Source organism: Bacteroidota bacterium (assembly GCA_008933805.1).
Classification (GTDB): domain Bacteria; phylum Bacteroidota; class Bacteroidia; order UBA8524; family UBA8524; genus SB11.
Genome location: WBUH01000016.1, coordinates 57,672 through 108,214, shown reverse-complemented (window position 1 = coordinate 108,214; position 50,543 = coordinate 57,672). Strand labels below are relative to the sequence as shown.

48 protein-coding genes (1 of these 48 only partly in view) are annotated in these 50,543 nt (G+C 42.2%); 33 read left to right on the top strand and 15 right to left on the bottom strand.

The genetic code is table 11. The features are described from left to right. Positions 1-775, bottom strand: a 775-nt coding sequence (hflX, locus tag F9K23_14965) for a GTPase HflX (protein ID KAB2914265.1), incomplete at its 3' end; no start/stop codon positions are given. A gap of 112 nt (positions 776-887) precedes the next feature. Here hflX and F9K23_14960 point away from each other — a divergent pair. Then, positions 888-1,751, top strand: a complete 864-nt coding sequence (locus tag F9K23_14960; GenBank protein KAB2914264.1) for a hypothetical protein — start codon at positions 888-890, stop codon at positions 1,749-1,751. 1 nt (position 1,752) lies between these two features. On the opposite strand, the gene F9K23_14955 is transcribed toward F9K23_14960, so the two are convergent. Further along, the gene (locus F9K23_14955; protein KAB2914263.1) at positions 1,753-2,166 is read right to left on the bottom strand and encodes an OsmC family protein; all 414 of its coding nucleotides are present in this window, start codon (positions 2,164-2,166) and stop codon (positions 1,753-1,755) included. Between the two features lie 334 nt (positions 2,167-2,500). Here F9K23_14955 and F9K23_14950 point away from each other — a divergent pair, with 334 nt between their 5' ends. From F9K23_14950 to F9K23_14935, 4 genes are all read left to right on the top strand, one after another. Continuing rightward, on the top strand, positions 2,501-4,540 hold the full coding sequence (locus tag F9K23_14950) for a T9SS type A sorting domain-containing protein (GenBank protein KAB2914262.1): 2,040 nt from the start codon (positions 2,501-2,503) through the stop codon (positions 4,538-4,540). A gap of 282 nt (positions 4,541-4,822) precedes the next feature. Continuing rightward, positions 4,823-6,073, top strand: a complete 1,251-nt coding sequence (locus tag F9K23_14945) for a geranylgeranyl reductase family protein (protein ID KAB2914261.1) — start codon at positions 4,823-4,825, stop codon at positions 6,071-6,073. 66 nt (positions 6,074-6,139) lie between these two features. Continuing rightward, positions 6,140-7,810, top strand: a complete 1,671-nt coding sequence (locus tag F9K23_14940) for a hypothetical protein (protein ID KAB2914260.1) — start codon at positions 6,140-6,142, stop codon at positions 7,808-7,810. Positions 7,811-7,838: 28 nt separating this feature from the next. Further along, the gene (locus F9K23_14935) at positions 7,839-8,729 is read left to right on the top strand and encodes an Omp28-related outer membrane protein (GenBank protein ID KAB2914259.1); all 891 of its coding nucleotides are present in this window, start codon (positions 7,839-7,841) and stop codon (positions 8,727-8,729) included. A 100-nt stretch (positions 8,730-8,829) separates the two neighbouring features. Here the strand turns inward: F9K23_14935 and F9K23_14930 are convergent, their stop codons facing one another. From F9K23_14930 to F9K23_14915, 4 genes are all read right to left on the bottom strand, one after another. After that, the gene (locus tag F9K23_14930; GenBank protein ID KAB2914258.1) at positions 8,830-9,315 is read right to left on the bottom strand and encodes a Rieske 2Fe-2S domain-containing protein; all 486 of its coding nucleotides are present in this window, start codon (positions 9,313-9,315) and stop codon (positions 8,830-8,832) included. Beyond that, entirely contained in the window at positions 9,312-9,998 is a 687-nt protein-coding gene (locus F9K23_14925; GenBank protein ID KAB2914257.1) for a carboxypeptidase-like regulatory domain-containing protein, read from the bottom strand. Before F9K23_14925 ends, F9K23_14930 begins: the two co-directional genes overlap by 4 nt. A gap of 85 nt (positions 9,999-10,083) precedes the next feature. Continuing rightward, positions 10,084-10,878, bottom strand: coding sequence for an alpha/beta hydrolase (locus F9K23_14920; GenBank protein ID KAB2914256.1), 795 nt, complete (start codon positions 10,876-10,878; stop codon positions 10,084-10,086). Between the two features lie 131 nt (positions 10,879-11,009). Then, positions 11,010-11,906 carry an exo-alpha-sialidase gene (locus tag F9K23_14915; protein KAB2914255.1) on the bottom strand — a complete coding sequence of 299 codons (897 nt, stop codon included), beginning with the start codon at positions 11,904-11,906 and terminating at the stop codon, positions 11,010-11,012. A gap of 287 nt (positions 11,907-12,193) precedes the next feature. Here F9K23_14915 and F9K23_14910 point away from each other — a divergent pair, with 287 nt between their 5' ends. From F9K23_14910 to F9K23_14895, 4 genes are read left to right on the top strand one after another with little or no spacing between them, the layout of a single operon-like run. Continuing rightward, positions 12,194-12,535: a hypothetical protein gene (locus tag F9K23_14910; GenBank protein ID KAB2914254.1), complete on the top strand. Its 342-nt coding sequence runs from the start codon at positions 12,194-12,196 to the stop codon at positions 12,533-12,535. 9 nt (positions 12,536-12,544) lie between these two features. Then, complete coding sequence (locus F9K23_14905) at positions 12,545-13,207, top strand: hypothetical protein (protein ID KAB2914253.1); 663 nt, start codon at positions 12,545-12,547, stop codon at positions 13,205-13,207. Further along, positions 13,171-13,959: a sensor histidine kinase gene (locus F9K23_14900; protein KAB2914252.1), complete on the top strand. Its 789-nt coding sequence runs from the start codon at positions 13,171-13,173 to the stop codon at positions 13,957-13,959. The genes F9K23_14905 and F9K23_14900 overlap by 37 nt, the downstream gene beginning before the upstream one ends. Next, entirely contained in the window at positions 13,956-14,639 is a 684-nt protein-coding gene (locus F9K23_14895) for a response regulator transcription factor (GenBank protein ID KAB2914251.1), read from the top strand. The genes F9K23_14900 and F9K23_14895 overlap by 4 nt, the downstream gene beginning before the upstream one ends. Here F9K23_14895 and F9K23_14890 read toward each other — a convergent pair whose 3' ends face one another. Further along, positions 14,640-16,232 carry a transferase gene (locus F9K23_14890; GenBank protein KAB2914250.1) on the bottom strand — a complete coding sequence of 531 codons (1,593 nt, stop codon included), beginning with the start codon at positions 16,230-16,232 and terminating at the stop codon, positions 14,640-14,642. A gap of 51 nt (positions 16,233-16,283) precedes the next feature. On the opposite strand from F9K23_14890, the gene F9K23_14885 reads away from it, so the two are divergent. Further along, a complete protein-coding gene (locus tag F9K23_14885) occupies positions 16,284-16,973 on the top strand; it encodes an NUDIX hydrolase (GenBank protein KAB2914249.1) in 690 nt (229 codons plus the stop codon). Positions 16,974-17,120: 147 nt separating this feature from the next. Here the strand turns inward: F9K23_14885 and F9K23_14880 are convergent, their stop codons facing one another. Continuing rightward, entirely contained in the window at positions 17,121-17,756 is a 636-nt protein-coding gene (locus F9K23_14880) for a hypothetical protein (GenBank protein KAB2914248.1), read from the bottom strand. A gap of 34 nt (positions 17,757-17,790) precedes the next feature. After that, positions 17,791-21,264: a DUF4175 domain-containing protein gene (locus F9K23_14875; protein KAB2914247.1), complete on the bottom strand. Its 3,474-nt coding sequence runs from the start codon at positions 21,262-21,264 to the stop codon at positions 17,791-17,793. A gap of 183 nt (positions 21,265-21,447) precedes the next feature. Here F9K23_14875 and F9K23_14870 point away from each other — a divergent pair, with 183 nt between their 5' ends. The 3 genes from F9K23_14870 to msrB all read left to right on the top strand — a co-directional run bounded on the left by F9K23_14870 (position 21,448) and on the right by msrB (position 23,837). Further along, a complete protein-coding gene (locus F9K23_14870; protein ID KAB2914246.1) occupies positions 21,448-22,488 on the top strand; it encodes a hypothetical protein in 1,041 nt (346 codons plus the stop codon). Positions 22,489-22,705: 217 nt separating this feature from the next. Then, a complete protein-coding gene (locus tag F9K23_14865; GenBank protein ID KAB2914245.1) occupies positions 22,706-23,269 on the top strand; it encodes a fasciclin domain-containing protein in 564 nt (187 codons plus the stop codon). 82 nt (positions 23,270-23,351) lie between these two features. After that, entirely contained in the window at positions 23,352-23,837 is a 486-nt protein-coding gene (msrB, locus tag F9K23_14860; protein ID KAB2914244.1) for a peptide-methionine (R)-S-oxide reductase MsrB, read from the top strand. Between the two features lie 3 nt (positions 23,838-23,840). Here the strand turns inward: msrB and F9K23_14855 are convergent, their stop codons facing one another. The 3 genes from F9K23_14855 to F9K23_14845 form a co-directional block, all read right to left on the bottom strand. After that, the gene (locus F9K23_14855) at positions 23,841-25,106 is read right to left on the bottom strand and encodes a M28 family peptidase (protein KAB2914243.1); all 1,266 of its coding nucleotides are present in this window, start codon (positions 25,104-25,106) and stop codon (positions 23,841-23,843) included. A gap of 111 nt (positions 25,107-25,217) precedes the next feature. Further along, on the bottom strand, positions 25,218-25,469 hold the full coding sequence (gene purS, locus F9K23_14850) for a phosphoribosylformylglycinamidine synthase subunit PurS (protein ID KAB2914242.1): 252 nt from the start codon (positions 25,467-25,469) through the stop codon (positions 25,218-25,220). Next, complete coding sequence (locus F9K23_14845) at positions 25,466-26,221, bottom strand: phosphatidylserine synthase (GenBank protein ID KAB2914241.1); 756 nt, start codon at positions 26,219-26,221, stop codon at positions 25,466-25,468. The genes purS and F9K23_14845 overlap by 4 nt, the downstream gene beginning before the upstream one ends. A gap of 96 nt (positions 26,222-26,317) precedes the next feature. Here F9K23_14845 and F9K23_14840 point away from each other — a divergent pair, with 96 nt between their 5' ends. The 3 genes from F9K23_14840 to F9K23_14830 are packed head-to-tail and all read left to right on the top strand — an operon-like array spanning position 26,318 to position 29,883. Beyond that, on the top strand, positions 26,318-28,849 hold the full coding sequence (locus tag F9K23_14840) for a PAS domain S-box protein (protein KAB2914240.1): 2,532 nt from the start codon (positions 26,318-26,320) through the stop codon (positions 28,847-28,849). A gap of 2 nt (positions 28,850-28,851) precedes the next feature. After that, on the top strand, positions 28,852-29,091 hold the full coding sequence (locus tag F9K23_14835; GenBank protein ID KAB2914239.1) for a sensor histidine kinase: 240 nt from the start codon (positions 28,852-28,854) through the stop codon (positions 29,089-29,091). 6 nt (positions 29,092-29,097) lie between these two features. Continuing rightward, the gene (locus tag F9K23_14830; protein KAB2914238.1) at positions 29,098-29,883 is read left to right on the top strand and encodes a response regulator; all 786 of its coding nucleotides are present in this window, start codon (positions 29,098-29,100) and stop codon (positions 29,881-29,883) included. On the opposite strand, the gene dusB is transcribed toward F9K23_14830, so the two are convergent. Continuing rightward, entirely contained in the window at positions 29,856-30,851 is a 996-nt protein-coding gene (gene dusB / locus F9K23_14825) for a tRNA dihydrouridine synthase DusB (protein ID KAB2914237.1), read from the bottom strand. The genes F9K23_14830 and dusB overlap by 28 nt on opposite strands. Before the next feature lie 45 nt (positions 30,852-30,896). Here dusB and F9K23_14820 point away from each other — a divergent pair, with 45 nt between their 5' ends. The 8 genes from F9K23_14820 (at position 30,897) to F9K23_14785 (ending at position 36,607) form a co-directional block, all read left to right on the top strand. Beyond that, positions 30,897-31,844 carry a CPBP family intramembrane metalloprotease gene (locus F9K23_14820; GenBank protein KAB2914236.1) on the top strand — a complete coding sequence of 316 codons (948 nt, stop codon included), beginning with the start codon at positions 30,897-30,899 and terminating at the stop codon, positions 31,842-31,844. Between the two features lie 2 nt (positions 31,845-31,846). Continuing rightward, positions 31,847-32,053: a DUF2007 domain-containing protein gene (locus F9K23_14815; protein ID KAB2914235.1), complete on the top strand. Its 207-nt coding sequence runs from the start codon at positions 31,847-31,849 to the stop codon at positions 32,051-32,053. Next, on the top strand, positions 32,050-32,910 hold the full coding sequence (locus F9K23_14810) for a phosphatidate cytidylyltransferase (protein KAB2914234.1): 861 nt from the start codon (positions 32,050-32,052) through the stop codon (positions 32,908-32,910). Before F9K23_14815 ends, F9K23_14810 begins: the two co-directional genes overlap by 4 nt. Before the next feature lie 179 nt (positions 32,911-33,089). Beyond that, positions 33,090-34,310: a Glu/Leu/Phe/Val dehydrogenase gene (locus F9K23_14805; protein KAB2914268.1), complete on the top strand. Its 1,221-nt coding sequence runs from the start codon at positions 33,090-33,092 to the stop codon at positions 34,308-34,310. An 82-nt stretch (positions 34,311-34,392) separates the two neighbouring features. Further along, positions 34,393-35,049, top strand: a complete 657-nt coding sequence (locus F9K23_14800; protein ID KAB2914233.1) for a phosphatidylserine decarboxylase family protein — start codon at positions 34,393-34,395, stop codon at positions 35,047-35,049. 96 nt (positions 35,050-35,145) lie between these two features. Then, complete coding sequence (locus F9K23_14795; GenBank protein KAB2914232.1) at positions 35,146-35,592, top strand: hypothetical protein; 447 nt, start codon at positions 35,146-35,148, stop codon at positions 35,590-35,592. Between the two features lie 65 nt (positions 35,593-35,657). After that, positions 35,658-36,320, top strand: a complete 663-nt coding sequence (locus F9K23_14790; protein ID KAB2914231.1) for a DUF2461 domain-containing protein — start codon at positions 35,658-35,660, stop codon at positions 36,318-36,320. A gap of 74 nt (positions 36,321-36,394) precedes the next feature. Continuing rightward, positions 36,395-36,607, top strand: a complete 213-nt coding sequence (locus F9K23_14785; GenBank protein ID KAB2914230.1) for a hypothetical protein — start codon at positions 36,395-36,397, stop codon at positions 36,605-36,607. A 60-nt stretch (positions 36,608-36,667) separates the two neighbouring features. Here the strand turns inward: F9K23_14785 and F9K23_14780 are convergent, their stop codons facing one another. Continuing rightward, positions 36,668-37,129: a MarR family transcriptional regulator gene (locus F9K23_14780; GenBank protein KAB2914229.1), complete on the bottom strand. Its 462-nt coding sequence runs from the start codon at positions 37,127-37,129 to the stop codon at positions 36,668-36,670. A 68-nt stretch (positions 37,130-37,197) separates the two neighbouring features. Between F9K23_14780 and F9K23_14775 the strand changes: the two genes are divergently transcribed. Then, complete coding sequence (locus F9K23_14775; GenBank protein KAB2914228.1) at positions 37,198-38,067, top strand: hypothetical protein; 870 nt, start codon at positions 37,198-37,200, stop codon at positions 38,065-38,067. 1 nt (position 38,068) lies between these two features. Here F9K23_14775 and F9K23_14770 read toward each other — a convergent pair whose 3' ends face one another. Beyond that, the gene (locus F9K23_14770; GenBank protein KAB2914227.1) at positions 38,069-38,503 is read right to left on the bottom strand and encodes a 3-dehydroquinate dehydratase; all 435 of its coding nucleotides are present in this window, start codon (positions 38,501-38,503) and stop codon (positions 38,069-38,071) included. Between the two features lie 102 nt (positions 38,504-38,605). Between F9K23_14770 and F9K23_14765 the strand changes: the two genes are divergently transcribed. The 8 genes from F9K23_14765 to F9K23_14730 all read left to right on the top strand — a co-directional run. Next, on the top strand, positions 38,606-40,489 hold the full coding sequence (locus F9K23_14765; GenBank protein KAB2914226.1) for an amidophosphoribosyltransferase: 1,884 nt from the start codon (positions 38,606-38,608) through the stop codon (positions 40,487-40,489). Positions 40,490-40,964: 475 nt separating this feature from the next. Next, entirely contained in the window at positions 40,965-42,056 is a 1,092-nt protein-coding gene (locus F9K23_14760; protein KAB2914225.1) for an Mrp/NBP35 family ATP-binding protein, read from the top strand. A gap of 30 nt (positions 42,057-42,086) precedes the next feature. Next, positions 42,087-42,323: a NifU family protein gene (locus tag F9K23_14755; protein ID KAB2914224.1), complete on the top strand. Its 237-nt coding sequence runs from the start codon at positions 42,087-42,089 to the stop codon at positions 42,321-42,323. A gap of 128 nt (positions 42,324-42,451) precedes the next feature. Then, positions 42,452-44,410 (top strand): hypothetical protein, encoded by a 1,959-nt coding sequence (locus F9K23_14750; protein KAB2914223.1) that lies wholly within the window; start codon positions 42,452-42,454, stop codon positions 44,408-44,410. Between the two features lie 212 nt (positions 44,411-44,622). Further along, positions 44,623-45,978, top strand: coding sequence for a peptidylprolyl isomerase (locus F9K23_14745; protein KAB2914222.1), 1,356 nt, complete (start codon positions 44,623-44,625; stop codon positions 45,976-45,978). A 44-nt stretch (positions 45,979-46,022) separates the two neighbouring features. Continuing rightward, on the top strand, positions 46,023-46,988 hold the full coding sequence (locus F9K23_14740) for an AAA domain-containing protein (protein KAB2914221.1): 966 nt from the start codon (positions 46,023-46,025) through the stop codon (positions 46,986-46,988). A gap of 151 nt (positions 46,989-47,139) precedes the next feature. Then, positions 47,140-50,289, top strand: a complete 3,150-nt coding sequence (locus F9K23_14735; protein KAB2914220.1) for a T9SS type B sorting domain-containing protein — start codon at positions 47,140-47,142, stop codon at positions 50,287-50,289. 74 nt (positions 50,290-50,363) lie between these two features. Then, positions 50,364-50,543, top strand: partial view of a zinc-dependent peptidase gene (locus F9K23_14730; GenBank protein KAB2914219.1) — the 5' end (the start) only. 609 nt of this gene lie beyond the right edge of the window; 180 of the gene's 789 nt are visible here — the first part of the coding sequence; the start codon lies at positions 50,364-50,366; its stop codon lies beyond the right edge, outside the window.

The following is a 50,543-nucleotide window of genomic DNA, read 5'->3' as shown; positions in this document are numbered from 1 at the left end:
ACCCTACTGTATCTGAAAGCAGGAACGGGGTATTATCCAACACTACTTTGCGCACGGTACTATCCAGTGTAGCAAACAGTTTATTTTCGGCCAATACATCGCTTTTGGTAAGCAAATTCATAATAGTGCTTTTGCCCACGTTGGTATAGCCTACTAAAGCCACCCTAATCACCCCGTCGCGGTTTTTGCGACGCGTTAGGTTTTGCTTGTCAATCTCGGCCAGTCGTTCTTTCAGCAAGCTGATGCGGTTACGTATTCCGCGACGGTCGGTTTCAATCTCGCTTTCACCCGGTCCTCTTGTGCCCACACCCCCTTGGTGTTTGCTAAGGTGCGTCCACATTCGGGTAAGTCGGGGTAAAATGTATTGGGTTTGTGCCAGCTCCACTTGCGCTTTGGCGGTAGCGGTTTGTGCACGGGTAGCAAAAATATCAAGTATCAGGTTGGCGCGGTCAAGCACTTTGCAGTTGAGTTCCTGCTCAATGTTCCTCACCTGACTTGGAGAAAGCTCATCGTCAAAAATTACAGTATCTACTTTGTATTCCTCAATGTACAAGCGAATGTCCTCCAGCTTGCCCTTTCCTACAAACGTTCGTGTATCGGGTCGCTCCAGCTTTTGTGTGAATTTTTTTAAGGTCTTCACTCCGGCTGTTTCGGCCAAAAACTCAAGTTCATCTAAGTATTCCTTGGCTTGGTAATCGCGCTGCTTTTGGGTTTGCACGGCTACCAGTACCGCAGTTTCCTGTTTTTTGGCAGTATCAAAAAGTTGTTTTTTCAAAAAATATTGTAGCTATTTAAAGCACAAAGATACCAATCACTGAGCATCTTTTATATATTGCTGTAAACTATGAAAACATGAGCCACTTTTAGTGGGCTTAACGTATTTTTTTATGATTAAAATTGCTTTTAAAGGTATATCCTGCTTGTTTGTCATTCTATTTCTTGTCCTTAGTTCATCATGCAGTACCAGGTATGGTCACATCCCCAAAGTAAAAAAACCAACACAGTCCTCTTTGGTTAAAAAAAAGAATGGTAAAAAACACATAACATTAGCCTCAAAACCAATCGTTCTTACGTTTTCTACCCCTAATCATTCTAACCCTCACATTTGCTCTTATGATACGGTGAATGAGCCAAGAAGAGCGGGGCGTGAAATAAGAGTAGTACACACAAACCGTATTGTGACGAACTTATACGATAAAGTTGAGCAACATGATACGAGTACTTTGGCTACAAACAATAATGTTGCAGAAACACATTTAGGGATTGACAACATTACTGAAGTATTAGTTACAATGATTTTAGGAGTAGCCGCAACACTATTTTTTGCAATATTAGCGGCTATAATAGCCTTCACTGTTGCTACAGTAATTGAGTCTTCAGCAAGTCCTTTAGCAATTGTTTTTTACGGCTACATGATTGCCTTGTTTTTATTGTTTATGATAGTTGTCGGTTCGGTCGCAAAATTTTTCTCAGGCATTCGAAAAAAATTAAAAGTATATGTTGGCGGAAAACCACACACCCTATCAGAAATAAAGAAGATGAGCAGAGCAATTAGGGTTAAGCATAATTTCTTCAACTTCATCGCAGCTCTAATACTCACCCTATTCCTTTCAGTATTGTTTTTGGCCATTACCAATGCAACAGCTCCACTTTCTGCACTTCTGACCTTCTTTGGATTTTGGTGCCTTGCAGGTATTACTCTGTTCTATTTTTTCAAAACAATATGGCTGCTGCTGTTCGTTAACGATTAATCTACACCAACCTGCTGTCAATTTCAATAGTGCCTGTTAATATTTTGGCAACGGGGCAAGCCTTTGCCACTGTTAATAACCGTTCTTGTTGCTCTTGTGATAAAGCTCCCGCTAAGTGCAGTTTGCGAATGAAAACGGTATGTTTACCCTGTGGGGTATCTTCTTGTTCCATATTTAAGGTTACGTGCACATTTTCAAGCGGCCAGTTTTTCCGTTCGGCATACATTTTTACAGTAATGGCTGTGCAGCTTCCCAAACTTGCCAGTAATAACTGGTATGGGGCAGGTCCTTTATCAAAACCACCTTTGTTTTCAGGCTCATCGGCCAAAAAAACGTGGTTTACGGTATCAATTTGAGTAGTGTATTTTTCACCTCCCAAAAACACTTTCACATCGTTATCAAGCAGTTTTTCCATATTTCAATATAATGTAATTTTTTCAAGCTGCCCTGTTTATGGGTGTTTTATAAGTGTTTGTCATTTTTTTGTATAATAATCTGTGATGGTTAAAATATTTTATCATTTGCATCGTTTTCATGATGTTTAAGGATAGTTTTCGAGCATTAAACAGGTTTATCCCGATTTTTTTGGGGCATTTGGTGGCTTAGACAAATGCAGTAAGTAAAATTTTTAATGTTTGGTATGGTGTTCAGGCAGGGCCAAAAAGGGGTCCTGCCTGTTTTTTTTTATAGTCAGCCCAACCCAAGCCATTTTTCATACGTGATAGTGAGTAAGAAAACATTAAACTCTTATGAAAAAAATTTTATTGGCTTTGGTAGCTGTATTGAGTTTAGCCTTACATAGCAGGGCTCAAAACAATGTCAGCGTATATGGTAGCATAGATACTGCCATATCAGGAAAAAAGGTGTGGGTTTCCTTTTCAGGTGGCCCGGGTTCAGGTTGTTTCTTTATTGATAGCACCACTACCACTTCTACAGGTGATTATTATTTCCCTAATTTAAATTTGGGCGCTTGCAGCTACGGTAGTATTTGGGTAAGCACCGTTGGTTGCCGCAACCAATACGATACTCTTACCCAAAATGACTTTTACGACTCAACCAAAAACAACGATACGCTTTGGTTAAATTTCAGGTATTGCGATACGGGTTGCAGCAAGTTCTATACTTCAGTGTATAGCTTTGTTAATCCATTTACCAAGCAAATAACAGTTGATGCCAACACCAACGGAAACAAATTTTACTGGAATCTATTGGGCGGCAGCAAATACAACGGCTTGGGTACCACATTCTCAGTGCCTTCAGCTGGTGGCTACAACGTTTCTTTTGTGTCAAGGGATACCCTGTTGGGCTGTCACGATTCAGTGCCCTTATACTTATATGTGCCCGCATACGATAGTGTATTTGTTAAAGGCCAGATTGATACTCCTATAAACGGTTATCCGGTAGTGGTATCGCAATTTACTAGTTGGTATGGCTGGTGGCATACCGAAACGTTTTACACGAATAGCAGCGGCCAGTATTCAGGTTGGTTCAAAGTGTTAGACTCGGCAGGTAAAATTAATGCGTCAATTTTAGATTGCCGCAGCGACTCAATAGTTAACGATAATCCTCATTTGCATTACCGCGATACGGTAATTATTGATTTTGTTTATTGCCCTGCTTACAATCCATGTGCCGGGTTCACAACCAACTTTAATTATAGTGTTTCAGGTTCCTTAGCATACTTTAGTCCTGGTTGGTCAAGTACTGCTAATTCATTCTATTGGTCGTTTGGCGATGGAAGTTTTTCAACTGCTAAATACCCAACCCATAATTACGCATCGGTTGATAGTACTTACAACGTTTGTTTAACAGCATGGGATACCGTGCGGGGATGTGGGGATACCATTTGTAAAAATGTTCACATTGATCCACGTGCATTCCTTGCCGGGTATGTGGATTTGGATAGCACCTCTTCTCAAATCGACAGCGGTTTTTGCCGTGTATGGTTGATTAAACGCGACAGTGTTGGTAGCGATGTATTGCTTACTGCTATTGACTCGACCAATTTAACCGACTCTGGTACTTATATGTTCAGGGTGATGCCCGGTAATTATCTGGTAAAAGCAGCGTTGTTGCCTTCATCAATCCATTACAGTAATTATTTACCTACTTACCATACTAAAGCCAGCTTGTGGAGCAGTGCTACTAATGTGTCTATTACAACCAGTCCTTACACGGTTGCCAACATCACATTGATTAAGGGTACTAACCCCGGCGGCTCAGGGTTTATTGGCGGTCTTGTTTCGGTAGGTGCTAACAAAACAGGCGACCCTGTTGAAAAGGCGGATGTGTTGTTGTTTACTGCTGCCGGACACCCTGTTGCGTTTGTTAAAACCGATGGGGGCGGAGCTTATAGCTTTAGCAACCTTGCTTTTGGCAGCTACAAAGTGCGCATTGAAGTAATAGGCAAACCCAGCGAGGAGTATTTAGTAACTCTTACCGGTGATAACCCAAGTGCTACCAACGGTAACTTTGATGTGAACAGTAAAGATATTAAACTGAAAAAATCAGGAACAGGAATACTTGAAACAACTGCTGTTGCTTTGGGTATTTATCCTAACCCCGCAAGCAACAACGTTTCATTAAACTTTGAAAATGCTGCGGACGGCGTAGCCACTGTAACTATTTACGACTTGGCCGGCAAAGCAGTAAAAACACTTGCACTGCCTGCGGTACAGGGCAATAACATTTTGAATGTTGATTTGGAAGGCTTGAAAAACGGCTTATACATCATAGGTGTAAGTACAACCCATGCCCAATACACAGGCAGGGTTTCGGTTAGCAAATAATTATCAATTGTAGTTAAGTACTTTTAATCCGAAGGGCGGGGTCGTAAGACCCCGCTTTTTTGTTTTTGGGCATGATGGCATAATTGGAGGACAGCATATAAAATGCTGTTCAGTTGGATGTGCCACCTCGAATGGCTTAAACCATTCGAGGTGATATAATCTAACAGCCGCGGACTTTATGTCCGTCGGAATTTCCGATGCTTGTGGAATGCCTGACTGAATGCCCGTCCAAATACTCAAAATACATCCCCTACATAACATTCAAAACCCTATTTTTGCGCCATCAGCACGTATAATTACACCACCGATGTTTTAATAGCCGGAGCGGGCCCTGCGGGTGCCACCACTTCGTTATTCTTGTCAAAAGAAAAAATACCCCATATCATTATTGATAAGGCCGTTTTTCCGCGCGATAAAATTTGCGGCGATGCCCTTAGTGGCAAAGTAGTAGAGGTTTTTAAAAAACTCGACCCTTCGCTAATCGATGAGATTGCCGCCAATCCAAATGAATACACCCCCAGCTGGGGCGTAAAGTTTGTTGCGCCCAACTATAATTTTATTGATATACCGTTTAAGAGCGACCTAAGCAAAGAAAAACATGCGCCGGGTTTTATCTCAAAACGGTTAGACTTTGATAATTTTTTGGTGAGCAAAATCAACCCCGAGTACGCCCAACTAATGCAGGGCACTGAGTTGATTGACGCTACCCGTACCGATGGCGGTTACGCGCTGAAACTGAAACAGGGGGATAAAGAAATATCGGTGTTTACCAAGCTATTGATTGGCAGTGAGGGCGACCGTAGCATAGTAGCCAAAAAACTGGCAGGCCATAAAATGGAACCCGCACATTATTGCGGAGGCATACGTGCTTACTATAAAGGAGTTGAAGGGTTGCACCCCCAAAACTATATCGAGCTTCACTTTTTAGATGAATTATTGCCCGGGTATTTCTGGATATTCCCCATGCCTAACGGTATGGCCAATGTAGGGGCAGGTATTCTAACCAAAGCGGCAAGTGCCAAAAAGGTGAACCTGCGCGAAAAGACACTTAAAATTATTAATGAAAACCCGCAAATAGCACCCCGTTTTAAAAATGCCACACTTGAAGGCAAAATACTAGGGTGGGGCTTACCGTTGGGCTCAAAAAAGAGGAAAATAAGCGGAGAAGGCTTTTTGCTTACGGGCGATGCCGGTAGTTTGATAGACCCTTTTACGGGCGAAGGTATCGGTAATGCCATGATATGCGGAAGATTTGCTGCCGATGCTGTGAAAAAGGCATTGCAAACAAACGACTTTAGCGCAAATGCACTGGCCGGTTACGATGAAGACGTGTACCGCTATTTGTGGAGCGAACTAAAGCTAAGTCATACCATGCAGAAGCTTTGCAAATACCCGTGGTTGTTTAATGCCGTGGTAAACAAGGCATCAAAAAACACAACCCTGCGAGAAACCATTTCGTGTATGTTTGAAGATATGGATATGAGGGCCAAGTTTAGTAACCCCTTATTCTATCTTAAAATTTTATTCGGTTAAGGACATTTCTTATAACATTTCAATAATATTGAAAGTCTTTTCACACAGTTAAAAACCTATACCACCGTGCTAAAGAAAATACTACCCGCCTTTTTACTGCTTTCTTACTTCGCCAATGTTTCAGCACAAGACCAAAAGCCCGATTTCGGGCAGCTTACAGGTAATTTTCAAACCGGCAGCAACTTCTTTATTAAAGATGATAAATTGGGTCAGTTGCCGCCGCAATACACCAGGCAATTATCAAGCAACGAAAGTTTTCTGTTTCTTAATTACAAGGTAAAAGGCTTCGATTTTAACTTTCGTTACGATTTCTTTTCAAACTCAAACCTGTTAGCTCCGTTAGCTTCATACAGCAACCACGGTATCGGGTTTTGGAGCATCAGCAAAGATGTAGGAAAGCTAAACTTTACCGTAGGTTCGTTTTACGATCAAATTGGTGCAGGATTGGTGTTCCGTGCATTTGAAGACCGACTTATCGGTATTGATTATGCCGTGCAAGGGGTAAGGGTGAAATATACCCTTAGCGATAACTTTTTTGTGAAGGCTTTTGTGGGGAACCAAAAAGGCTTTTTTAATGCCACTACCTTAGAGGATAGCCGTTTCAACTTTTCAAAGCAAGCCCTTTCGGGTGTTAATGCAGAGAAGGGATTCCGCCTGTCAGGAAAAATAAACCTAAACGTAGGTGCGGGCGCAGTTAACCGTACTTTGGACGATGGTACCATGAGCCAGTTGGTAACCGAAATAAACGGTATGCCGCTTGAAAGAAGGTTTATTCCCAAATACAATACCTACGCTTTTACAGGATATACCACCATTAACTTGTTTGAGAAAGTGAGCATGTACTTTGAGTACGCTCACAAAACCCAAGAAGCATTGCGCAATAACCTTTCTACCGATTTATATTCTTCGCAAGGCAAGGTGTTGTTGGGCAATATTTCGTATTCAACCAAAGGCTTTGGTATCAATGTACAAGGTCGCAAAATTGATAAGTACCAATTCCGCAGTTCACCTTATAACGTGTTGCTAAACGGCATTGTTACTTATATGCCAGCGTTAACCCGTCAAAATACCTATCGTTTATTGGCTCGTTACAATCCGTTTGCTCAAGAATTAGGAGAGGAAGGCATACAAGCCGATTTTACGCTGACTCCTGAAAAAAATACCACTGTGACGGGTAACTTCTCGTATGTGCAAAGCAACGGGGTGCAGCCCGGCAAAACAACTAAGTTGTTTAGGGAGGTGTATGTTGATGTGAACCACAAATTCAACAAAAATTTTAAAATGACGTTGGGTTTTCAAACCATCTTCTACAACCAAAAAATATATGAGTTGAACACATCAGCACCCGATGTGCAAACGCTTACCCCTTTTGGCGAGTTTAACTACAAAATTAGCCGTAAGCAATCGTTGCGTTTAGAGTGGCAATACCTTCAAACCCAACAAGACCAAGGTAGCTTTGTAAACGCGCTGATTGAATACAACATAGCCCCCAAACTTTCGTTTGCCGTAGGAGATATGGTAAACACTGCGCCTGTGCGTACCCCCGGTACTCCGCAAGAACTTATCTCAAACGAGCAGATACATTATTACACTGTTTTTGCCGCCTATCAAGAAGGCCGTACCCGTTTTGTGGCTGAGTACAAAAAGCAAGTAGCGGGCGTAAACTGTACCGGTGGTATTTGCCGTATTGAGCCTGCATTTAACGGAGTACGTGTGGCTGTTACAACTTCTTTTTAAAAATAATAGTCTGTATATTTAGCTGATTATGAAACCGATGAAATTGATACATAAAACCCTTTTTGCAAGTGCAGCCTTGCTGGCTTTTGCTGCTTGTAAAGAAGAAAACCCCGGTGTGATACTTACTAAACCCGCCGTGCAGTTTTATGATACAACGTATATAGCTGCTGCTGCTGAAACCCCGCAATCTAAAAACTCATTGGTTGAGGATTTAACGGGCGCACGTTGCAGTAATTGCCCCAAAGGCCATAGGGCCATCGAAGAAATGCAGCTGCGTAATCCCAACAGGATTGTTGCGTTGAGTATTCACGGTAGGGATTTTCCGCAGTTCACCACTCCTTTAGATAGTACTAAAGATGTGGATATGCGCACCAACTACGATTTGCTGATATACAACATAGTGGGACGCCCCGGCGGTTTGCCTTTTGGTACAATTGACAGGGTACACAAATCTCCTACGGCAGGTACTTGGGAAGGGTATGCAGTAAGCCGTATGGCTGTGCCCACACCTGTAAACCTGTACATTGAGAAAAGTTATGACCCTGCCACCCGTGAATTGAATGTGAAATTGAAGGCAGTGTTTACTACCGATACATTAACCATGCGTCCGTTTTTTAGCGCGGGTATCTGCGAAAGCGGTATCATAACCCCGCAAAAAGATGAAGATTTAGCCAGCGACCCTGTGAAAAAGGGTATTGAACTTAATTATGTGCACAATCACGTATTGCGGACTATGGCTGCGTTTAAAGACCCATTGTTGCCCGCTTCTGTTAGTGGTATGCCCGAAAAGAACCGCGTAGTTGAAAAATCGTTTTCAATTAAGTTGAAAAACGAATGGAATGCGGATAAATGCTCGATCGTATTCTACGTTCACCGCGATGCAGATGTTTTGCACGTGGTTGAAGCGAAAGTGAAATAGTATCCCTCTTTTATCAGAAGGTTTCATCCTTCCGATTATAAAATCGCAGCCCGAAGAAACTTACGTTTCTTCGGGCTGCATTGTTTTAGACTGTATAATTCTACTCAAACACCCGTAATAAATTGCCGTTCAGTTGGGTTTTGTAGGTTTTTAGTGCGGTTTGTGCCGGACCAAGCACCACAGTGCCGTCATTAGTAAATATCGAGCCATGTCCCGGACATTCGTAGCGGTTGTTTGCACCGCTAAAATTAATTTCAACTCCGTTGTGGGTGCAGTTTTTTTGCGCGGCTATATATTGCCCTGCAAACGTTCGGGCCACAATTACCGTTTCAAAATGCATAAACCCGCCGTCGGTTAGTAAGGCAAAGTTTGCGGCATTATTCAAGTCTATTGTAAAATCAAGTTTAGGAGGTGGGGGAGGATGTGGTCCCTGCAAGCTGGGTCTGGGTTTTCGCTCGGCAGTATCTCGGTAGCCTGTATCTTGTGTGGCTACAATTTCTTGAGGTAAAAAATCGATTTTAGTGCAGCCAACGCAAAAGGCCGCTATGCTAAGTCCGGTAAGCTCTATAAATTCTTTACGGGTCATTGTGGCCCGTTCATGTTTCGGCCTTTCATTTCAAATTCAAGCCATAATAACTCAAAACCGCCTTCGGGTTTCTTTGAGAATTTTGCCTCAAACTCGTATAAATATCCGGTATCAATAGAAAAGCTGCCCGATAGCCAAACACTTTTCTTTTTGTCCTTTATTCTCTGAAAATATATTGATTTAGAAAAAATTACATCTTCAATCAGTACCCGCAATTGTTCTTTGTCGGCATCAGTAAGGCTTTGTCTTTTCTTTTTCTCCTTTTGTTTTTTTTCAGCCTTTTCAGGTGCAGGTTGGTTTTTCTTCACACTGTCAGCCTTGGCCGCAGAGTCCTTTTTGGGAGCAGCGGCAACAGTATCTTTAGGGCGCGGCATCAACTTCACATTCAGCTTCATGTTTTTGCGTATTTCAAAACGCACAATGCTTGTGTCGTAGCCTTTTGCTGAAACTATAAGGTTGTTAGTGCCGGGCACTAAGTCGTCAATCTTAAATGTGCCGTCGGTTTTTGAACTGTCAGAGAATTTTGTGCCCGAAATAAGCACGTGTGCTTTGGTAATCGGACTGGCCGATAGCGAGTCGTAAATGGTGCCTGTAAGGGTGTATTTTTTGTTTTGCGCATACAACCCGCTTTGCAGGGCTATAAATGCCCCCACCACCGATAGTATATAGGCAAACTTTTTCATTAATAGCAAATCTAAGCAATATGAGTTAAAAAGGCATTAAGCCACCGCAGGATTAATAGAAATGCGTAATAAGTGTTTGAAATGCTTATGTTGCGCGGCCTTCAAAGGTAGTGATGTACTCTATTGCAACATTGTTAAACACTTCGGGACGTTCTACATTCACCACATGGCCGCAATTTTCAATCACATACAGGGTACTGTTAAGGTGGGTTTTTACCATTTCGTGCACAGGTTCCAAAAACATATAATCTTCTTCGCCCATCACATAAAAAATGGGTAAGTGCAAGGGCTTTTCACGAAACAGTTTCAGCAACGGGTTTAAATCTTTTGTGAGTTTAAACCAGCGTAAAAACTCTTTCTGATATAGGTTTTTAGCTTCTTTGATAAACAAGTTGCGCGATTGTGCGTGATTGGCTTTGGGCAACAATATCCACGCATAAATTTTATACAGCCACATATAGGGGATGATGCGTTTGATGGCATTGCCCACATTAACCAATATGCGTGATTTGATGGTGAGGCGGGTTACTGCACCACCCAGTATCAGCGATTCGATCCGTTCAGGGTTTATTTCGGCAATTGTTCTGATAATAATCGTACCTAATGAAATACCTACAAAATGGGCTTTTTGTATCTGTAAAAAATCCAGCACATCCAGCACATCTTTACTCACATCTTCAAACGTGTATTTGCTTTGCCAAACCTCGCTAAACACATTTTGCGATTTACCGTGTCCGCGCAAGTCAATCAGCAATACATTAAAGTGGGTTTTAAAGTCTTTTACCTGTTTGTACCAAACATTTGAGCTTCCCCCTGCGCCGTGCACAAAAACTACCCATACAGGTGATGTGGCATGGCTATAAACTTTATGATACAACATGGGGTGTTTTGAAATAATCAACAACAATAAGGCTAAAAAGTTGTAACACCCAAAACAAGGCTAAGGGTTTAAAATAAAAAAGGCCGGTGTGCACATTGCACATCCGGCCCTCAGAGCAGTGGTAAAGTGTATTATGAGTTTAGGTTAGCAACAAAAATGTTGTTTTTGTTTTGTCCCCTAAATGCCATCAACAAGCCATTGCCTGCAGGTGTTAAAGCAGGTCCGTTTTGCGATTGCATTCCTGTATCAACTTGTGGGGCATAGTTAATGCCATCGGTTGACCAAGATACAAAAATGTTGGGGTTGTTGGGGGCGTTTAATCCGTGCCAGCCAGCATAAAACACACCCAATGAATCAGAGTGAGTTAAGCCGGGGCTGTCAACAGTAGCACTGGTAGTAATCTCGCTTTGTGGGCTCCAGTTAGCACCGTTTTTCGAGTTTGATTTCCAAAGGTTATCTTGGTCTAAGCCACGCCATAGCATGGCAAACAAACCGCCTTGGGTGTTGGTTCCGCTAACAGCAGGGCCGCTTTGGGTAGCACGGTCTTGCAGCTCAACTTGTGGGCTCCAGGTAATACCGTCACTCGAAGTAGAAATCCAGATGTTAGCTTGGTCAAGCCCGCGCCATGCCATTACAGCGCCAATGCCGTCAACACCGGCCAATGATGGATTGTTAGTAGTAGCACGGTCTTGTAGCTCAACTTGTGCGCTCCAGTTTAAGCCGTCAGTTGAGTATGAGGTCCAGATATTGTTCTGTCCGGTTCCTCTCCAAGCCATGATAAACCTGCCGTTAATTACACACAATGCAGGAGCATTGGCAGTAGAACGGTCAGTAAGTTCTTTTTGGGCAGTCCATGAATGTCCGTTGTCGTTTGATACAGATACCCAGATGTTGTCTTGGTCCAAGCCTCTCCAGGCCATGCAGATAAGGCCTCCATTGGTTGCCAAGGCAGGCATGTTACGGGTTGCGCGGTCTGTTAGCTCCCTTGGAGCCGACCAACCGCTTAGTGTTTGTGCAGATGCAGTCATTTTTTTGATAGTTTAAGTGGTTTAATAACTAATAAAAGTTCAAGTTTTTAATAAGAAACTTGAAACTAATGAGGGACAAAGTACGAGGGTTATAGTCGGAAAAGTACAGATGCTTCTAACGGAAACATAAAACAGGTGTTTTTATCTGCTTGCAACAAAAAAATAATTAATAGCTAAAAAATTGATTTGGTGAGCGGATAGCAGAATTAACAAAAGGTTTATATGCTAACCTTGTTGCAAAAATCCTAAAGAAAACTAACTTTGGTACATCTAAAACACACATCAACATGGCAGTAAATACAATTCCTCTACCCGAAGCCGAAATTTGGCAAGCTAACTGGATTGAAAGCGAAAGTTTAGCAAACGATCCATCAAAAATCAGAAGTTTTTTAATACCTATTGCTGATTTACAACAAGTAATTGATGAAATGGGTGTAGCAAATGCACGCGGCGTGCTTGGCATTACCCCCGAAGGTGAATACAAATTCATGCTTGTAGGCGTTAACTCAGCCGGACATACAATGGTTAATCCATTGTTGGGACAGCACGTTTATGACCTTACACAACCTTGCCCTCCCGTTTGTGGAACAGGCCCATTGAGCGGCAGGAAGCCCGAAGAGTCATTATAATAAATTTCCATGCAGGAAATTTTATATCGCGTATACCAAATTCTTACCTATGTTGATATAGTAGCCTTTTTTGTGCTAACGGCTTTGCTGCTGTTTAGTTTTAATAGGCTAACAACAACATTAAAATGGTTTACCGTATTTGAATTTTTGGTGTTTGTTATAGTGTTAGTAGCCCTTATAATGGCGAAAATGGCTATACCAAACACCATTTTATTCCACTCCGTATTTTTTGCTCAACTGTTATGGCTTGTAATTTATTACCAACGATTATTTAGAGGTACAAAAGCAGCACAAGTAATTGCAGGCATTGGAATTGTGAGCCTATCATGGGCTATACAAAAATATGTTACAGATTGGGCAGAAATTAAGGGGCAATTAGGTGGACAACTATATTTTATGTCAAACCTTTTGTTTATAGGTTTGTCAATAGTTTACTACGTTTATACACTTACAGGTTTAGCAAAATTGAGCCACCCGCTTATTAACGCAGCGGTGCTTATTTATTTTTCAGGCACATCCGTAATTTTTCTTTTTGGTGATTATCTCTTAAAAATAGATCCAGGCGTGCAGGCTATGATTTGGATATTAAACGTATTGTTACATATCATTTTTGTATTGCTGATATTTGTGGATATATGGAAAACCCTATACCCGGCCAAGAGAATATTATAAACCTTATTGTGTTTTTTGTATTAATGGCATTGCTGTTGGCCTTAACGGTGGTGTTTATTTATACATTTTCTAAAAAGAAAATCTTAAGCGAAGAGATAAAACGCAACGAGCTGGAGCTGAAACACAAAACGCAAATGCTGCACGCGGTGCTGATGGCGCAAGAAGAAGAGAGAAGAAACATAGCCCGCGATTTGCACGACGATATTGGGGCGGCACTTACCATTATTTATCAAAATGCCAGCCGCCTTGCTGATGAAATAGGACCCAAACCGGTTTTGGCCGACGGTATTTTGTCGCTCACTTCCAAAACCATACAAAGCACCCGCCAGATTTCGCACAAACTATTGCCGCCCGTGTTAGAGAAATTCGGTTTGGGCGCAGCGCTTAAAGAACTGTTTGAAGATGTGGCGGTAGGTGGCGGAGTGGAGACCAAATGTGAGGTTGAGATAAACGAAAGCCATTTTAGTGAAGAACAACAGCTAAATATTTTCAGAATTTCGCAAGAGTTGGTAAACAACTCGCTGAAACATGGAAAAGCCACCCAACTAAGCCTTGAATTGGCCGAAAGTGATAAGGGGTTGTATTACTCGTATCGGGATAACGGCAAAGGGTTTGATTTAGAAAAAGCAAGCAAAGGTCTTGGTTTGAAAAACATTGAAAACCGCGCCGAAATGCTGAATGCTTCTCTGAAATTTAAAACAGAAGAAGGTAAAGGAATGGGTGTATTATTGCTTATTAAATACACGCTATGAACACACACACTATCCGCATAGCCATTGCTGACGATGAAGCCCTGTTTAGAACAGGAGTAGCCGCCCTACTAAGGGGCGAAGAAGATTTTGAAATTATTTTTGAAGCCGAGAACGGTAAGGTGCTGATTGAAAAACTACCGCAATACCCTTTGCCTGATTTGGTGCTTATGGACTTGAAAATGCCCGAACTGAACGGCGTTGAGAGTACCAAAGAGATTAGGAAACGCTATCCGCAAATTAAGATTATTGCCCTTAGCAGTTATTTTAGTAAATCGTTTGTTATAAATATGATTGATGCGGGGGTATCGGCCTATTTATCAAAAGATAGCAGCAGCAAACAGGTAATAGATGCCATACGCGGGGTGATGGAAAACGGTTATTACTACGATGAGGTGGTGATGAAGCTGATTAACGAAAATATGCTGCAAGGCAACAAAACGCCTGTAAAAAGCGTATTTGATAATCTATACCTCACCAAAAAAGAGAAGGAAGTACTTACCCTTATTTGTGCTCAATATACCACGCAGGAAATAGCCGATAAACTATTTGTAAGTCCCCGCACGGTAGATGGGCACCGCAACAACTTGTTGCAAAAAACTAACTGTAAAAACACAGCCGGGCTGGTTATTTTCGCCATCCAAAACGGTATTGTCGATATCGAAGATTTAAATCCTTTGTAATTATTGTTTTTCGCCAATCAATATCATGGTGGTTGGCGGGTAACTTATGGGTACAAGGTTTCCGTTTTCAAGTTCAAACAACGCTACTTTGTCTTTCCATCTGTGTTCGGCAATCCACTCGTTGGTATAAGCCGCCGATTCGGGATGGATGACAAACCCGGCGTCTTTTAATTGCTGTTGCCACTCGTCAAAATCCCAAAAACAAAACGTTTCGTGCATTTCGCTACGCCAGTTATCCGTATAGTCTTTTCGGCTCATAAACTCGGCAGCATTTTGCAGGCTGGTTACGGCAAACTTTTTACCGTCAACCTCTTTCATGGTATATTCCAGTTTATAGCCTTCGGTGGCTCTAAAATCGTTTGCAAATCGTAAAAACCTTGCATAGGTAGATAGGCCGCGCAAGTGGGCCGATAACTCTTTTCGCTCTTCAACCTCCTTAAAAACATCATGGCCGTGCCCGTCTGTATCGTTCAGCCACAGATATACCTCGCGGTGTTTATTGTAAGGGGCTACCACGTCGCGGTTTATCCAAACCCCGCCCGAGGCAAGCTCTGCAAACCTGTTTTTAATAAATTGCAGTAAATCTTCACGGCTTCCGTACGATTCAATCTCATGCGTAAGCGATGAAGTGTGGATGGTATTCATGCTGTTAGGCTCAAACACCAATCCTGTAACGGCATTCTTTTGTGAGAAAAACACAAAGGGGTTTGCAAACTCACCGTTTAGTTTGCGTTGTTGGCACAACTCAAACAAATACCTCGAAACCTCTACCCCGTAAAAATCGCTTTCGCGCAATTTTTCCTGCTTGCAGGCCAATCGTATCCACGAGCCCACCGCACAACCAATATCGCCAATACGTCCCTGTTGTATATACCTTGCCGTATCATCAAACTTCATTTCGGCTATCTCATCCATTTGGCGCACATACACGTTATAATCCCTTGTTTCCGTCAGGTCGCCATCGTTGCCAATCATTGCATCTTTAAACAACAACTGTACTTTTTCACCCAGCGCATATTGTGTCCATACTTTTTGGGATGCGGGATGAATATGCTCGCTAATCCAAGCGTCTTTCGTCCAGTTTTCACTATTGGCAATCCGCTCCACAATGTCCCAAGGCATAGGAGCTTTGTACTCCCAAGTGTTAATATTGGTAAGCTCTGCCGGAAGTATGGTGTAACCTAACTCCGCATACATTTTTAGTACAGGGGTAGAGCAGATTACCGCTGTGTTGGAAGGATTGATATCCAGTTGCAAATCGCTGTCGTGACGAATGCGTTTTGTGGTGTACGAGGCAAAATTGGGTAGGTTGCCTACATCATCTACCCCATATATGTACACGGGTATTGTAAGTTGGTTGCCGAAACCTTGTATCGAAATTGCCCGAAGGTAAAAGGGTAGGGGATTACGGCGCGTATTGCTGTGGTTGGCCGATGTTACGGCAAAAATTACTGCCTCAATGGGTTCTTGTATGGTAATGGGGTTTCCATATACATCCTTTTGACCTTGTAACCCTTCTTGCACAAGGGTATTGATACAATTGAACTGGAAATTGGTGAGCAGTTGGTGACGGCCGGGTATTAACAAGTACATAATAACTGTGTGCGAAAGATACTATTTGCTTGTTTTATCTTGCAACACCAAATGAATGCACCCCAAAATATAAAAGTGGCTGTTGATGCCGTTGTTTTTGGCTACTCAAAAAGCGACGGAGTATCGGTATTGCTGGTGCAGCGCAAATATGGCGACTATAAAGGCAACTGGGCACTGCCGGGTGGCTTTGTGCATACGGATGAAAGCCTTGAAGATGCCGTGCACCGCGAACTTGCCGAGGAAACAGGTATTAGTGTGAACTACCTTGAGCAGTTGTACACGTTTGGCAACCCTAACCGCGACTCACGCTACAGGGTGGTTTCGGTGGCTTATTTTGCATTGGTTAAATCAGCCGATTATCAAAAATTAAAAGCCAGTACCGATGCTGAAAACGCGCAGTGGTTTAATATAAAAGAACTGCCTTCGTTGGCGTTTGACCATGCTGAAATTTTGCAAACGGGTATTAACCGTGTACGGGCTAAAATACGGTACCAACCCATTGGGTTTGAGTTGCTGGATAAGAAGTTTCCCTTTGCTGATTTGGAAAGATTGTACACTACTTTGCTGGATAGGGAGATTGACCGACGCAATTTCTCAAAAAAGGTGATGGCATTGGGAATTTTAGATGCTACCAACGAGATTGCTAAATCAGAAGGGGCAGGTCGCCCCGGTAAGCTGTTCAGCTTCAATAAACAACGCTACCAACAACTGGAAAAAGACGGAATAAACTTTGAGATTTAGTATAGTTTAATCCACCCCCTGCCCCCGCCAACGGGGGATATTGAACAGTGAACGTTTGTTGAATACCCGATAGTAGTCTGTGGGATACGATTGCACCACAATGTCCTCCCATTGGGGAGGATACAGGAGGGGGATGTTTTTGAAGTATTACCCCAACCCGAATATTTTGTGCAGTAATGCACTGTTGGTATAACCCGAAGCATCGGCGGCGATGTTATCAGCACTCAAAGGTATTTCCTGTCCGTTAGCAAGGGTTAGTTTACCACCCGTGGCTGCAATCATCTTTTGTGCGTTCACTTTAAAAGCAAAAGCAGCAATGGCATCAGGGGCAATGGTAAGGTCTTTATTGCTTAGTTTTTCAGCCAGCACGGCAGCGTTGTTGGCAATCAGCGTGGTATAAGGTTTCTTATCGCGTTTGCCTGCAAACTTTAGTGAGAAGGGGATAGAGTCTATCAGCAAAAAGCCTTTTTCAGCCAGCATTTTATAGGCTGTTTCCATATCAGTCGGGATAGGAGTATCTCCAAACACACCTTTCCATATTTTGGTATGGAACGAGCTTTCGATGCGGTTGTAAAAATATTGGGTATTGTCCCCCTCAGTACAAGGAGCTTCTGTAATCAGTATGTATTTAACCGTGAAACCTTTCAGGCGTTTCAGGTTGGCTTGCCAAGCGGTTTCGGTTTCCATAAACAACCGTTGCAGGGTTGTCTCTTTTTCATTAATGGCAGCTTCGCCGTATATGTTTTTCAGTAAAGGAAGATTTGCAGCAAATACCTGATTCATGCTTCAAAAGTACGTATTTGCTACTTTTAAGGGGTTATTCGCCGCCAATTTCTTTAAAGTACTCGCGGGTTTTGTTTTTATAATAATCCTTCAAATTAGGCGGAATGGTTTTTAGCAATTCCTGCTCGCGGTTCTTTTGTTTCAGGTATTCTTCAACGCTTGGAGGCAGTTTGCGTTCCAGTTCTTTACCCTCGTTGCTCTTACGCTGGTTATCGGTTTCGCGTTCTTTTTCGGCGCGTTCGTGTTCCAACATACGGGTAAGTATCTCTTGCTGGCGTTTCAGTGTTTCAAGGGTTAGTTTTTTGTTTACCAAATCCTTTTCCACTTCTTCCATCATTTCCTGCGTTTTCTTCAAATCGCCCAAAGCACCTTCTCCTCCTTCTTCTTTCAGTTGTTTCTCCAATTCGCTCAGGTAACGGCGCAAAGCTTCTTGCTGGGCGGCCATTTTAGCCCAATCCTTGCTGCTCATGCCGCCTTCGCCTTCTTCTCCGTTCTCGCCCTGTCCGTTTTTGCCCTGTCCGTTTTTGCCGTTTTCGCCTTTGTTTTTCTCCCCGTCCTTGCCTTTATCTCCATCTTTACCTTTATCGCCCTTGCCTTTGTTTTTGCCCTCCTTCATGTCTTTCAACTGCTTATTCAGCTCTTCCTGCATTTGGCGTAGTGCGGAAGCGTCTTTGCCTTTTTTCTTCTTTTTGCGGGCATTATTATCCTGTTGTTTGCCTTTGCCGCTTTGTCCGCTCATGTCTTCCTGCATATTCTTCAGCACTTCGCTCAACATCACGGCAAGATTGTTCATATTGGTCATCACATACTGCTGGTAGCTTCTGCCCAACTGTATTTGGCGCAATCCTAATGATTTCAACGATTTATCCATGTTGGCGTTCATTTCGCCCACTTCCTTGTTGATATAAGTCCGCATTTGCACCACACGTTTGCTCAAAGCCAGCAAGCTGTCTTCAATAATCTTTGCATCGTCTTTTATTTTGCGTTGTTTTTGAGTAAGCTCCACCAGCTGCGGGTTGTAGCCTGTAACGCTACGCATGGCCTCCATTACCTTCTCTTGCTCAAACGAAAGCTCAACCAAATTGTCCATTATCTCGCGCAAGGTGTTGTAGTCTTCAACGTGTTGCTCTTTGTCTTTGGCCTCCATCTGCTGTTGCAACTCCTCTTTTTTCTCCTTCATCTTTTTGGCAGCCTTGCGTTGTTTTTTTGTAGCCTCTTTGTTGTCTTTCTTTTCAAGGTCTTTCTTACTGCCCTCCATGTCCTTCTCAACCTCTTCCATATCCTTCTCATCCAACCCCAACTCTTTGGGTTCTTCCAACTCTTCGTTCAGTTTTTCAAGCGCATCAATATCTTTTTGCAGGTCTTTAAACTCCTGATTCAGCTCTTCTTGCTTTTGCTCCAGTTCTTTTTGTTTTTCAGGGTCTTTGGTTGCATCGGGTTGCTTTTCAGTTTCATCCGCAAGGTTTTCCTGCTTGTCGGCCAGTTCATCCATTTTTTCCAAAGCCTCGTCAAACTTCTTCTCTACCTCCATTTGCTTGTACAACTCCAGCATACGGTCAAGTTGTTTGTTGGCATCTTTGGTGTTCAACTCCATCTTGTCCAACTCTTCTTTCAACTGGTCTTTATTTTCCTGCTGCATCAGTTGTTCAAGTTGTTTCATCATCTCCTTCATCTTGTCGTCAAATACCTCGTCAAACAGCTTGTTCAGTTCCTTTTGCTTATCCAGCATCTCTTGGTCCAGCTTCTTATATTCGTTCTCCTTGATGTTCTTCTCAAGGTTCTCCATCTTCAATTCTTCAATCTGCTTTTCAAGGTCGCGTTGCTTTTTCAATAAATCCTCAATCTGCTTCTTGTCCTCCCAAGTAAGATTTTTCTTTTCAACCAGTTTCTTTTGCAGGTCGCGTATTTGTTTATCAATCTTCTTGGTTTGCTCCATCGCCTCGGTCATCTTATCTTTCAATGCCTCGCTGCTTTGGGTAATATCGGCCTCAATCTCTTTTAGGGTAGGTGCACGGAAGGTTTTCACCATGCTTTTGGTGCTTTTTATTCCGTTCACACCATCGTTATCAAACACCTCAAAGTAGTATTCAATTTCTTCGGCAGGCTGCAGGTTTATCTGCGCCAAATCCCAAATGTGGTAGAAGCGGCGGTCTTGTGCCCCTGTTGAGCTAATCCCGATGGTTTGCATGGGTTGGCTCTTTTTCACAGGGTCTTCGCTTTTCAAAAACTTGTAATTGAAAGTAATGCGGTTGATGCCGTAATCATCGGCGGCTTCTCCGGCAAAATACACCAGCTTGGTACTAAAGCTGTCGCGGGTTTCCTCTACTTTAATGGTGGGGTAAGCATCGGGTATTACGGTAATGTTGTACAATACCGAATCGTTGCTGCTTACCTCGCTGTTAGCGGCTTTTACAATGTAATAATTTTCACCCATAAAGCGGCGCGAAAACTCAAAACGGTTGCCGTTTTTGGGCAGTATTTGTAAAAGAGTGTCTTTAAATTTAACGTTTAATTGCTCGGCATTACGGGTGGTAAATTTCCATTTTACCACAGTGCCTTGAGGCAGGGTAAGGTCGCCTGCATTTTGTATGGTTTCAGAAGCTTTGCCTAAATAAGCCGGGTATTCCAAAACAGTTTGGAAACCGCTTACCAAAGGCTTAGGCAGCACTTTTATACTGCTTTCTTTTGAGTAGTATTCGCTGGCAAAAAATCGGAAATCAGTAGTTTTTTGTAGGTTTTTAAACGTGTAGCTAAAGTTTAGCTTGTCGTCTTTCTCCATTTTAAAGCGGTTACCGTCAATCTCCAAAAACACTTCGGCGGGCAATTCATCACCACTTACTTTCAGTTTCAATACAAAGTCCTCGTTTTGCATGGTTTGCAGGGCTTTGTTCAAAATGCTGAAGGTAAACGGGGCTTGTTTTTCAAAAAATGTCCCGTAGTTAACTATGCGGTTGGTTCCCTCGGTAATAATGCGGCTGTTGGTAAACAGCACGACAATGAACAGCAATAAGGGGATAAGAGCGTATTTGGCGTATTTATAGTTGGCGTTGAGGTTAATGGCGGCTTTAAAGGGGACGGGCTGTAATTCGGCAATTTTTTGGTTGATACTGGCTTCTATCAACGCTGATTGTGTGTGGGCGTTATCAGCACTGTGTTTCAGTTGCAGGGTGTTTAGCAGTTTATCCTGAACATCAGTAAAGTGCTGGCCGATAATGGCTGAGGCTTGCTCGTAACTGATTAACTGACCGATGCGGTATAGTTTGGCAAGAGGAATAAAAATGAAACGGGTAAGCACATAACCGGTAAGCCCCAGTGTGCCGAAAAACAAAATACCGCGCCACGCGCTGTTCAAACGTCCGTAGTACTCAAGTACCGATGCTGCCAAAAAGGCCAGCAGCAGTATGCCTATGGTATATATAGTTCCGCGTATGAGTTTGTTTTTGTAATACTTGCGTATAAACTCATCCAGCTTGGCTATCAGTATTTCATAATTAGTGCCTTGTGCCATTTGCCTGTTAACCCTCAAATTTATTACCAAAGATAGTGATGGATACCTTTAAGTTGCATTAAGTAAACGTACGAAAGGGTGTGTTTGTGATAGAAACGTTGTAAATATCGAGGAAATATGTTTAAAAAGGGTAATCATTTAGGCTTTACGTATCTTTTGCCCAAGTTTGCTATTTCTTTCTGTATGAAACACCTTAAACTATTTGTAACGACACTCTTTTTTTTAATTTCTGCTGACCTGTTTTCGCAAATGCCTGAACCTGCCCGTGCCAACTTTAATTTTATCGACCTGCTGAATTATACTACCGTACATTCATGGAGGATGATGGATAAAATAAAAGAAAATATTGATGAAGGAAAACTACCCATCTATAAAGATTCAGGATTAAAAGAATTACACCCCTTACAGGATTTTTATGATAATCTTTATAAGAAGAGATATGTTAAAATCAGTAACCCAATGAATCCTGACGATATATATGATCTGATAGATACGTTTATTTACGAAGGATTGTACTACCCTTCGGAGCTGTGTTTTCACGATAACAGTGCATTAAAACTTGAGTATTCAAATGGGATGATAGTGTATGTGAGTTTAAATAAAGTGAGAAAACAGATGGATAAATATTACAATAATATAATAGACTATTATTTAGCTAAGAATTTCACGACCATAACAGGAAAAGGCCTAATAGACTTTTGTAAATCAGAGATAAGGGATCTGGGTATAAAATTTTATAATTACGGGATTAGTGGGCAGTTAAAAGCATATCGATACGATTCCTTGACCACTACCTATACAATTGAAGAAATTTTGGATAGGGTAAGTATAAAAGTGAACACGCAACATCCTAACCCAAATAATCCCGATGATATCTATGATTTAATTGATTCGGTTACGACTTACGGGTTTAATCCGGACACCATTGATGTGCTGCGGATATATTCTGAATGGGAAGCAAAAGAATCTGGCGCCGAAATTACGTTTACTGCCCTGGCACCCATGTTTAAACCTGTTGCCGCGGGGCTACAATTGCCTTATACTCCTATTTTTAATTTAAAATTCCAAGAGGTTTTTAAAAGAATGCCGAAAACAGAAAAATTATTCTGGCAACACTTTTTCACTTTTTTTATTTATAACCGTTCTTCAACCCAAGTTTGGGACATTTATACAGAAGCTGATTTTCAGATAGAAAACGAAGAATTACTAAATAATGAACATTAAAATACTTGATATACCCTCTAAACACATACTAGGTATGAATACTATGACATCGCAAACGGATGGTAAAACTATAGAAATGGGGCGCAGTTTTATGCCGCACCGAAGGGTAATTAAAAGTTTCATTTATAAACAGTTAAGATAAATTTTACGATTTATAAAACCGTAGGGTGAAGTTTCTCCGTAGGTATTGTCAAACAATCAAAACAGACAATACACCATGAAAAACTTGACAATGAATTTGAAGAAAACCCTACTGGTAACTGCATTTGCAATAGCCGGACTTGCAGCCGCAACTGCCCAAACTACCAAAGTGGGCGGCCAGGAAATGTACCCTAACAAAGATATTATTGACAATGCTGTAAACTCTGCCGACCACACTACGTTGGTAGCTGCTGTAAAAGCAGGCGGTTTGGTAGAAACCTTAAAAGGCACAGGGCCGTTTACCGTATTTGCTCCCACCAACGATGCGTTTGAAAACTTACCTGCCGGTACTGTTGAAACACTTTTGAAACCTGAAAACAAAGCTACATTAGTAGGCGTGCTTACTTACCACGTGGTAGCAGGCAATTATGATTTTGATGCGCTAAAAAAACTAATCAAAAAAGGAAACGGTAAAGCAACCCTGAAAACCGTTGCCGGTGGTGAACTTACCTTTATGATGAACGGTGACTTTAACATTACTGTTACCGATGCCAAAGGCAACACTGCAAACATTAGCACCTATAATGTGAAACAATCTAACGGTGTGATACACGTAGTAGACAAAGTTCTATTGCCATAATCTATCCGCTTGTTCATGCCCGGCCCTCGTTTCATTAACCAAAACGGGCCGGGCTTTTTATTTACAAAAAATTAAAAATTCGATGAAAATTATACAAGGCATAGTTGTGATAATAATTGTGATTTTTTCAGCTTCGTGTGCTAAAAAATCAGTTCAGGTTGCAAAAACCGAACAGACCGGACAGGTACAAAAAGCTGAGGAAGAGTGGCGCAAGCAACTTACCGAAGATGAATATAAAGTGTTGCGTGAAAAAGCCACCGAGATACCTTATACAGGTGAATACGACCAGTTTTGGGATTCGGGGGTGTATGTATGCAAAGCCTGTGGAAATGAGTTGTTTTATTCTGCTACAAAGTTTGATGCGGGATGCGGTTGGCCCAGCTTTTTTAAAGCGATAGACAGTAGTAAAATTAAAACCATGCCTGATTATTCACACGGTATGAAACGCATTGAGGTGCAGTGTGCCCGTTGCAGCGGTCATTTAGGCCATGTGTTTGATGATGGACCCGATACCACAGGCTTGCGGTATTGTATTAATTCTATTTCGCTGGGGTTTGAAAAGAAGTAGGGCTTACTGTTGTAAGTACTCCATGAAATCGCGGATAAGCCTGAAAGTATCCTCGTACTCTGTTAGAGGTAAAATTTCAGCACGGTCTTCGGGGTCGTGGTAATACGGGAAATCTCCCATCAAATAAAAAAAGAAAGCCCGAACCCCTTTTTCAGTAAACCAGTAATGGTCGCTGTTGGCGGCTTTTCCCCTTGCCTGTACCGATGATAAATACCCCTTTTCGGTATTAATGGCCGTCAGCGCGTTATACTCAGGGGTAAACTCTAAACCGTTCACTGCCATTATTCCTTTCTCACCCGTGCCAATCAAATCAAGGTTTATTAAAAACTTCATTCGTTCTAACGGGTAAACGGGATAGTTCACGTAATAATAGCTGCCGATGAGTCCTGCCTCTTCAGCCGCAAACCCAATAAAAAGCATCGAACATTTTGGCGGGTGCTGGCTATAGTAATTGGCCAAATCAAGCATAATCGCAACGCCGCTGGCATTGTCATTAGCCCCCGGAAAAATTGTTTTTTTACCCATGCGCCCCAAGTGGTCGTAGTGGGCACTTAAAACGATAATACTGTCGGGGTTTTCAGTGCCTTTTATAAAACCCAATACGTTGTTGGTACTGTGGGGTTTTAATTCAGCTGTAATATTCAGTTTTATTTTTTTAGCCTGTCGGTCAAAGGCCTTGTCTACCACCATTAGTTCAGCGGTGGCTGCTTGCTCGGTGCCAACTGACCACATTAATTTTTTATTGGTCAGATTAATAAAACCCGCAACCTTTACGGTGTTTGCTTTTAGTGATTTTAGACGACCAGAAGCTTCTGCACTCAAATTAGCCGGCAACGTATCAATAACCACCAAATAAGAGGCTGCATCAGTACTTAAATTTTGTATAAAGGCTTTATAGGCGGTTTCTGTTTCAAAAATAGTATGCGTGGCTACTATAACCTTGTAATTACCTTTTATCGTTGGGCATTCAGGCGTTACCATGTAGTCCGTTCCCGCCTTTAGTTTTTTACCGTCAACTGTTACCTCCATTTTCGAAGGGAAGGAATTCACGGTAAACGCAAAAGGCTGGTATTGTACCTCAAATCCCTTTAGTTTTTTCAGCTCCTTATAAATAAACTCAGCGGCTTTACCGTCGCCGTTTTTTACATAACCACGCCCTTGGTAAGCATCACTGCACAAGGTATTGATGGCGTTGCGGGCATACTTAATGTTTTGTGCCGTTAGTGGGGCGGCAAATAGTAAAGCAACTAAAAATATAAAATTACGCATAGTTAGGTTAAAGGTTAGGGAGCGTATTTAATGCAGCGTGCAGTAGAAACAAATACGTTCTACTGCACGAGAGTATAATTAGGACGAAAGTCCGCTTATTATTTAATTAGGTTATGCAGTATGCACAGCCACCTCAAAATATTCCATTACGGGGTTGGCCAGCAATTTTTTGCAAATAGTTTCTGCTTTTTCACGGGCAGCAGTTTCGGTGTCGGCATCAATTTCTAAAGTGATGCGTTTACCCACGCGCACGTTGTTAATTTCATTCATTCCCAAGCTGTGAATACCACCTGTAACGGCTTTGCCTTGTGGGTCTAACAGGTTTTTGTGGGGCATTACATTTATTTCGGCTATATATTTCATACGTTCGGTTTTTTGGCAAAATTTAATATTAATGAAGTAAGTACATACAGTACTATCACTATAGGTATAGCTACAAACTTAAACAACAGTATCAGCACAGCGGCGGCAGCAACAAACAGGTAACGAACCTCGTTGCCTTTAAAGCCCCATTGTTTAAACTTAAGCGCAAACAACGGCAGCGGCGATACCAACATATACGATAAGAACAAACAAATACCGCCCACCATCCAAGCGTTTTCTATAACACTGATGGGGAAGTATTGCGGCTGGTAGTTGGCAATCAACGCAAACGAGATAATAAACAAAGCGTTTGCAGGCGTTGGTACGCCTATAAACGAGGTGCTTTGTCGTGTATCGTTATTAAATATAGCCAGCCTGATTGCTGAAAATACCACCATAATAAAGGCAAACACCATTATTTGTTCCTCGTAAAAAGAAATATGTAAATAGTTGGGGCTAGCTTCAGCAGGGTGTATCGAATAATAATAACTTTTTAGGTGTACGATTATAAATGCCGGCGCAGCTCCAAAACTTACTACATCTGCCAATGAATCTAAATCTTTGCCGATAATGTTGTTGCTTTTTAATAGACGGGCGGCCATTCCGTCAAAAAAGTCAAATACAGCTGCCGCAATAATGCAAAAAGCCGCTGCCGCAAGCTGTCCGTGAAACGACAAATAGATCGCTGTTAAGCCCGAAAACAGGTTAAGCGAAGTGATTGCGTTGGGGATATGAGTGCGTAAAAATTTCAACGCCGCAAATATAGTCTACAGATTGTCAACCCAAACTATCATCACGCAGCTTTTATTCTTGTTTTGTTTTACAATTAATTGTATTTTGGGTTTGTAATGGAAGCTGAGGAGAAGGAAGAAAAAAAACCTGTTAAACAGCGTATGCAAAATAAGGCAGAAGAGCCAATGGTGCTTGCAGGATATAATGGAAACATCATCTCCCTAAGTCCTGCATTCTCGCAGCTTTCCAGATATACTGCCGAAGTGTTAAATACAAGCGGCGGGCTTGAGAACTTGTTTGAGAGCGAAGGAGTTTATGCTGAAATTTTGGATGCCCTGCAAAAAGGTAAAAACTGGGAGGGGCATACCATTATATTAGACTCTAGGCAAGATGAGCTGGTGGTGCGAATTGATGCTCAGGTACAACGCAACGGAAACGCTGAACCTCATTTTGAATTTACTTTTTTTGATATTACCCGCTCAAAGAAAAACGAGCTGGTTGAAACCCGCCTGCTAAAAGCTATTACACGCTGTACCGAAGTGTTGTTTAGCGATCCCGATTCTTCGCAAGGACTGAGCACTGTGCTTGAAACTATTGGGAAAGCATTACAGGTACACCGCGCTTACATTTACAAAGTAAGCGAAGAAAGGGGTAGGATAGTAGCTGAACGAATGTACGAATGGGTGCGCAAAGGCGGCTTTAATACCAAAGAGTTTGCACAGCTTAAATCCTTTAATTTTCAAGAGTTTTTACCCGTTTTAGAAATACTTAAGTCGGGCAATCAAGTATCTATTTCGCCACGTTCACGGTTTGATAAGGCAGTACTTGATATTATCTCAACCCTTAATATTTACTCACTGCTTACCATCCCCATATTTATTGATAACCAACTGTGGGGCTATATCGGTTTTGAAGACCTGGAAAACACCCGCGATTGGGGGCGTGCCGAGAAAAAGGCACTTAAATCGTTGGCGCACAATATTGGTGCGTTGTTAAAAATAAATAACCTAACAGCCGAACTGGTAAATAAAAATCGTCAGTTAGAGAACGCTATAGAAGGTGCAACTGACGGGCTTTGGGTATGGGACATTCAAAATCAGGATACGTATATATCATCGCGTATGTACACCATTTTTGGGTATGCACCGGGTGAGTGGGGCGGTGATTTGCTGCCGATAAGGAATTTATTAAAAACAGAAGATACTGAACTGCTTGAAGAGCGTATAAAAGCTGCTGTTGCTTCGCGGCAGGCTGCGCTTGACTTTGAAACGGTTGCCAAACATAAAAAAGGCCGCTATGTATGGGTGAAGGGGACTATAAACTTTACCTATGATGCAAGTGGAAATGTGGTGCAACACAGCGGTTCAGCCAGTGATATTTCGACAGAGAAGCTGTATGAGTTAAAAATCAGAAGGCAGGAAGAGCACTACCAGCGGTTAGTGAACAGCTTGAAAGAAGTTGTTTTTGAAACCGATCGCAGTGGCCATATTACCTTCTTAAATAATTCGTGGAAAAACCTTACAGGTAAAAACATTAGAGACAGTTTGGGTAAAAAACTGGTTGATTTTGTGGCTGATACGAACGTAAAGGAACTGGAGCAGGTGTTTACCCAATTGAGGGAAAAACAAATTGGCCCCGGAAGGATGGAAATGCAGGTAATAAGCAATGGAGTTGCTTACTGGACGGAGATTTGGTTGCGCGGTTTATACGATTCTAATTATGAGTTAACGGGCGTAACAGGCTCGATATTCGATATTAACAGTAAAAAACTGGCCGAAGCCCAATTGCGCGAAAGCGAAGAGCGCTACAGGCTTTTGTCAGAAAACACAAAAGACATTATCTGTCTTCACGATGCTGAAAGCCGGTATTTGTATGTTTCGCCTTCAATGCAAGAAATGCTGGGCTATCCTGCACGGGCACTTGTGGGCGGCTTTGCATGGGATTGCATACATCCTGATGATGTTGTAGAGGTAAAAAATGCCTTTGCACAAATTATCAAGGGCAAGCATCCGGGCTTTGTGCGTTATCGTGTAAAGCACCGCAAAGGCCACTACGTATGGGTAGAAACCGTTGCAGGTTTGCAAGACCCGCATCCTGATAAAGGCCGGCCGGTGCTGATACAAACGGCCACCCGCGATATTAGTCAGCAGAAAAAGGCCGAGGAAGAGATTATTAATGCCCTTGAAAAAGAGCGCGAGTTGGTTGAGTTGCGTACCAACCTTATCAATATGATTTCTCACGAATTCCGCACGCCGCTTACCACCATCAAATCAAGCTCTGATTTGATGGTAAGGTACTTACCCGGTCTTAGGAAATCGGATGTAAAAGACCGTTTCAGTTTTCACTTTAAAAAGATTCTGGAGCAAGTAAACCGGATTAACGATTTAATATCGGGAGTATTACTGCTGGGTCGTATGGATAGCGGTAAAATACATTACCAGCCGGAAGTAGTTAATTTTGTGTCATTTATAAATGATACTCTTGAACGCTACCGCGAATCTCATCCCGAGGAAAGCCGAATACCCATCATTAATTTTAAAGGCACCCCGCGCGATGTTAAAATAGACCAAATGCTGGTTTCGCATATTTTGAACAACTTAATTTCAAATGCCTTAAATATTCAGCGGGTAAAAAAAATCCCGAACTAAATATTAAATTTGACAGAAAATTAGTTCAGATTACAATAAAAGACTACGGTATAGGCATTGCCGAAAATGACTTGAAAAACCTTTTTCAATCGTTTTACAGGGGCAGCAATGCACTCACTATTCCCGGTACCGGCTTGGGACTTGTGATTGTAAAGCAGTTTGTTGAGATGCATGGCGGAACTATTGAGCTAGAAAGTAAACTTAACCGGGGCACTACCATTCAAATAACATTACCTATATAATATACTATGAACAAGGTACTGATTGTAGAGGACGAACATGACATTCGTGAGAACATTGCAGAGATTTTTAAATTAAGTAAATTTAAAGTTTACGAGGCTGCAAACGGAGAGGAGGGGCTGGAATTAGCTGCTGCTGAACAACCCGATATTGTGGTGTCAGATATTTTGATGCCCAAAATGGACGGTTTTGAACTACTTGAAAGACTTAAAAGCAATCCCCAAACCGAGCATATACCCGTTATATTACTTACTGCCAAAACAATGATGGACAGTAAACTGCGTGGTTTAAAAATCGGGGCAGATGATTATATAACCAAACCTTTTAATGTGGATGAATTGGTACTGCGCGCTACCAACCTTGTGCAAACCCGCAAGAAATTGCGCCGCACCCCCATTATTCCTGAAAAGCTGAAAGTTGAAAGCAAAGACGACCTGTTTATCAAAAAGATATACAGCATAATGGAGAAGAACATTGATAAGTTCGACTTTTCGGTAGAGGATTTTGTGCGCGAAATGGGTTACAGCCGCAGTGCCGTGCAAAAAAAGATAAAGGCAATTACGGGCAAAACGGCAACCAACCTTGTGCGCGATTACCGTTTGGAGCGTGCCAAGCAACTTATTGAGCAAGGTGCAGGTTTCCTTTCAGAAATTGCAAGCATGGTAGGCTTTAACAGCCTTTCATACTTCTCTAACTGCTATAAACAATACTTCGGTGTTAATCCTTCAGAGGTGAAAAAGAAGTCTAAAGGTGGAGAAGACGACCATCAGCAGGCCAGTTCAACGTTGCTGTAAGTGCTTCTTACTTCTTCAAGCGTTTCAATAATTACGTCAACATCTTCTATACTCACCAGCGTGGTGCGGTAGTTTTTAAAGTTCTCAAACCCTTTAAAATAATTGGTATAGTGGCGGCGCATTTCAAAAATGCCTGTTTTCTCGCCTTTCCATTCAATTGATTTCAGCAGGTGGGTTTTGCATGCGTCAACGCGCTCATTCAACGTTGGCGGAGCCAATATTTCACCCGTTTGCATAAAGTGTTTCACTTCTCTAAAAATCCACGGATTTCCAATAGAGCCGCGTCCAATCATCACCCCGTCAACCCCATATTCGTTGCGCATGGCTAGCGCCTTTTCAGGGCTGTCCACATCACCGTTTCCAAAAATGGGTATTTCTATATTAGGGTTGTTTTTCACTTGGCCAATCAACATCCAATCTGCCGGGCCTTTATACAATTGTTTGCGGGTGCGTCCGTGTATTGTTAGCGCAGCTATACCTATATCTTGCAGGCGTTGCGCCACCTCTTCAATGTTTTTGGTGGTATCATCCCATCCCAGTCGGGTTTTCACCGTTACAGGCAGGTGCGTGGCTTCAATTACCGCTTTGGTCATTTCCACCATCTTGGGCACATCTTGCAACAAAGCAGCACCGGCACCTTTGCAGGCTACATTTTTTACAGGACAACCGTAGTTAATATCAATCAAATCGGGTTCTGCTTCGGTAGCAATTCTTGCTGCCTCACGCATACTTTCTATATCGCTGCCAAAAAGCTGTATGCCAATCGGGCGTTCATATTCAAAAATATCCAGCTTTTGTTTACTCTTTGCAGCATGGCGTATCAATCCTTCACTACTGATAAATTCAGTGTACATCAAATCGGCTCCGTTTTGTTTGCACACATAACGGAACGGCGGGTCGCTTACATCCTCCATCGGTGCAAGCAGTATGGGAAAACCTCCCAATTCTATGTTTCTTATTTTTACCAACTTTTTCGGGCTAAAAGCAGTTAATTTGCAAAGTTACTGCTTTTGATGGAAGAAAATACTCAACCCGCGTTGCCCCCAATAAATCCGGCTATTAAAGCCCTTTCGCACATTATCATATTAATGGGCTTGTATTTTACCTTTGGGGTGCTGTTTAGTTTGCTAGGTACCTACTTAGGTGAGTTGGTTACCGGTGTGCCTGTAAAGTTAGATACCAATTTAATGTTGGCCGATTTGGCTGATGAGAACAAAAAACCTGCCTATAAGATATACTTTTTAGTATCCTCGTTGGGGGCGTTTGTGTTTACCGCTTTGGTATTTGCAACGGTGTTTGCCCGCCAAAAACCGCGTGAATATTTTGGTTACAAACGTATTTTTCCGCCGGCCAAGCAGTTTGCTTTGGTGGCTTTAATTGCAGTTGTAGCAGTTCCCATCATTTCATACATCGCATACCTTACCCGCCAAATAGCAATGCCTGCCGAGTGGGCTGATGTAATGGATTTGCAAAGAACCAATGATAGCATTGGTAATGCCATTATCCGTGCCGATAATATCCCTGTTTTGTTGTTTAACCTATGTGTTATGGCAATTGCTCCTGCATTGGGCGAGGAATTATTGTTCAGGGGAGCATTTATGCAAACGTTTTACCGCTTTTTTGGCAATCGCATTCATATAGCAGTGTTTACTGTGGCTTTTTTGTTTTCTGCCGTGCATTTGCAGGTATATAACTTTTTAGCCATTATGATGATGGGCGTTTTGTTCGGCTACCTGTATTATTGGAGCGGAAACATTATGGTATCAGTATGGGCGCACTTCTTTAATAATGCCATAGCTGTATTGTCGGGCTATTTATATACACTTAACCCCTCGCAAGAAGTTTATGCTACCGAGTATGAATTTGGGTGGCAAGCTGCATTGGTTTGCACTGTAGTATTTGTTTTGGCAGTGTTTGCATTTTATAAAGTTACAAGACCTTACCACGCAGAAAGTGAATAGGTATGGAAAAAGACTGGGTGAAACTGGCATCATTGGGTAATAGGCAAAAAGCCGATATTTTGCTCACTTTGCTTGAAAGCGAAGGGATAAGTGCCGTTTTGCTTAACAAACAAGACTCAGTGTATAATTTTGGCGAAGTAGAAATATACTGCCACGGTAAAGATGCCTTAAAGGCATTAGAGATTATAGAATACAACTTTCCGCTATGAGTAATTTTTGGCAACGCACCCTTACCGGGGCTGTTTTTGTGGTGGTGATGATTGGGGCCATATACTTAGGGTTTACCTTTTGGCTCTTTTTATTGATTGTTTCATTGGGTCTGTGGGAGTTTTACCGCATTATGCTGGGCGAAGGCAACCTTACTGCAAAAATATACGGTAGCGTTGTTGGGGTTTTGGTATACATAAGTTTAGCGTGGGTATTTACCCCCGGTTTATTCCCCTTTTCGTTGCCCTTATCGGGCCGACCTGATAGCTTGGCCATGTTGCTACCCGGTTTTGTTGCAGTATTATTAATAGAGCTTTTCCGCAAACATCCTGATCCTATTAAAAACATCTCAACAGCAATATTCGGTTGGTTGTATGTAGCTATGCCCTTTGCTTTGGGTTATATTATGGAGGCGCAGGCAGATGATACCATGCCTTTTTTAGTAGTGTTGTTTATACTAATATGGTGTAACGATACTTTTGCTTACCTCACAGGACGGATGATAGGCCGTACCCCCTTATTCACACGCATATCTCCTAAAAAGACTATAGAAGGCACATTGGGCGGAGCCCTACTTACCATGTTGGCAGCTTGGCTGCTAAAAGGGAATTTGTTGTTTCCGTTGAGCCACGGTATAGTTTTTCCGTTACTTACCGGATTAACGGTGGCTATTATGGGAGTATTGGGCGATTTGGTAGAGTCTAAATTTAAACGCCAGCTTCAAATTAAAGACAGCGGAAACATTTTACCCGGGCACGGAGGTATTTTAGACCGCTTTGATTCTTTCATTTTAGTAGTACCCTCAATATACATGCTGCTTCAGGTGGCGGGTCTTTTTATCATAAAGTGTGCTAAATAGTTGACGTTTTAAGCCCCCTTACGGGCTATCAACATCCACACCAAAAGTATTGGCTGAAAACTATTGTTGTTTATGCTTGCTTAACTTTCTATAAACAATAATTTTGCAGCCTCAACTTTTAAGAATTTTGTATGGACGCAAAAGCACAAGCCGCGCAAGAACACAATCCTCTTGACTCGATGATGAAGAGGCTGGAAAAGGCTGCCCAGTTGGTAAATTTAGATGCAAGTACACTTGATGTATTAAAATACCCTAAAAAAGCCGTGTTAGTTCACATGCCCATCACTATGGATGATGGCTCTGTAAAGGTTTTTGAAGGCTACCGTGTAGTTCATTCCGACGTACTTGGACCCTCTAAAGGAGGTATCCGTTACGACAGGAACGTTTCTCTTGACGAAGTAAAAGCCCTTGCTGCTTGGATGACTTGGAAATGTGCTATTGTAGGTATACCCTACGGTGGTGCTAAAGGTGGTATTATTTGCGACCCCCGTTCTATGAGCAGCAACGAAGTAGAACGACTAACCCGTTCTTATACTGTGGCTATGGCTGATGTTTTCGGCCCTGATAAAGATATCCCTGCTCCCGATGTGAACACCAGTGCCCGTGAAATGGCTTGGATTGTTGACGAGTTTTCAAAAATTAAAGGAGTAACCAGCCCTGCCGTAGTTACAGGTAAACCTCTTTCATTAGGTGGTTCATTGGGCCGTGAGGCTGCTACCGGCCGCGGTGTAATGGTTACTTGCCGTGCTGCTATGGGTAAATTGGGTATGACTCCTACCGAAAGCACTTGCGCTGTGCAAGGTTTTGGTAACGTAGGTTCAAACTCTGCCCGTTTGATAGCTATGCAAGGTGTGAAAATTGTAGCTATATCAGACCACACCGGAGATTTTTACAATCCCGACGGTATTGATGTAGAAGATGCAATTGCATACCGCAACAGCAACAAAGGTGTACTTGACGGTTACAAAGGTGCGCAACGCATCGGTACCGGTGAGTTAATTACCCTTGACGTTGATATTTTGGTGCCGGCTGCGCTTGAAAACGTAATCACTGCTGAAAATGCGCCTAATATCAAAGCTAAACTAATTGTAGAAGGTGCTAACGGACCTACAGAAGCTGCTGCTGATGAGATTTTGAACAGCAAAGGCATTGTTGTAGTTCCTGATATTTTGGCAAATGCAGGTGGTGTAACAGTATCTTACTTTGAGTGGGTACAAAACCGCTTGGGCTACTACTGGACAGAAGAACGCGTAAACCGCCGTGCCGACCGTACTATGAAGCTTGCTTTTGAAAACGTATGGGCTACCGGACAGCAATACAATACAAGTATGCGCATTGCGGCATACGTTGTAGCTATTAAAAAAGTATCAGACGCATTGAAATTGCGCGGTAAATTCTAATAGCCGATAAAGATTTAAACCCCAAAGCCATACTTGGTAACAACAGGTATGGCTTTTTTTACATTATAAACCCTAAAGAAAAATGAAAATACATCGCGAAGGCTACGGCATTATTTTAATAGCCATGTTGCTGTTGGGCGGCATTACGTACACTACCCAATACTTTTTGGGGGCTGAGCATTTTGTGTTCAAAGCAGTTTTGGTGCTATGCCTTGTACTGTTTGTATTAGTGGTGCAGTTTTTCCGTAATCCTGCCCGCAATACCCCACAGGGCGATAATTTGGTAATTGCCCCTGCCGATGGTAAAGTAGTTGTGATTGAAGAGGCTGTTGAAACAGAATACTTGGGCGATAAACGCATACAGGTATCTATTTTTATGTCGCCCATAAATGTGCACGTAAACCGTAACCCTGTTTCAGGCCGTTTTGATTATTACCGCTACCACCCCGGTAAATACTTGGTGGCTTGGCACCCTAAATCATCTACCGAAAACGAACGTACAACGGTAGTGATTGAAACTCCTCAGAAAGAAAAGATACTATTTCGTCAAATTGCGGGAGCTTTGGCGCGTCGTATTGTATGCTACGCACAAGAAGGAAAACCTGCACTTCGCGGGGCTGAATTCGGGTTTATTAAATTTGGCTCAAGGATAGACATATACCTTCCTCTAACCGCCAAAATAAAAGTAAACCTAGAAGAGAAAACCATAGGTGGCGAAACAATTATCGCTGAATTATAAAACCGTAACCTGCTCTTTTATATAAAAAAAGAGGGTTATTTACGTTTTTATGCACGATATTTGTTTATTGCATTAAATAACACAAACCATCAGAGTATGAAAAAATTTATTATAGCTGCGTCGTTTCTATTAGCAGGTGTTGTATTTGCCAACGCCCAAACCGATACAAAAGATAAGGACAAGAAAAATCCTCCTGCCACTGAGAAAACCCCTCAGGTAGGTGATGCAAATGCTCCTGTACCTGCAACTGTACCCCAAGTGGTTCCTCAAACAGTAAATGTAGAACCTAATAAAGACGCTGCTGCACCGGCCTCAAAAGAAAAAGCTTGCAGCAAAGAAAAAGAAAGCTGCAACAAAGGCGATAAAGGCTGCTGCAAAAACAAAAAAGCTGAAAACACTGAAGCTTCAACCGAAGGAAAACAAAAAGGTTGCTGCAAAAAAGATAAGGCTTGTGGTGATAAAAAGAGCGAAGAAGCAGCTGCACCAGCAGCCCCTGCTACACCTGCCGCTCCCGCAACTCCTGCTGCGCCTGCCAACAAATAAGTAACGTATTATTTTTTTGATATTGAAACCCTGCTTCAACAGGGTTTTTTTATGCCCAACCAACTATGAAAGCAGTATTAGAATTTTTAAAAGACCTTGAGCAAAACAACAACCGTGATTGGTTTGCACTAAATAAAAACCGCTACGAAGATGCAAAAGCCCAACACGAGGCTTTAGTAACTGATATTTTAGCCCGTGTGGCCAAATGGGACAGTAGCATAGCCGATTTACAAGCCAAAGATTGTACGTATCGCATATACCGCGATGTGCGTTTCAGCAAAGATAAATCGCCCTATAAAACTACTATGGGTGCATTGGTTGGTAAAGGTGGTCGCAAGGCACAAGGCGCCATCAACTATGTGCATATTGAGCCCGGTAAGAGTTTTGTGGCCGGAGGTAGTTATATGCCCGAGTCCGCTGGATTAAAAGCCATTAGGCAGGAGATTGACTATAACTTAGATGAGTTTCTTGGAATAATTAACGCGCCTGCGTTTGTGAAGCATTTTGGAGCGTTGGAAGCCGAGTGGAAAGGTAAATTACCTCCCAAAGGATATGCTGCCGATAATCCTGCAATTGAGTGGCTTAAATATAAAAGTTACATCGGTACACAGCAGTTCACTGATAAACAAATAATTGCTTCAGATTTTGCGGCTAAAGCCGATGAAACCTTACAGCTATTAAAGCCTTTCAACGATTTTATAAATCGTGCATTACGCACTGAGGAATAAAATGCTTTAAATTTTGAGCAAAAAATTTGCTATTTTGAGTTTTTGGTTTACATTTGAATACCAAATTAACCAAAATGCAAACCAACCACTCAAATGATTACCTACTTGATGAAAAGGTAGAGCGGGTGTTAACCACTCTTAAGAGGGTTGCATTGGGTTTCTTTATCGCGTTGATGGTAATAGTTACCATCGTATTGATACTAGAAATCAAACGCGAATACGGTATTGATTTGGTGAAGGGTGTAAACTTCAGTATTGACGATTGGTACTTCGATAATATCCAATAATCCGTCAAAAATCTTTCTCGCAGCTCCCGTTTCCCTTTTTAAACAATCTGATTTTTAAGCTTACGCATTATTTAGCTTTAACAGCTTTGAAAGCGACTTGTTAAAAACTTTTTCGTTTTTATCTATCGGGCCGAAAAATGTCTTTTCAAACGCAAGCACAATATCCGTTGCCTTTTGGCAAAGGTCTGTTCCTTTGGGAGTAACAACAATGCTCTTTGCTCTGTTGTCGGTTTTCAGGTCGTTACGTTTTAATAGCTTTTTCGATTCAAGAGTGCGCAAAACTTTTGATACCATCATTTTATCAGTTCCGGTAACTTGCGCTAATTTTATTTGAGTAATGGCATCCTTATTCTTACCGAGTTCGCAAGCTGCATTTAAAAGGATATACTGTGCGTGTGTGAGGTCAAAATTCAGTAGTTCCTTTCGCAACTCTCGCTGCCATAAGTTACAAACCAGCCAAAGCGTAAACCCCATAGGCGAGGCCGGTTGTTTTTTCGTAATATTGATAACTTTTTTCTTCATCGGGCATAAACTATTGCAAATTCTAATGTAATTAACAGAAAAAAAGACAAACACCCCTTATAAAATCGATGAGACCGTATAAAACCACCCGCAAAGTGCCAAAACCGATGTTGTTAGTGATAATATTGGGTATGATGGTGTTAAGTGCCTGTGAGCAAGACGGGAAGGCAGAGCGGTGGTACATTCCCGATGAAAAAGTAAGCAAGGATATGGCCGCCGGAGATACTTTTATTTTATGGGGCAATTGGGTGTGCAGGGATTTTATAGAGTTGGCAACCGCCAAGCAATCGGTTTGGTGGGTAAAAAACCGTCCCATGTTTTATGAAATTGTGTTTAAACCTGAGTACGGCGACTCGGCATTGCTGATTACAGGGTACGAAGATTTTTTTGTGAAGTGGACAAAAGGGGCAGACAACGAGTACCTGCTGAAAAACATACTGCCCGATAGGGATATTGTATTGCAAGTGCCCAAAGGCATGAAAGATTTACAGCTGACGGATACCCTGCGCAAACAAGGCAAAGAGCAAATACATAACTGGACTTACGGTCGTGCGCCCGAGGAGTACATGATAAATAACGGACGATATACAACGGCAATGGCCGGGTACATAAATAATGCCCTGATAAAGGGTGATTACCTGCCCGCAGGTGGCGGTAGCGGCATACCTGTGACATTTGAGGCTAACGGTATAATAAACGGCTGGCCTTTGTATGAGCGGTATCGCATTTGTATGGGCGGTGATTGTTATAGACTTACCCGTAACCCGTTTGATGTGATACAGTTGATAGGTTCGCAAAAAACCGACTATTACGGAATGGTAAGCACTGCCAATGGCGACTCGTTGTATTTATACAGGCTTGAAAGCGAAGGAAAAGAAGGCGGGGACTATTCTTACAAACCCCAAGAGCCTTTGGCGTTTAAAAAGCTGCCCCAATAATCTATTTTTTATCAGCCCAAGTAATTAAGTAATGCAGGGCGGCTTTATAGCCGTTAAGCCCCATGCCTGTTACTATGCCGGCACATTTAGAAGCCGTAATCATTGTATGGCGGTATTCTTCGCGGGCATATACATTGCTTATGTGCACCTCAACCACAGGAATATCAATAGCTCCGATGGCATCAGCAATAGCTACCGAAGTGTGGGCATATCCGCCGGGGTTTAGTATTACCGCCCGGCAATTTTTTGCAGCATCGTGCAGCAGGTTTATTATTTCACCTTCTACATTGCTTTGGTGGTAACTAATGTGGGGATATAGCAGTTTCAGTTCGGGTAAAAAATCATCAAAGCCTTTGCTGCCATACACCTGTGGCTCACGACTGCCCAGCAGGTTAAGATTGGGGCCGTTTATTACGGCAATTGTGTTTTTCTCCATTTGCCCTTATATAAAATTGTGGCAAGCAATTTGCCCATAGGGGGCAAAGAGGTTTACTTTTTACTTTAGCAAAAGTAGTATCTTTGAAACTTGTTTTCCACCATGACGGACGATATAAAACACGAATGTGGCGTAGCATTCATCAGGCTTCTGAAACCGCTTGATTACTACCTTGAAAAGTACGGGACTGCCTCGTACGGTTTACAAAAACTAAGTATGTTGATGCTGAAGCAAAAAAACCGCGGCCAAAACGGCGCGGGGGTTGCCAGCATTAAATTGGATATTCCGCAAGGGCACCAATACATACACCGCTACCGCACGGCTTCAAAAAACTACCTTAGCGATACCATTAACACGGTAGGTAGTTACTACAAGCAACTTACATCTGAACAAAAGAAAGACGTTGACTACCTTAAAATGAATGTTCCCTTTATGGGCGAACTTCTTTTGGGGCATCTTCGCTACGGTACTTATTCAAGCAACACCGACGAGCAATGCCATCCTTTTTTCCGTCGCAATAACTGGATGAGCCGCAACCTGGTATTAGCCGGTAACTTTAACATTACCAACGTTGATGCACTGTTTAACCAATTGGTTGATTTAGGGCAGCATCCTAACGAAAAGGCTGATACTATTTTGATGCTTGAAAAAATAGGTCACTTTTTAGATGACGAGGTACACCAGATTTATGAAACTGCACGCGGAAATAAATCGCCCCGTGAAATATCAGAACTGATTACCGATAACCTAAACATCGTGCAAATGCTTAAACGCTCGTTTAGGGCTATTGACGGTGGTTTTGTAATGGTAGGCATGATTGGGCACGGTGACGCGTTTATCCTTCGCGACCCTGCCGGAATCCGTCCCGCATTTCATTATCAAGACGATGAAGTTTGCGTTGTAGCTTCAGAGAGGTCGGCGATACAAACTGTATTTAACGCTCCTTTCGAAGAAATTGACGAAATAAAACCCGGAAATGCACTGATAGTAAGGAAAAACGGAAAAATTACCGAAGAGGAAATTTTAACCCCCACCAAAAAGCTATCGTGCTCGTTTGAGCGTATTTATTTCTCAAAAGGAAACGACAAAGAGATTTACGAAGAGCGCAAACGCTTGGGCTATCTTGTAGCCGAGGAAGTGTTGCATAAGGTTAATTACAATTTTTCCGATACTCTTTTCAGTTATATACCCAATACTGCCGCCACCAGCTTTTATGGTATGATGGACGGTGTAACCGATTATCTGAACTGGTTTAAAAAACAGCAGATAATGGCCAATCCTGATCTTACAGAAAAGGAACTTACCGAGCTTATCTCTATGAAAGCCCGCAGGGACAAAGTGGTGCATAAGGATGAGAAACTGCGCACGTTTATTACCGACGATGATAACCGCGAAGATTTGATAGGGCAGGTGTATGACATTACCTACGGTGTGGTAAAACCTCAAGATACTTTAGTGGTAGTAGACGACTCAATTGTGAGGGGTAACACCCTTAAAATGAGTATTCTGCGAATACTTGACCGTTTAGGGCCTAAGAAAATTATCATCGTTTCATCAGCACCTCAAATCCGTTACCCCGATTGTTACGGTATAGATATGAGCAAGCTGAAGGATTTTGTTGCCTTTAAGGCCATGCTGGCTTTGCTTGAAGAAAACAACCTTGAGCATAAGCTGGATGAAGTGTACGACAAAGCGGTGGCTGAACTTGAAAAGCCTGCTGAAGAAATGGTGAATGTGGTGAAAGAACTATATGCGCTGTTTGATTATGAGCAGATAACCCGCAAAATTGTTGAGATAGTAACTCCAGATAATATAAAAGCAGATGTAGATATCATTTTCCAATCCATCGACGGCTTGCACAAAGCCTGCCCCGACCATTTGGGCGATTGGTACTTTACAGGTGATTACCCTACTCCCGGTGGTACCCGTGTGGCAAACAAATCGTTTGTAAACTTTTACAAAGGAAGCCACGAAAGGGCGTACTAACCGAAACGATAATAACAGTAAAAGCAGGCCCTTGGGCCTGCTTTTTTTGTTTGGAAAAACTTGGCTTAATTAGTCTTCACAAAAACACCTTCTGCCTCACGGCAAAAGGTGTTTGATAAGGTAAAATGAAAAAAAACTTTATGGTAGTGCCTGAATAACAAGCACTACACGGGCAGGTAGTTTATGCCCGCAACAAAGGTCAGTAATCAAAACTGTAACAAAACGGGTGATAGCACCCAAATTTGTAGGGTAATTCGCCCATTTGTTTTTAGTTCAAACACCTGTGCAAAATGGTTTTGGCGTAGTATTTAAGTACCTTTGCAAGCGGTATTGTATGAAAGCACAAAATAAAAACCTGATAGCAGGCATACTGATAGGAGTTTTGGGCACTCTTGCCGTTGTTTTCCGCAAGCCCCTTGCGCAATTGCTTAAACAGCTTTGGCAAGCTAAACGTTAACTATTTTAACTGAGAGAGATGAGCGAAATAACCCGCCAGCAGGTATTGGCTGCACTTAGCCATGTAAACGACCCCGATTTGAATAAAGATTTGGTGACGCTGAACATGGTAAAGAACATTGCCATTGAAGGCAATAAAGTATCATTTACGGTAGAGCTTACCACACCTGCCTGCCCAATGAAAGATTTGATACAAAATGCCTGCATAAACGCTATAAAACACTTTATAAGTAAAGATGCCGAGGTAGAAGCCAACATGGGCTCACGCGTTACAACCCTGCGTGAGGGTGCCAGTGTATTACCTACCGTTAAAAATATTATCGCCGTTGCATCGGGCAAAGGTGGCGTGGGTAAATCAACCGTATCGTCAAACCTAGCTCTTGCATTGGCCGCACAAGGTGCCAAAGTAGGTTTGTTAGATGCTGATATATACGGGCCTTCAATCCCCACTTTGTTTGGTTGCACCGATCAAGCCCCCGATAGCCGTGAAGAAAACGGGCGCAGTATTATGATACCTATTGAGAAATACGGTGTTAAGCTGCTTTCAATCGGGTTTATGGTACAACCCGGCCAAGCCGTTGTGTGGAGAGGGCCGATGGTGTCATCCGCCATGCGCCAGTTTGTAAACGATGTTGATTGGGGCGATTTGGATTATTTGATTATCGACCTTCCCCCCGGTACTGGCGATATACATCTTACCATGGCGCAAATAGTGCCCGTTACAGGTGTTGTTATTGTTACTACCCCGCAAGAAGTTGCCCTTGCCGATGCCCGCAAAGCCATCGGGATGTTCAACATACAAGGCATTACACTACCCATTATCGGGCTGGTAGAAAACATGGCTTACTTCATCCCGCCTGATGATGAAACCAAAAAATATTACATTTTCGGTCAAGACGGAGGCAAACAACTCGCGCGAGAATACGGCTTGCCGTTCTTGGGCGAAATTCCGTTGGTGCAAACCATACGCGAAGCCGGAGATGAAGGCGTTGCTTTAAAAACCAAGGATGCGCCCACAGCACAAGCGTTTACACGTTTTGCCGAGTTAGCCGCCCAACAAATAGCCATACTCAATAGTCAAACCCAAACAAATGCCGCTGCCCAAAACTAAAAAAGTGTAAATTGCGGCCTAATAGAAGTGATGAACAACGAATTAGCACAAAAGATAGAAGACGTTTTGCAAACCCTGCGCCCGTTTTTAAATGCCGATGGCGGCAATGTAGAACTGGTGGATATACAAGACGATAAACACGTAACCCTGCGCCTTTTAGGTGCTTGCAAAAGCTGTGAAATGAGTCACATGACGATGAAAGCAGGCATCGAAGAAGGTATAAAAAAAGCAGTACCGCAAATAGAATCGGTACAAGCCATCAACTAATTGCATTGTTAGCCGTCTATTAACCTGTGGATGACAACTCCTTTACGGTATGTTTACCGAAATAGGGTTTACATCATTACAGAAAATAAATATTTTTGCCCTTTACCTATTAAAGTTCACTTACACGAATGAAAAGGATACTACTCGTTTTTTTATTAATTAACGCATTGGCAAAGGTTGGCACCGCCCAAACCGAAGAGCTTTTCACATTTGGCAATAACAAAGCCTATTTGGATGAATTTACCCGTCAGTTTTACAAAAACAACCCTGCTGAAAGTATCACCCGCGATACGGCTAAGTATTACATGGGTTTGTTTGTAAACTTTAAACTGAAGGTACAGCAAGCCAAAGATTTGGGCATGGATACTGCCTCAGACTTTGTAGCCGAAATGGCACAGTACAAAAAACAATTAGCCCAACCATACATGGTGGATACATCAGCTAATGATATGCTGATACAAGAGGCTTACAGCTACATGAAGCAAGAGGTGAGGGCCAGCCATATAATGGTTGCCTTAAACCCTGAAGCGTTGCCAAAAGATACCATTGTAGCTTGGAATCGTGCGCTTGAGTTTAAAGCCAAACTAAAAAGCGAACCATTTGATTCAGTAGCAAAAAAATACTCAGAGGATGAATCGGCAAAAACCAACCTTGGCGATTTGGGCTACTTTACTGCTTTTGATATGATTTATCCGTTTGAAAAAGCGGCATTCAATACCAAAGTAGGCGAGGTTTACGGTCCTTTCCGTACCCAGTTCGGTTACCACATCATTAAAGTGTGGGACAAACGTCCGGCACGTCATAAAATACACTTAGCCCACATTATGTTGCGCCTTTCGCAAGAGCCTAAGGACGACGAAATATTGCGCTTAAAACAAAAGCTGGATTCAATAGCTTCTGAAATCAACTCAGGTCGCAGCACATTTGAGGCTATGGCTAACGAGTACAGCGAAGACATTAACACAAGGGCACGTGGTGGTGAGTTGGGTTACCTATCTAGCACCGACCGTGGTTTCCCCGAAGAATTTAAAAGCGTAGCCTATTCACTTAAAAAAGATGGTGATGTAAGCCAAAGCGTAAAAACCCAATACGGATGGCATTTGCTAAAAAGGCTGGGTACCGAAGATTTGAAGCCGCTTGACAGCTTGTACAACGATATTAAACGCAAAATATCAAACCCACGCGACGAGCGTTATACACTTAGCCGCCTTGCTGTTATTGAGAGAATTAAAAAAGAATACAGCTTTAAGGAAGATAAAAACGTATTGACAGGCTTTATAGCTCGTGGCGATTCGGCCATCCTCCGCGGTAAATACGAACACGTTGATTTGGCTAATGGCAATACTGAGTTATTTAGCATTGGCAACAAAAAATACATATTGAATGATTTTTCAAAGTTTGTTGCAGTTAACCAACAACCCTTGGCTAATGCCGATTTGAAAATGACCATTGAGAACCTTTACAATAGTTTTGTAGAGCAATTTGTATGGCAATACGAAGAAAACAACTTGGATGCCAAGTTTGATAAATACAAATATCTGGTACAAGAATACCACGATGGGATATTACTGTTTAACCTTTCGGAAAAGAAAGTGTGGAACAAAGGTATTACCGATACTACCGGTTTGAAAGAATACTACGAGGCTAACAAAACCAAGTACATGTGGAAAGACCGCATTGAGGCTTCGATTTACGAATGCAAAACCGAAGATGTAGCTAACAAGGTGAAAAAATGGGTGAAAAAGAAATATGCCGATACCACCATATCGCGCATGGCACATGAAATTGACCCGTTGAGCCTTGCTATTAAAACCGGTAAATTTCAACACGGCGAGCACTTTGTAACTGAGTTGGTGAAATGGAAAAAAGGCAAGTACATGGTTGAAAAAGACGGTAAATACTATTTTGTAGTAATTAAATCAGTATTGAAATCACAGCCTAAAGCACTAAGCGAAGTGCGCGGCCCCATTACCAGCGAGTATCAGAATATGCTTGAAAAGCAATGGATTGAGGAATTGAAACAACAATACCCTGTTACCATTAACCAAGCAAACTTTGATAAGTTTTTAAACAGCATAACCCGCTAAGGGATATATACATCCCTTTTAGGGATTATAATACTACCCCGCTTTGGTACTGTAAAAAGGCCAAAGCGGGGTAAACTGTAAAATTAAAACAGCAACAACAAACCAAAACGGGTGTGTTTATCGTTTATAGCAAACATCCGGCATAATTTTATACAACAAATTACATACAGCTATTTACTTTGAAAGCAGCAAAGCATATTAACCCTAAACCCATGATAAAAACATTCATAGCTACCGTAGTGCTTTTTTTGACGGTGGGCGGCCTTTGGGCACAGCCTGAGACCGACGGGCGCATATTGGATGAAATTGTAGCCATTGTGGGCGATAACTACATCTTAAGGTCGGATATTGATAAGGAGTTTGCCACCTTAGAAGAACAATCGGGGGTTCAGTTTAAAGAAGAAGACCGCTACCAGATACTAAACTCGCTGATTGCAAAAAAAATACTTTTGTACAAAGCTCAGTTGGATAGTGTTGTGATTGCTCCTGAAAGGGTAGATGGAGAAATTGAACGCCGTATGGCCTATATATTGGCTCAGTTTCCGGGTGGCGAGGATGATTTTATAAAATACATCGGTAAGTCAATCGAAGAGTTTAAAGCACAAACCCGTGCCCGTTTGTACGAAGAAATGCTGGTGAATGAATTGCAGCAAAAGATTCTGAAGGATGTTAAAATTACCCCTTCAGAAGTTATTAAGTACTACGGCGATATACCCAAAGACAGTTTGCCTCAGATAAATGCAGAGGTTACACTTGCACAAATCGTTAGGTTTCCTAAAGTTACCCAAGCCGAAAAAGACTATGCCCGCATGAAAATTGAGCGCATACGTCAGGAAATTTTAGACGGAGGAGACTTTGCAATAACTGCCATTAGTGAATCAGACGACCCTATGTCGGCAGCGCGGGGTGGTGAATTAGGGTTCTTTGGTCGCGGACAAATGGTTCCCGAGTTTGAGGCTGCTGCTTTTAAATTAAAACCCGATACTATTTCTAAGATTATAGAAACCTCGTTTGGTTACCATATTCTGAAGCTGATTGAGCGCAGGGGCGAGCGCGTAAATGCGCGCCATATTCTTAAAATGCCTAAAACTGTAGCGGCTGATTTGCAGTTGCAGAAGAACGTATTAGATACTCTTTTAACCTCAATTCAGGCGCAGAGTATAACGTTTGAAGACGCTGCTAAGAAATATTCTGACGACGAACGCACCTCATCAAACGGAGGTAAAATAAGCGACCAAATGGGCAACTTTAAAGTAACGCTTGCCGAGTTGGATAAGGATGCTTTTGATGCCGTTGGAAAAATGAAAGCGGGCGATTATTACGGTCCTGTATATAGCAAACAACAAGACGGTAAAGAATGCTACAAGCTGTTTTACCTGATTGCTGAAACTGAACCACACATTGCCGACCTAGATAAAGATTGGCTGAAAATACAGAATGCTGCGCTAGAAGCTAAAAAAGCCGAAGCGCTTGAAAAATGGATTTTCAAAAACAAAAAAGAATACTACATAAAAATAGTTGATAAATATGCCGAGCATCCTACCCTGCAACATTGGGTAAAAAAATAATGCAGGCAGTAACCCTTTAACCCAACAAACTCAAGCACCGCCAAATGGTAGAATACAAGAACGATGTTGAAGCTGCTGATGCCTTTACCGGCATTATAAAAAACCTTAAATCTGAAATACACAATGTGATTGTGGGGCAGGACAAAGTGATTGAGAACGTGCTGATAAGCATGTTTTGTAATGGACACTGTTTGTTGGTAGGTGTGCCCGGTTTGGCAAAAACCCTGTTGGTAAAAACCATTGCCGATGTAATGGATTTGAGCTTTAACCGCATACAGTTTACACCTGATTTGATGCCCAGCGATATTACGGGCAGTGAGATTTTGGACGAGAGCCGTCATTTTAAATTTATTCGCGGACCCATATTTGCCAATATTATCCTTGCGGATGAGATAAACCGTACTCCGCCCAAAACACAGGCGGCGTTACTGGAGGCGATGCAAGAGAAAAACGTTACCGCCGCCGGCCAGATGCACGTGTTGGATAAGCCGTTTTTTGTACTGGCAACCCAAAACCCTATTGAGCAGGAGGGTACTTATCCCTTGCCCGAAGCACAGCTTGACCGTTTTATGTTCAATATTGTGTTGGATTACCCATCGTTGCAAGAAGAAATTGATGTTGTAAAAAGTACTACCAGCGATAACGATTCAAAAGCAGGTAAAATCATCAGTGCTGCCGAGGTACAATATTTCCAAAAGCTGGTGCGTAAAGTGCCCGTGCCCGATAACGTAATTGAGTATGCTGTGAAATTGGCTGCAAAAACACGCCCCTCATCAACCACAGCATCGGATTATGTGAAGCAATACCTTGAATACGGAGCAGGGCCCCGTGCCAGTCAGTATTTGGTAATGGGAGCAAAATGCCATGCGCTTTTCCGCGGCAAATATTCGCCTGATATGGAAGATGTGCAAGCTGTTGCAGAGCCCATATTGCGCCACCGTATCGTTAAAAACTACAAAGCCGAAGCAGAAGGTCTTTCAGCAGAGGATATTATCAAAACTTTGTTGTAAAAACAGCAACGGTTACATACTTATATCTTTTCTCTTCGTTTAGCTAACAACGGGACATCGGGGCATTAATAGTGTTATTAAAACATTATTATTTGTTTGGTTGACAACGTTTTTACATGTAATCCGCATCTTTGCAAAAGGTAGTTGCGTTATGATCAATTTAGCTAAAAGGAGAATTCACATATCGTTGTTTAACGCAATACTGTTTCTTGGTATTTTCTTTTCTTTCATTCCGTCTTTAAAGGCAAGCCACTTAATGGGCAGTGATATTACTTATCAATGCTTAGGAAATAATAGATATAAAATTACTCTTACTGTTTACAGAGATTGTGGCGGGACTACTCTAGGTGTTACGTTTAACCTTCCTGTGAAATGTAAGAATTCAACGTGGACCACAACAGTGATGGTGAGAAAGGAAAGCGTTACTGATATTACTGGGATAGGCCGAAATTGCCCTTCATCATTTAGTAGCAAGTGTAAGGGCGGGAACTATCCTTACGGTATTGAACAGCACATTTATACCGGGATAGTAGATGTTTCCAGTTCAAAATCTGTGTGCAATGAATTAATAGTGAGTTGGACGCAGAATGCAAGAAACAAATCAATTACCACGGGTGCAGCCGATGAAACATTTTATACAGAAGCAAGCATTTTTACGGATATAAGTTGTAATAGTTCACCCATATTTACTACACCTGCAGCAGCATTGGTGTGTGTAAATACAGATTTTGTATTTAATAACGGCGCGCTTGATACAGTAGATAACGATATACTTACCTACAGCTTAGTTTCTCCATTACAAGCTGCCGGTTCGCCATTAGGGTATATCAGTCCGTATTCAGCACAAAAACCATTACGTTTTTTAGGTTTTCCCGATGCAACATTGCCTTCGCCAAGTGGCTTTCATCTTGATTCGTCAACAGGTAATCTTAATTTTAGACCCACGCTGCTAAATCAAGTAACGGTATTAGTGCTTCAGGTTACCGAATGGCGTAAAGTAAATGGAGTGTTGAGGGTAGTGGGCATTACTCGGCGAGATATGCAGATGAGTATAATTAACTGTAACAACAATACTCCGCCGAAAATTACAGCGACACAAGACACAACTTGTCCGGGACAGCAAGTATGTATAAATATTACCACTTTTGACAGTACTGCAACCGATTCTGTATTCTTAGACTGGAACAGTGGTATACCCAATGCTATATTTACTAAGTTTCCGGGTTCAAATCCCAAGCAACAGGCTGGTCAGTTGTGCTGGACGCCTAAATCTGCCGACGGGCGTGTCGACCCGCATTATTTTACAGTTACCGCCAACGATAATTCTTGTCCAATGCCGGGTCAGGCAGTAAAAGCTTTAAGTATTTATGTTGTGCCTACAGCGCCTATAATAGTTGTGAATGACACCAACCAGTGTGCGAAGGGGCATATATATAACTTTACAAATAACACACCCAATAGAAACAACTTTATACCCAATTGGCAAATATCAGATGCTACATCTTATAGTAGTATGGATATAGTGGGAAAGAAGTTTAACGATACCGGAAACTATGTAGTTAAACTAATGCTGCACGATACGGTGATGGGCTGTAAAGATACTGGCCAAATGACCGTACGGGTGAAACCCGAGCCAGACTTGGGTGTTTCGTTGGTTAATTTCAGCAGCACATTTTGTGTAGGGGCAACACCAACTCCCTATACCTTAGTGCCCGGGCCCCAAGGGGGTATGTTTTTTGGTAAAAATGTATCGGGTAACATCTACACCCCAAAAATATTGGGGCCTGATACTATTATGTACTATGTGTCGGTGGAAGGTTGTGAGGATGATACACTTATCTACACCACTGTAGCCCAAAGGCCAAAGGCAGTACTTAAAATAAATACGGCAGTGCAGTGTTTCAAGGCACAACAGTATGATTTTACTAACCAAACAACCAATCCCAACAAACACAATACTTATTGGTTGTTATCAGATTCAACAACCTACACTAGTGTAGACTTGTCAGGCAAAAAATTTGCCGATACAGGGTTGTTTACGGTTAAGCTGGTGGTACAAGACACGGCGTCGGGTTGTACGGATACAACACAAGGCACAGTGCGGGTAAAGCCTCAACCTGATTTAAGTTTGCCTACTGTGGGGCTTAAAAGCCAGTACTGTGTAACGTCAACACCACCCCCACATACGTTGGTGGCAGGGCCACAAGGCGGGGTGTTTTCGGGTAAAAATGTGTCGGGTAATATCTATACCCCAAAAATCCTCGGGTTAGACACCGTTAAGTATGCAGCATCGCTAAACGGTTGTGATGATGATACGTTACTTTTTGTCACAGTAAGCCCTAAACCGCAAGCTTCATTTACAATTAACAAAAAGGAACAATGCTTCAGTGTTCAGCAATTTGATTTTACAAATACGTCAAGCATAGTTGCAGGAACTTATACCAACCGTTGGCAGTTTACAGGCGGATGGCAAGCAAACACTGTTGATGCTAAACAAGTAAAGTTTCTTGTTTCAGGTAAAAGTGCAGCTACATTAATCATCACTTCGCAGGAAGGATGTGTTGATTCTACTTCTGATTCTGTAACGGTTTATGCAGACCCGATTGCTGATTTTACAGCCATGAACTCCTTCTATTGTGTTAAAGCAGGCGATGTGGTGTTAATTCCTACAGTGCCGGGCGGAGTGTTTAGCGGTACTAATGTAAAAGGAAATGTATTGGTGCCAACAAAAGCAGGTAATGATAGCGTGAGATATACGGTGACTGTTAATGGCTGTACCTCCCATTCGGTGCAATACTTTAAAGTGTACCCCCAACCTAGTTTTCCTGCTACAGTAAGTGATGTTAGTTGCTTCAAAGAGCCTATTACACTAAACGTTGCTATTCCTGATGCAAGCTACTTGTGGCACGACGGTAGCACATCACCCACCTATATGGTAACCGACACGGGAAAATACCACGTGATGATATATCATATTTGTGATACTATTGAAAAAACCATTTTAGCAAAAGATTGCTATTATGGGGTTACTCCGACTGCATTTACCCCAAACGGGGACGGAGTAAATGATTTTTTTATGCCGTATTTACACAACGCAGTGGGAATGGATTTGAAAATATACAGCCGTTGGGGTGAGCTGGTGTTTGAAACCACAGACTTGTCAAAAGGGTGGGACGGTAGCTTTAAAGGTGCTCCATTGCCTGATGGTGTTTATACTTGGCTGCTGTTGGTAGATTACATTGGCGAAAGACAAGCTCCCCGCCGCAGCATTGAAAACGGTACAATAACACTGTTACGATAACCTTATCGAAAACTTTTTAAAATAAAGTGTTAGAGTGCCCCTCTTTTTTATCTTTGGAGGAAAGCCCTGAATAGTTGGACATAGTAATAATTATCATAGTTATAGGCGTTATTTTTTTTGTGTATATACGCAGTGCCTACACCGAAACAATTGCAGAGGAAGCCGCCGAAGACCGTTTTAAAAGCGATGTTAAAGTCATAAAGGAAAACGAAGAGTTGTTGTTAAACAACGATCTTTTTTATCGCCAACTGCCG

Coding starts and splice junctions, on each gene's coding strand:
- F9K23_14960 (KAB2914264.1), top strand. CDS start 888: ATGATTAAAATTGCTTTTAAAGGTATATCCTGCTTGTTTGTCATTCTA.
- F9K23_14815 (KAB2914235.1), top strand. CDS start 31,847: ATGGAAAAAGACTGGGTGAAACTGGCATCATTGGGTAATAGGCAAAAA.
- msrB (KAB2914244.1), top strand. CDS start 23,352: ATGAAAATTATACAAGGCATAGTTGTGATAATAATTGTGATTTTTTCA.
- F9K23_14855 (KAB2914243.1), bottom strand. CDS start 25,106: ATGCGTAATTTTATATTTTTAGTTGCTTTACTATTTGCCGCCCCACTA.
- F9K23_14785 (KAB2914230.1), top strand. CDS start 36,395: ATGCAAACCAACCACTCAAATGATTACCTACTTGATGAAAAGGTAGAG.
- F9K23_14920 (KAB2914256.1), bottom strand. CDS start 10,878: ATGTTGTATCATAAAGTTTATAGCCATGCCACATCACCTGTATGGGTA.
- F9K23_14925 (KAB2914257.1), bottom strand. CDS start 9,998: ATGAAAAAGTTTGCCTATATACTATCGGTGGTGGGGGCATTTATAGCC.
- F9K23_14880 (KAB2914248.1), bottom strand. CDS start 17,756: ATGAATCAGGTATTTGCTGCAAATCTTCCTTTACTGAAAAACATATAC.
- F9K23_14760 (KAB2914225.1), top strand. CDS start 40,965: ATGAGCGAAATAACCCGCCAGCAGGTATTGGCTGCACTTAGCCATGTA.
- purS (KAB2914242.1), bottom strand. CDS start 25,469: ATGAAATATATAGCCGAAATAAATGTAATGCCCCACAAAAACCTGTTA.
- F9K23_14765 (KAB2914226.1), top strand. CDS start 38,606: ATGACGGACGATATAAAACACGAATGTGGCGTAGCATTCATCAGGCTT.
- F9K23_14745 (KAB2914222.1), top strand. CDS start 44,623: ATGATAAAAACATTCATAGCTACCGTAGTGCTTTTTTTGACGGTGGGC.
- F9K23_14885 (KAB2914249.1), top strand. CDS start 16,284: ATGAATGCACCCCAAAATATAAAAGTGGCTGTTGATGCCGTTGTTTTT.
- F9K23_14840 (KAB2914240.1), top strand. CDS start 26,318: ATGGAAGCTGAGGAGAAGGAAGAAAAAAAACCTGTTAAACAGCGTATG.
- F9K23_14865 (KAB2914245.1), top strand. CDS start 22,706: ATGAAAAACTTGACAATGAATTTGAAGAAAACCCTACTGGTAACTGCA.
- F9K23_14770 (KAB2914227.1), bottom strand. CDS start 38,503: ATGGAGAAAAACACAATTGCCGTAATAAACGGCCCCAATCTTAACCTG.
- F9K23_14895 (KAB2914251.1), top strand. CDS start 13,956: ATGAACACACACACTATCCGCATAGCCATTGCTGACGATGAAGCCCTG.
- F9K23_14900 (KAB2914252.1), top strand. CDS start 13,171: ATGGAAAACCCTATACCCGGCCAAGAGAATATTATAAACCTTATTGTG.
- F9K23_14755 (KAB2914224.1), top strand. CDS start 42,087: ATGAACAACGAATTAGCACAAAAGATAGAAGACGTTTTGCAAACCCTG.
- F9K23_14950 (KAB2914262.1), top strand. CDS start 2,501: ATGAAAAAAATTTTATTGGCTTTGGTAGCTGTATTGAGTTTAGCCTTA.
- F9K23_14890 (KAB2914250.1), bottom strand. CDS start 16,232: ATGTACTTGTTAATACCCGGCCGTCACCAACTGCTCACCAATTTCCAG.
- F9K23_14875 (KAB2914247.1), bottom strand. CDS start 21,264: ATGGCACAAGGCACTAATTATGAAATACTGATAGCCAAGCTGGATGAG.
- F9K23_14905 (KAB2914253.1), top strand. CDS start 12,545: ATGCAGGAAATTTTATATCGCGTATACCAAATTCTTACCTATGTTGAT.
- F9K23_14830 (KAB2914238.1), top strand. CDS start 29,098: ATGAACAAGGTACTGATTGTAGAGGACGAACATGACATTCGTGAGAAC.
- F9K23_14955 (KAB2914263.1), bottom strand. CDS start 2,166: ATGGAAAAACTGCTTGATAACGATGTGAAAGTGTTTTTGGGAGGTGAA.
- F9K23_14910 (KAB2914254.1), top strand. CDS start 12,194: ATGGCAGTAAATACAATTCCTCTACCCGAAGCCGAAATTTGGCAAGCT.
- F9K23_14805 (KAB2914268.1), top strand. CDS start 33,090: ATGATGAAGAGGCTGGAAAAGGCTGCCCAGTTGGTAAATTTAGATGCA.
- F9K23_14740 (KAB2914221.1), top strand. CDS start 46,023: ATGGTAGAATACAAGAACGATGTTGAAGCTGCTGATGCCTTTACCGGC.
- F9K23_14780 (KAB2914229.1), bottom strand. CDS start 37,129: ATGAAGAAAAAAGTTATCAATATTACGAAAAAACAACCGGCCTCGCCT.
- F9K23_14750 (KAB2914223.1), top strand. CDS start 42,452: ATGAAAAGGATACTACTCGTTTTTTTATTAATTAACGCATTGGCAAAG.
- F9K23_14735 (KAB2914220.1), top strand. CDS start 47,140: ATGATCAATTTAGCTAAAAGGAGAATTCACATATCGTTGTTTAACGCA.
- F9K23_14795 (KAB2914232.1), top strand. CDS start 35,146: ATGAAAAAATTTATTATAGCTGCGTCGTTTCTATTAGCAGGTGTTGTA.
- F9K23_14775 (KAB2914228.1), top strand. CDS start 37,198: ATGAGACCGTATAAAACCACCCGCAAAGTGCCAAAACCGATGTTGTTA.
- F9K23_14930 (KAB2914258.1), bottom strand. CDS start 9,315: ATGACCCGTAAAGAATTTATAGAGCTTACCGGACTTAGCATAGCGGCC.
- F9K23_14800 (KAB2914233.1), top strand. CDS start 34,393: ATGAAAATACATCGCGAAGGCTACGGCATTATTTTAATAGCCATGTTG.
- F9K23_14820 (KAB2914236.1), top strand. CDS start 30,897: ATGGAAGAAAATACTCAACCCGCGTTGCCCCCAATAAATCCGGCTATT.
- F9K23_14870 (KAB2914246.1), top strand. CDS start 21,448: ATGAAACACCTTAAACTATTTGTAACGACACTCTTTTTTTTAATTTCT.
- F9K23_14915 (KAB2914255.1), bottom strand. CDS start 11,906: ATGACTGCATCTGCACAAACACTAAGCGGTTGGTCGGCTCCAAGGGAG.
- F9K23_14935 (KAB2914259.1), top strand. CDS start 7,839: ATGAAACCGATGAAATTGATACATAAAACCCTTTTTGCAAGTGCAGCC.
- F9K23_14790 (KAB2914231.1), top strand. CDS start 35,658: ATGAAAGCAGTATTAGAATTTTTAAAAGACCTTGAGCAAAACAACAAC.
- F9K23_14810 (KAB2914234.1), top strand. CDS start 32,050: ATGAGTAATTTTTGGCAACGCACCCTTACCGGGGCTGTTTTTGTGGTG.